Source organism: Streptomyces sp. WY228 (genome assembly GCF_019287315.1).
Taxonomy (GTDB): domain Bacteria; phylum Actinomycetota; class Actinomycetes; order Streptomycetales; family Streptomycetaceae; genus Streptomyces; species Streptomyces caviscabies.
In genome coordinates this window covers 5,463,606-5,520,451 of sequence record NZ_CP079114.1, presented here as the reverse complement: position 1 = coordinate 5,520,451, position 56,846 = coordinate 5,463,606, and the positions used below count along the sequence as shown (strand labels likewise).

Sequence of the window (56,846 nt, the reverse complement as noted above, 5' to 3'; positions counted from 1 at the left end):
GCAGCCTCTGGCGTCCCGGCAGCAGGAGCGCACCCGGCCCCGGCAGCAGGACGCCGCGGCCGCGGCCGCGGCTGCCTCGGTACCGGCTCCGGCCGCCGCGCCGAACCCGGGCCCAGGAGCGGCGGCCGTCGCCGACGCCCAGGCGGCCACCCGCCGCGAGGGTGACCGGCTGCGCTTCGTCGGCGCGGCGACCCGGCGGATCGCCCGGGGCATAGACCTGGACGAGATCGTCCTCGGCCTGTGCCGGGCCAGCGTGCCGACGTTCTCCGACGCGATCCTCGTCTACCTCCGCGATCCGCTGCCGGTGGGCGACGAGCGCCCGGTGAGCCCGTTCGTCCTGCGGCTGCGGCGCAGCGACCGGCTGCGCGTCAGCGACGAGGAGGGCGCCGAGGCGGCCGGTTCCGAGACGGAGCGGCTGCGTCCGGTGGTTCTGGACCCGCAGGCCGATCTGATGCCCGCCGCCGAGCTGTGCGAGGTGCGGGCGGGCGGTGCGCTGGCCGAGGTGCTGCGCGGGGTGCGGCCGGTGTTCGGCGACTCCGCCGCGGCGCGGGCGGCGCTGCCGGAGCTGCTCGGCCCCGGCCGGTCCGTGCCCACCGGGCACCGGGCGATCCTGGCCCCGCTGCGCGGCCGCCGCCGGGTCATCGGCGCGGCGGTCTTCGTACGCGGCACCGAGCGCTCCCCGTTCGAGGCCAGCGACCTGCTGGTCGCGGCGCAGCTGGCGACGCACACCGCGCTCGGCATCGACAAGGCCGTGCTGTACGGGCGCGAGGCCTATATCGCCGACGAGCTGCAGCGCACGATGCTGCCCGACTCGCTGCCCCAGCCCACCGGCGTCCGGCTCGCCTCGCGCTACCTCCCGGCGGCCGAGACGGCCCGGGTCGGCGGCGACTGGTACGACGCGATCCCGCTGCCCGGCAGCCGGGTCGCGCTGGTCGTCGGCGATGTGATGGGCCATTCCATGACCTCGGCGGCGATCATGGGCCAGCTCCGCACGACGGCGCAGACCCTGGCGCAGCTCGATCTGCCGCCGCAGGAGGTGCTGCACCACCTGGACGAGCAGGCGCAGCGGCTGGGCAGCGACCGGATGGCGACCTGCCTGTACGCGGTGTACGACCCGGTCGCGCACCGGATCACCATCGCCAACGCCGGCCACCCGCCGCCCGTGCTGCTGCATCTGGGCGGGCGGGCCGAGGTGCTGCGGGTGCCGCCGGGCGCCCCGATCGGGGTGGGCGGCGTCGACTTCGAGGCGGTCGAGCTGGACGCCCCGGCCGGTGCCACGCTGCTCCTCTACACCGACGGTCTGGTGGAGTCGCGGCTGCGGGACGTGTGGACGGGCATCGAGCAGCTGCGGGAGCGGCTGGCGGCGACCGCACAGCTCACCGGCGACGATCACTCACCGCCGCTGGAAGCGCTCTGCGACGATGTGCTGGACATGCTCGGCCCGGGTGACCGGGACGACGACATCGCTCTGCTGGCCGCCCGCTTCGACGGGATCGCCCCGAGCGATGTGGCGTACTGGTATCTGGAACCGGAGGACGCGGCCCCGCGCCGGGCCCGTCGGCTGGCCCGGCGGGCGCTGAGCCGCTGGGGTCTGGACGATCTGGCCGACGAGGTGGAGCTGCTGGTCAGCGAGGTCGTCACCAACGCCGTGCGCTATGCGGAGCGGCCGGTGACGCTGCGGCTGCTGCGGACCGACATCCTGCGCTGCGAGGTCGGCGACGACTCCCCGCAGCTGCCGAGGCAGCGCCGGGCGCGGGAGACGGACGAGGGCGGCCGCGGGCTGTTCCTGGTCAACCGGCTGGCCCGGCGGTGGGGTGCGACGCGCCTGTCGACGGGCAAGGTCGTCTGGTTCGAGATGGCGGCCCGGGCGCAGTAGGCGGAGCACGAGAGCAGAGGGGCGGACCCGGCTTCGGGTCCGCCCCTCTCGTCGTTCTCTCAGACCCTCACTGCGCGGCCTGCCCGTTGCCGCCGGGCCGTTCGCCCGGCTGTCCGTCGCCGTCCCCGGGCTGCGGCGGGAACTCCGGGCTGGTGGGGGGCGTGGTGACGGGCGGGCTGCTGCTGGTGGGCGGGGCCGGCGTGGTCGGGGTCTCGCTGGGCGTCTCGCTCGGCGTGTCGGAGGGCGTGTCCGACGGGGTCGGCTCCTCGGACGGGGTGGGGTCGTCCGACGGGGTGTCCGACGGGGTCGGCGGGGCGGGCGCCTCGCCGCGCTCCACGTCCTGGAGGTCGAACGTCTTGTCGGAGCCGCCGTCGAGGGCGCCGAGGGTGTAGTCGGCCCAGATGCGGGCCGGGAAGCCGCCGCCGTTGGCGCGGCCGGAGTTGGCCGTACCGGTCAGGGAGACCTGCTTGCGGCCGCCGTCGCCCTCGCCGAAGAGGGCCACGACCGTGGTCAGCTCCGGGGTGTAGCCGGCGAACCAGGCCGACTTGTTGTCCTCGGAGGTGCCGGTCTTGCCCGCCGCGTCGTAGGCGGAGGTGTTGGCCGCTCTGCCGGACCCGGCGTCGACGACCCCGGTGAGCGCCTTGGTCACGGTGTCGGCCGAGGCACGGCTGATGGCCTGCTCCCGCTTGGGCTTCTCGGGGTTCACCGTGCGGTCGCGGTGCTCGGCGGACTGGAGGATGTGCGGGGTGACCTTCTGGCCGTGGTTGTCGAGCGTGGCGTACGCGCCCGCCATGTCCCAGGTCGAGGCGTTCATGGTGCCGAGCGAGACGGCGGGACGCTCGGGGAAGTTCTTGTCCGGCACGCCGAGGGCGAGCGCGGTCTCCTTGGTGGCGGCGGGCGTCACGTCCACGATCATCTGCGCGAACACGGAGTTGACCGAGCTGTTCATGGCCTTCTGAACGGAGATCGGCCCGTAGTCCTGGCCGTCCTCGTTCTGCGGGTTGAACGGGGTGTCGCTGCCGACGACGGGCCGCTTGCTGGTGCCGTCGTAGACGGTGTTGAGCCCGATCAGCCGGCCGTCCTGGGTCTTCGACTCGTTCTCCAGGGCGGAGGCGAGCACCAGCGGCTTGAAGGTGGAGGCGGGCTGGTAGTCCTGGCGGGTGGCGTTGCTGATGTAGTGCTTGACGTAGTCCTCGCCGCCGTACAGGGCGACGACCTTGCCGGTCTTCGGGTCGACGGAGGTGGCGCCGGCCTGGACGGTGGCGTCGACCTTGTTGCCCTCGCGGTCGAGCTTGGACTCCAGCTGGTCGTCCACCGACTTCTCCAGCGCCTTCTGGCGCTTCTTGTCGATGGTGAGCGTGAACGTCCAGCCGCCGGCCTCACGGTCCGCGGCGGAGACGCCCTGCTTCTCCAGCTCCTTGTTGGCCGCCTCGACGAGGTAGCCGGTCTGGCCCTCCATGCCCGGGGCCGCCTTGGGCTTGTCCGGGTAGGGGAACTTCTGCTGGGTGCGCTCGGCGTCCGTGAGCCAGCCCATCTCGACCATGTTCCGCAGGGTGTAGGCCCAGCGCTCCTTGACCAGCTTCTTGCCGGTGTCGCTGGCGGTCGCCCAGTCGTACTGGCTGGGGGCCTGGAGGAGGGAGGCGAGGTAGGCGCCCTGGGAGACGTTCAGGTCCTGGGCGTCGATGCCGTAGTACGCCTGGGCCGCCGCCTGGATGCCGCTCGCGCCGCGTCCGTAGTAGGCGGTGTTGATGTACCCGGCGAGGATCGTCTCCTTGGACTCCTGCTGGTCGACCTTGAGCGAGATCACCAGTTCCTTGAGCTTGCGGCTCACGGTGGGGTCCTGCGTCAGGTAGTAGTTCTTCACGTACTGCTGGGTGATGGTCGAGCCACCCTGCTTGCCCTTGCCGCTGAGGGTGTTGAGGAGACCGCGGGTGGTGCCCTTGAGGTCGACGCCCTGGTCCTTGTAGAAGGTCTTGTTCTCGGCGGCGACGAAGGCGTGCTGAACGTTCTTCGGCACCTCGGCCAGGTCGACGATCTGGCGGTTGACGCCCTTGCCGGTCCGGGCGAGGACCGTGCCGTCGCTGTACTTGTAGACGTTGCTCTGCCGCTCCGCCATGGCGTTGGCGGCGGGGACGTCGACGTACAGGTAGAGCGCGCCGAAGGCGCCCATGCCCAGCAGGACGATCCCGAAGAACGTGCCCAGCAACTTCTTCCACGTGAAGAGTCTGCGTATGCCGCCGCTCTTCGCGGCCCGGCGCGACTCCTGCGCCTGGGCTCGTCGCGCATCCGCTCGACCCATTGGTGTGTTGCTCCCGCTTCTCTGCTCGACCGGCTCGCTCGGTTTCCTCAGTCCGTTCAGACCTGCCAGCTAACACCGACGGCAGGGACAAAAGACAAGCGATCCGGCCTTTTACGGACGTGAGAATCAGCACCCGTTCCCTAGGAACCGACTCCCCAGGGGTGGACAAGGTTGCGAAAACCATTAATGTGTAATCACATTGCTAGCGCGGTGCGATACCGCGCCGAACGGGGGATCCCATGACCGCACAGCACGACGACCACCGCCCGGACACCGCTGCGACGGACCTCGCCGTCGACGCTCCCGACATGCCGGCACCGCAGGTCAGGGAGGTCACCGCACACTCCATCCCGGGCGGCCTCGGACTGCTCCTGACGGTTCTCGGGGTGTTCGCCGGGGTCGGACTCGCCATCGTCGGCGGGGTCACCGGCGCGAACGGCAACAACGCCCTCGGCGTCCCGCTCCTCATCCTCGGCGTGCTCCTCGTGATCACCTCGTTCTTCTGCATGAGCGGTGTGAAGATGGTCGCTCCGGGCGAGGCCCGGGTGATCCAGCTCTTCGGCCGGTACGTCGGCACCATCCGCGCCGACGGGCTCCGCTGGATCAACCCGCTGACCTCCAGCCGCAAGATCTCCACCCGCGTCCGCAACCACGAGACCGCCGTCCTCAAGGTCAACGACGCCTACGGCAACCCGATCGAGCTGGCCTCGATCGTCGTGTGGAAGGTCGAGGACACCGCCCAGGCGCTCTTCGAGGTCGACGACTTCCTGGAGTTCGTCGCCACCCAGACCGAGGCGGCCGTACGGCACATCGCGATCGAGTACCCGTACGACGCCCACGAGGAGGACGGCCTCTCGCTGCGCGGCAACGCGGAGGAGATCACCGAGAAGCTGGCCGCCGAGCTGACCGCCCGGGTGCAGGCCGCGGGCGTCCTGATCATCGAGTCGCGTTTCAGTCACCTCGCGTACGCCCCCGAGATCGCCTCCGCCATGCTCCAGCGCCAGCAGGCCGGCGCGGTCGTCGCGGCCCGCCAGCAGATCGTCGAGGGCGCGGTGGGCATGGTCGAGATGGCCCTGGCCCGGATCGCCGAGCAGGACATCGTGGAGCTGGACTCCGAGCGGAAGGCGGCCATGGTCAGCAATCTGATGGTGGTGCTGTGCGGTGACCGCAGCGCCCAGCCGGTCCTCAATACGGGCACGCTCTACCAGTGACCGACGAGACGCCTCCCCGGCGGAAACCGGCGGGCGGGCCGCCGCAGCGCAAGCAGATGCTGCTGCGGCTGGACCCCGCGGTGCACGACGCACTCGCCCGCTGGGCCTCCGACGAACTGCGCAGCGCCAACGCGCAGATCGAGTTCCTGCTGCGGCGGGCGCTCGCGGAGGCGGGCCGGCTGCCGGGGGCGGCACGGCCGATCGCCCGCCGGGGACGGCCGCCCAAGCAGCCGCCGGAGGAGCCGGGGACCCCGCCCGGAGCCGGCGCCCAGGAGACTCCGTAGCGCCCTCCGCGGCATCGCGCCCCCGCACCGCCGACGCCGCGACCCCGGCCCGTTCCTCCGGGCCGGGGTCGCTTTCCGGACGCGTATACACAGCAGGTATACACACCGTGTAGAGTGCTCCTCATGTCTATCGGTCACACCCTCCTCGGGCTCCTGGAGTCCGGCCCCCGACACGGTTACGACCTGAAGCGGACCTTCGACGAGAAGTTCGGCCAGGACCGCCCGCTGCACTACGGCCAGGTCTATTCGACGATGTCCCGGCTCCTGAAGAACGGACTCGTCGAGGTCGACGGCGTCGAGAGCGAAGGAGGTCCCGAGCGCAAGCGGTACGCCATCACCGACGCCGGGATCACCGATGTCTCGCGGTGGCTGGCCCAGCCCGAGAAGCCGGAGCCCTACCTCCAGTCGACGCTCTACACCAAGGTCGTCCTGGCGCTCCTGACCGACCGCAGCGCCGCCGATCTGCTGGACTCGCAGCGCTCGGAGCATCTGCGGATGATGCGCATCCTGACCGACCGCAAGCGCAAGGGCGACCTCGCCGACCAGCTGATCTGCGACCACGCCCTGTTCCACCTCGAAGCCGATCTGCGCTGGCTGGAACTGACCGCCGCCCGACTCGACCAGCTCGCCAAGGTGGTGGCTCCGTGATTCCCGAAGGCTCCCTGCTCGCCGCGCACGATCTGCGCAAGACCTACGGTTCGACGCCCGCCCTGGACGGCGCGTCGTTCTCCGTGCACCCCGGCGAGGTCGTCGCCGTGATGGGCCCGTCCGGCTCCGGCAAGTCGACCCTGCTGCACTGTCTGGCCGGGATCATCACGCCCGACTCCGGCACCATCACCTACGCGGGCCGCGAGCTGTCCGCGATGTCCGACGCCGAGCGCAGCGCCCTGCGCCGCAGCGACTTCGGCTTCGTCTTCCAGTTCGGCCAGCTCGTCCCGGAGCTGACCTGTGTGGAGAACGTCGCCCTGCCGCTGCGGCTCAACGGCGTGAAGCGCAAGGCCGCCGAGCGCACCGCGCTGGAGTGGATGGAGCGCCTGGAGGTCGACGACCTCGGCGCCAAGCGCCCCGGCGAGGTCTCCGGCGGACAGGGCCAGCGGGTCGCCGTGGCCCGTGCGCTGGCCGCCTCGCCGAAGGTGATCTTCGCGGACGAGCCGACCGGCGCGCTGGACTCGCTCAACGGCGAGCGGGTGATGGAGCTGCTCACCGAGGCCGCCCGGTCCGCCAACGTCGCCGTGGTCCTGGTGACCCACGAGGCCCGCGTCGCCGCCTACTCCGACCGTGACGTCACCGTCCGCGACGGCCGGGCCCGCAGCCTGGAGCACTCCGCATGACCCTGCTCGATTCCCGTACGGCCCCGCCCGCCGCGCCGGAGAGCCCGAAGCCGCCCTCGCGCGGCGCGGCCACCCTCCGGGACCTCGGCCTCGGCATCCGGTTCGCCGCCGCGGGCGGCCGCGAGGGCTGGATCCGTACGCTGCTGACCGCCGTCGGCGTCGGCCTCGGCGTCGCTCTGCTGCTGCTCGCCTCCTCCGTACCGCATCTGCTCGACGAGCGGAACGCACGCGAGCAGGCCCGCAGCGAGGTGAAGGCCTCCACCGCGGACTCGGCGAAGTCGGACACCTCGGTTCTGCGGCTCGACACCGACACGGAGTACCGCGACCGGAGTATCGCCGGCCGGCTGCTGCGCGCCGACGGTTCGGCGCCCGTCCGCCCTCCGGGGGTGGCCCGCTTCCCCGGGCCGGACGAGATGGTGGTCTCCCCCGCTCTGAAGGAGCTGCTCGAAGCGCCCGGCAACGAACTGCTGCGCGAGCGACTGCCGTACGACATCACCGGCACGATCGGCGATGCCGGCCTGCGCTCGCCGGGCGAGCTGTTCTACTACGCGGGCAACGACACCCTGACGCCCGCCGCCGGCGCCGGACGGGTCTCCGGATACGGGGCCCACCGCGAGGCCGACCCGCTCCCGCCGCTGCTGGTCGTGCTGACCGTCATGGTCTGTGTGGTGCTGCTGGTGCCGGTCGCGATCTTCATCGCCACCGCCGTGCGCTTCGGCGGCGACCGGCGCGACCGCAGGCTCGCCGCACTGCGCCTGGTCGGCGCGGACATCCGTACCACCCGGCGCGTCGCCGCCGGGGAGGCCCTGTTCGGGGCGGTGCTCGGGCTGCTGATCGGGCTGGTCTTCTTCCTGGTGGGACGGGAGTTCGTCGGCTCGGTGGAGGTCTGGGACGTCAGCGCGTTCCCGGCCGACGTGGTGCCCGATCCGCTGCTCGCCCTGCTGATCACGGTCGCGGTGCCGCTGACCGCCGTGCTCGTCACGCTGGTCGCGATGCGCTCGGTGGTGATCGAGCCGCTCGGTGTCGTACGCCGGGGGAAGAGCCGGGGCCGCCGGCTCTGGTGGCGGCTGCTCATGCCCGTCGCGGGTCTGGCGCTGCTCGGGTTCACCGGCCGGGTCGACGAGTACGCGTACGAGCCCGTGAAGCCGTTCCCGATCGCGGCCGGGGCCGTGCTGGTGCTGGTCGGTCTCGCCCTGCTGCTGCCGTGGCTGGTCGAGGCCTGCGTGAGGCGGCTGCGCGGCGGTCCGGTGCCCTGGCAACTGGCCGTGCGCAGGCTCCAGCTGAGCAGCGGGGCCGCGTCCCGCGCGGTCAGCGGGGTCACGGTGGCGGTGGCGGGGGCGATCGCCCTCCAGATGCTCTTCGCGGCGATGAACGCCGACTTCAACCGGGCGACCGGCCAGGACCCCACGCGGGCCCAGTTCGCCGGGTACTCGGAGCATGTCACCGGCGAGGCGGCCACCTCGGCCATCGAGCAGTTCCGCGCCACCCAGGGCGTGGAGGTGGTGATCGGCTCCGTGCAGGCGTACGCCTCCAAGCCCGGCGTCTACGCCGACGACGACATCCCGCCCACCACCTCGCTGACCGTCGGCACCTGCGACACCCTGCGCGAGCTGGCCCGGATCACCTCCTGCGAGGACGGCGACACCTTCGTCGTCCACCCGCCGGGCGACAAGGACATGTCCGCCTGGGTCGACCGCACGGCCCGCAAGGGCAAGGTCGTCGAGGTCGGCACCGGTGAGGGCAAGCCGCTGCGGTGGACGCTGCCCGCCGGCTCCCCGACCGTGCAGGGCCGCAAGGACCCGATGGGCGACACGCACTACGGGATCATGGCCACCACCGGCGCGGTCGACGCGAGTACGCTGCCCGGCGCGCAGATCACCGCCCAGATCCGGGTCGACCGGAGCGTGCCGGACGTCGCGGAGTACGTACGGAACACGGCGGCCCGCATCGATCCCGGGATGCGCTTCGTCACCCTGGACTCGGTGGAGCGCGACCGCCAGTACGACAGCATCCAGACCGGGCTCAAGGTCGGGGCGAGTGTGGTGCTGCTGCTGATCGCCGCCTCGATGCTGGTCTCCCAGGTGGAGCAGTTGCGCGAGCGCAAGCGGCTGTTGTCGGTGCTGGTCGCCTTCGGCACCCGGCGTACGACGATGGGCTGGTCGGTGCTGTGGCAGACCGCCGTCCCGGTCTTCCTCGGCCTGGTGGTCGCGGTCGCGGGCGGGCTGGGGCTGGGTGCCGTGCTGGCCTGGATGATCGCCAAGTCGGTCTCCGACTGGTGGCTGTTCCTGCCGCTGACGGGGGTCGGCGCGGGGCTGATCCTGCTGGTGACGGCGGCGTCGATGCCCTCGCTGTGGCGGCTGATGCGGCCGGACGGGCTGCGGACGGAGTAGCGGGAGCGGAAACCACACGGGTGCGGCCGGGCGAACGTCCGGCCGCACCCGCATGCGTTCATACGGGAGGGGCGTCGACCGGCCGCACCGGCAGCGGCTTCATCGCCTCGCGCAGCGCGGCGGCGAACTCCTCGAACTCGCCGCCCCGCGCCGACCCGGTCCGCATCGCCAGCGCGACCCGCCGGGTGGGCGCCGGGTCCGCGAAGTACCCGGTGGCCAGCGCCTCGTTGCGGCCGGTCTCCACGGTCACGGCGGTGCGGGGCAGCAGCGTCACACCGAGTCCGCCGGCGACCAGCTGGACCAGGGTGGAGAGCCCGGCGGCGGTCGTGGTGACCGGGGCGCCCCGGGTGCGGCCCGCCTCGCGGCAGATGTCCAGGGCCTGGTCGCGCAGGCAGTGCCCCTCGTCCAGGAGGAGCAGCGGCAGTTCGCGCAGTGCGTCGCGCGGGATGTCCGCGCGGCCGCCGAGCCAGTGGTCCTGCTCCATGACCAGCACGAAGTCCTCGTCGAAGAGCGGGATCTCGGTGACGCCCGGCACTCCGAGCGGCACGGCGAGCAGCAGCAGGTCCAGCCGTCCGGCGGCGAGCCCTTCGAGCAGCGAGGAGGTCTGTTCCTCGTGGACCTGGAGGTCGAGGTCCGGGTAGCGCTCATGGACGAGGCGGAGCACGGTGGGCAGGAGATACGGGGCGACGGTCGGGATCACGCCGAGCCTCAGGACTCCGGTGAACGGGGCGCGGACCGCCTCCGCCTCCTCCATCAGCGCGGCGACCGCCTCCAGCACCACCCCGGCCCGCACCGCGAGCCGCTCCCCCGCGGGCGAGAGCAGCACCTTGCGCGTCGTACGCTCGATGAGCTGGACACCCAGTGCCTCCTCCAGGGCGGACACCGCTCCGGAGAGTGCCGGCTGACTCATCCCGATTGCTGCCGCGGCGTCCCGGAAGTGCAGATGCTCCGCCACGGCCGCGAAGGCGCGCAGCTGCGACAGACTGGGCTGCTTGCCGGGCGACTTACCGGACTGCTTGGGTCGTATGGCCTGATTTACCTGCGCCACTGATAGGCACCTCCGATCATCTCGACCGAGTGTAGCTATTTCCGTGATCAATGCACTCTGTGCCAAGGTGGAGCCCGTCCAACCCTCAGGAAGACCCCCAAAAAGGGAATTCCAGACGTTGCAAGGAGAGCGCGTGCTCACTGTCGGTGACAAGTTCCCCGAGTTCGACCTGACCGCCTGCGTTTCGCTGGAGAGCGGCAAGGAGTTCGAGCAGATCAACCACAAGACCTACGAGGGCAAGTGGAAGATCGTCTTCGCGTGGCCGAAGGACTTCACCTTCGTGTGCCCCACCGAGATCGCCGCCTTCGGCAAGCTCAACGAGGAGTTCGCCGACCGTGACGCCCAGGTCCTCGGCTTCTCCGGTGACTCCGAGTTCGTGCACCACGCCTGGCGCAAGGACCACCCGGACCTGACCGACCTGCCCTTCCCGATGCTGGCCGACTCCAAGCACGAGCTCATGCGTGACCTCGGCATCGAGGGCGAGGACGGCTTCGCCCAGCGCGCCGTCTTCATCGTCGACCAGAACAACGAGATCCAGTTCACGATGGTGACCGCCGGTTCCGTGGGCCGTAACCCCAAGGAGGTCCTGCGGGTCCTCGACGCCCTGCAGACCGACGAGCTGTGCCCGTGCAACTGGACCAAGGGCGAGAACACCCTCGACCCGGTCGCGCTCCTCTCGGGCGAGTGAGCTGATACCGACATGGCTCTCGACGAACTGAAGTCCGCCATACCGGACTTCGCCAAGGACCTGAAGCTGAACCTCGGCTCGGTCATCGGCAACAGCGACCTCCCGCAGCAGCAGCTGTGGGGCACCGTGCTGGCCTGCGCGATCGCCTCGCGTTCGCCGAAGGTGCTGCGCGAGCTGGAGCCCGAGGCGAAGGCCAACCTCTCCGCCGAGGCGTACACCGCGGCGAAGTCGGCGGCCGCCGTCATGGCGATGAACAACGTCTTCTACCGGACCCGGCACCTGCTGTCGGACCCGGAGTACGGCACGCTCCGCGCGGGCCTGCGGATGAACGTCATCGGCAACCCGGGCGTGGAGAAGGTCGACTTCGAGCTGTGGTCGCTCGCCGTCTCCGCGATCAACGGCTGCGGCCAGTGCCTGGACTCCCACGAGCAGGTGCTGCGCAAGGCCGGCGTGGACCGTGAGACCATTCAGGAAGCCGTCAAGGTCGCTTCGGTGATCCAGGCGGTCGGTGTGACCCTCGACGCCGAGGCCGTACTCGCCGAGCAGTGACACCGCACCACCCCTGATACGAGAAGAGCCCCGAGGACGACCGACCGTCCCCGGGGCTCTTCTTTTCGCGTTCCGTGCCGCTCCGCTACTCCTGCGGCGGCCGGTTCTCCCGCGGGCGTTCGCCCGGCGCGTCCTCGGGACCGGGGGAAGCCGGTGGCGCCGCCGGGGCGGCCGTGGCGTGTGCGGGGGTCATCGACAGGGCGGTGGCCCCGTGGTGCCCGCCGCTCTCGCCCGGGGAGCCCGGTTCGCCGTACGAGCGCAGATAGCCGACCACCGTGTTGATCACGGCGACCAGCGGTACGGCGACCACCGCGCCGCCGATGCCCGCGACCAGCCCGCCGGTCGCGACCGCGAGGACCACCGCGAGCGGATGGACCCGCACCGCGCGGCCGAGGATGAACGGCTGCAGGATGTGGCCCTCGATCTGCTGCACCGCCAGGACCACCACCAGCGCCCACAGCGCGGTCCACACGCCCTCGGTGACCAGGGCGACGACCACCGCGAGCGCTCCGGAGACCACGGCGCCGACGAGCGGGATGAAGGCGAACAGGAAGATGAAGACGGCCAGCGGCACCGCGAGCGGCACATTGAGGACGTAGAGGCCGAAGCCGATGAAGATCGCGTCGATCAGGGCGACGAGCACCGTGCCGCGCACATACGCGGTCAGGGTGCGCCAGGCGCGCGGTCCGGCGCCGGCGACCCCGGGGCGGGCGGCGGCGGGCACCAGCTTGAGCGACCACTCCCAGATGCGCTTGCCGTCGTAGAGCAGGAAGAGCGTGGAGAACATCGCCAGCAGCAGCCCGGTGAGGAACTCCACCATCACGGTGACGCCCTGGAGCCCGGCGGAGGTGATCTCCTCGGTGTTGGTGCCGATGGTGTCGTTGAGGTTCTTGGCGAGGTCGTTGATCTGCGACTCGGTGACGTGGAAGGGGCTGTCGAGCGCCCAGCGCTTCAACTCGTCGATGCCGTCGCGGACCCGGTCGGAGAGCGTGTCGAGGTTCTCCATCACCTGCCACACCACGAACCAGCCGACCAGGCCGATGATGACGAACCCGAGGACGGCGGTCACGGCGGTGGCGAGCCCGTGCGGCAGCCCGAACCTCCGGAGCCGGACGACGGTCGGCTGGAGCATCGCGGTGACGAGCAGCGCGGCGGCGAAGGCCAGCACGACGAGCTGGACCGCGCTGATCACCCGCATCAGCACCCAGAGCGTCCCGGCGAGGACCAGGAGCCGCCAGCCGGCCTCGGCGGCGACCCGCATCCCCCACGGGATCGCCGCGACCGGATCGGGCTTGGCGGCGACCGAGGGGGCGTAACTGGGCGGCGCGGGCACCTGCCCGGGGTCGTCGGCCTCGGCGACGGCGGGGTCGCCTCGGAGCACGAGGGGTCCGTCGTCGTCGACGGCGCGCGCCCGTCGCTCCTCCAGTCGCGCGCCCAGCTCCGTCAGTTCGGAACCGAAGCGGCCCAGCCAGCCCGGCAGTTTCGACATGCTTGCTTTCCTTCCCCCATCTTCGCCGCCCAGCGCTGTCGGCACTCACCGCACACCGGGATGCGACCGTACACGCGCGAGGCCCCCCACCGTCTGGACGGTGAGGGGCCTCGCGAGGTTGAGAGGGCGGTCCGTGGACTTCGCTCGCTCCCTCTAATACCAGTTGTTGGCCTGCCAGAAGGACCAGGCGCCGCACGGGCTGCCGTAACGGCCGTCCATGTAGCTGAGACCCCACTTGATCTGGGTGGCCGGGTTGGTCTGCCAGTCGGCGCCGGCGGACGACATCTTGTGGCCCGGGAGCGCCTGCATCAGACCGTACGCCCCGGAGGACGGGTTGGTCGCGCGGTAGTTCCAGGTCGACTCGTGGTTCACGATGTTGCTGAAGCACTGGAACTGGTCCGCGGGGACCATCTGACGGGCCATCGCCTGGACCTCGGCCACGCTGTACGAGCCTTGCGCGGAGAACGAGGAGGCGTCGCGGACGGAAGAACGGCTGGCGCGCTCGGCGTCGTCCTTCTTCTTCTGTTCCGCCTTGCGCTCGGCCTCGACCCGGTCCTCGGCCGCCTGCTTCTTGGACTTGGCGTCCTTGGCGGCCTGGATGCGGGCCGACTCCTCGGCCGACTTCTTCGCGGCGGCGTCGGCGGCGGATGCCTGGGCATCGGCCTGCTGCGTCAGCGAAGCGGTCTGGACCGCGGCCTGCTGGCCCGCGGGGATGTCTGCGAGCAGCGTGGTGTCGGCTGCGGCCGCCTCGAAGTTGTTGTCGTCGGCGGCAGGAGTGCCGCCCGCAGCAACGCCTACGACGGCGCCTACGGTGGTGACCGCGGTGGCAGATGCCACGGCGAACCCCCGGACCGAGATCCGGCTCACATGGTGTCCTTCCAGCATCGCCCGCTTAGGTGACCTCGCGGGCGCGTTCGTGCCCCTGGCGCTGGCCTCCCTACTGCGTGGGTCACGGGAGGCACGGGCCCGATGGGCAACCCCGGTGAGGAGGCTGCCGCGTGGTGCTCGCGGGCGGCATACGGGCGTCTCGTGTTGAGTTGTGTGGTGCGTGGCGCCTCTGGAGGTGCCCAAGTGCCGTATGCGGGGCCTGACGGAAGCAAGACTCTGCCGGACGGGGACGCCAGGAGGCAATTCTGTGTTGCGTGGGAAAGGTCACACCCCGTTTGGGCCACCGGTTTTCCGGAAATGACGGCGCAGCACAATGCCGCCCGGCTAAGCTCCTTGGCTCGCCGGGCGGCATCAATGGGGCATGCGGGTCAGATGTGGCCTTCCTCCAGCATTTCGGTCACCAGCGCGGCGATCTGCGAACGCTCCGACCGCGTGAGCGTGACGTGGGCGAACAGCGGATGACCCTTCAGTTTCTCGACGACGGCGACGACTCCGTCGTACCGGCCGACCCGGAGGTTGTCCCGCTGGGCCACGTCGTGGGTGAGCACGACACGCGAATTCGCCCCGATTCGGGACAACACGGTCAGCAGGACGTTCCGTTCGAGCGACTGCGCCTCGTCGACGATCACGAACGCGTCGTGCAGCGAGCGGCCGCGGATGTGGGTGAGCGGCAGGACCTCCAGCATCCCGCGCCCGAGCACCTCCTCGATGACCTCGCGCCCGGCGACCGCCGAGAGCGTGTCGAAGACCGCCTGCGCCCAGGGGCTCATCTTCTCGGCCTCGCTGCCGGGGAGATAGCCGAGCTCCTGGCCGCCCACCGCGTACAGCGGACGGAAGACCATCACCTTCTTGTGCTGCCGGCGCTCCAGCACCGCTTCCAGCCCCGCGCAGAGGGCCAGCGCCGACTTGCCGGTGCCCGCGCGTCCGCCCAGCGACACGATGCCGACGTCGCTGTCGAGGAGGAGGTCGAGGGCGATCCGCTGCTCGGCGCTGCGCCCGTGGATGCCGAAGGCCTCCCGGTCGCCCCGCACGAGCCGCACATTGCCTTCGGCCGTCACCCGGCCGAGCGCCTTGCCGCGCTCGGACTGGAGGACCAGGCCGGTGTGCACGGGCAGCTCGGCGGCCTCGGGGACGTACAGCGTCTCCTCGCTGAACAGCAGGTCGATCTGTTCCCCGGCGAGGGACAGTTCGCTCATACCGGTCCAGCCGGAGTCCGTGATGGCGAGCTCCGCGCGGTACTCCTCGGCGAGGAGGCCCACGGAGGAGGCCTTGATGCGGAGCGGCAGGTCCTTGGAGACGACCGTGACGTCGTACCCCTCGGCCTGGAGGTTGCGTGCGACCGCGAGGATCCGTGAGTCGTTGTCCCCCAACCGGTAGCCGGCGGGCAGGACGCCGGGATCGGAGTGGTTGAGCTCGACACGGAGCGTCCCGCCCAGATCCCCGAGCGGGATCGGGGCGTCCAGCCGGCCGTACCGGACCCGGAAGTCGTCCAGCAGGCGCAGGGCCTGCCGGGCGAAGTAGCCGAGCTCGGGATGGTGCCGTTTGGCCTCCAGTTCCGTGACCACGACGATCGGCAGCACGACTTCGTGCTCGTCGAAGCGGGCCATGGCGCCTGGGTCGGCCAGCAGGACGCTGGTGTCGAGAACGTAGGTGCGCCTGTCGGGCATGCGGCGCTTAGTGCTGGTCACCACGGAAGGACGTACCCCCTCGGACGAGGTCGGGGAGTGCGACGAACGGTCGCGGAGCTTCCCGAAGGGAGAGGACGGACCGGGATCGGGCCCCACTGCGCGGGCCGGACCACGGCCTCCGCGTCGGCCGCACGCTGTGTACGGTCCTTCGTGTGCAAAGGGCCTCCCGGGCGAGCGGTCTTGGCGCCGCTCACTTGGACACGACATCCGCCTGGTTGATGACCGGACGTCGACCTGACAGGGGTATTCCCTTTATCGCGCGAAGCCATGCCGCCGCATATGACACGGTGTGGAGAAGTCCCGGTGGACGCGCGATGGCCCCCTCATATACGCGATGACTCCCCTATATAGAGGAGTCATCGGGCGGTACGCGTGCGGCGGGGCCGTTCAGGCGCCGTAGCGGCGGTGGCGGGCGGCGTAGTCGCGCAGCGCCCGGAGGAAGTCGACCTTGCGGAAGGCCGGCCAGAAGACCTCGCAGAAGTAGTACTCCGAATGGGCGCTCTGCCAGAGCATGAAGCCCGAGAGCCGCTGCTCGCCGCTGGTCCGGATCACCAGGTCCGGGTCGGGCTGGCCCCGGGTGTAGAGGTGCTCGGAGATCAGGTCGGTGGAGACGACCTCGGCCAGCTCCTCGAAGCTGGTGCCCTTCTCGGAGTGCTCCAGGAGCAGCGAGCGGACCGCGTCCGCGATCTCCTGGCGGCCGCCGTAGCCGACTGCGACATTGACGATTATTCCGTCGATACCGGACGTCGCCTCCTCGGCCTCCTTGAGGACCGTCTGCGTCTCGGCCGGAAGCAGGTCGAGCGTGCCGACGTGGTGGACGCGCCAGCGCCCGTCCGCGGCGAGGTTGCGCACGGTGTTCTCGATGATGCCGAGCAGCGGTTTCAGCTCGTGCTCGGGCCGGTCGAAGTTGTCCGTGGACAGCATCCAGAGGGTGACGACCTCGACATCGGTCTCGTCGCACCAGCCGAGCAGCTCGGAGATCTTGTCCGCACCGGCCTGGTGGCCCTGCACGGCCGATCCGCCGGAGGCCTTGGCCCACCGCCGGTTGCCGTCGAGGATGACCCCGATGTGCTTCGGCACCTGGTCGTGGTCCAGGCGGCCTTCCACCCGGCGCGCGTAGAGCCTGTACACCAGGTCGCGGAAGTTCACTGCGTTCACCCTCTCGGTTCCGTACGGGCCCGGGCCCGCCCTCCCCGTCGCCGGGGGTCCGGGGGCCGTCCCCCCACAGGGGATCGCTGCACGGTCTGCGGCGCCCGCGCGATCCCTCGGCGGCCGCGCCTCTACCACTGGCACGGGCCGCGCGGGTCTTCGCCGCGCCGCACATCGGCATTCCCCGAAGCGGCCACATTACTGCGATCGGGTCACGGGGGCCCAACCCGGTCTGTCACAACTCCGTGATAAGGAATGAAACGTGACTGATTACCTCTCCCCCGACCTGTACTACCGTGCCGCCGACACGCGCTACGACTCCATGGAGTACCGCCGGACCGGGCGCAGCGGCCTCAAGCTGCCCGCCCTCTCGCTGGGCCTGTGGCACAACTTCGGCGACGACCGGGCGCTGGACTCCCAGCGGGCGATCCTGCGCCGCGCCTTCGACCTCGGCGTCACCCACTTCGACCTGGCCAACAACTACGGCCCGCCGCCCGGTTCGGCCGAGCTGAACTTCGGCAAGCTCTTCGCCCAGGACTTCGCCCCGTACCGTGACGAACTGGTTATTTCGACCAAGGCCGGTTATCTGATGCACCCCGGCCCGTACGGCGAGTGGGGCTCGCGGAAGTATCTGCTGTCCTCCCTCGACGCCTCCCTCAAGCGGATGGGCGTGGACTACGTCGACGTCTTCTACTCGCACCGTTTCGACCCGCACACCCCGCTGGAGGAGACGATGGGCGCCCTGGCGTCCGCCGTCCAGCAGGGCAAGGCGCTGTACGTGGGCGTCTCCTCGTACAACGCGGAGCAGACCGCCGAGGCGGCCGGGCTGCTCAAGGAGATGGGCGTACCGGCGCTGATCCACCAGCCGTCCTACTCCATGATCAACCGCTGGATCGAGGACGACGGGCTGCTCGACACCCTGGAGGCGGCCGGGATGGGCTGCATCTCCTTCGTGCCGCTCGCCCAGGGCCTGCTCACGAACAAGTATCTGCAGGGCATCCCGGAGGGCTCGCGCGCCACCCAGGGCAAGTCCCTCGACCCGGGCCTGCTCTCCGACGAGGTGGTCCGCCGCCTCAACGGGCTCAACGACATCGCGCGGGGCCGCGGCCAGTCGCTCGCCCAGCTCGCCATCGCGTGGGTGCTGCGCGACAGCCGGATGACCTCGGCACTGATCGGCGCGTCCAGCGTCAAGCAGCTGGAGGAGAACGTGGCGGCCCTTGCCGGTCCGGCGCTGACCGCCGAGGAGCTGAAGGAGATCGACGCCTTCGCCGTGGACACGGCGGGCACGAACATCTGGGCCGGCCGCAGCTGACGTCGGCTCAACGGGCCCGGCCCGCAGGGGCTCCGGGCGGGTTCTCCGGCCCGGGCCTCGGGTCCGGGCTCCGGCCCACAAAAAAACGGGCCGGTCCGTGGGGGGGGGATACGGACCGGCCCGAGGGGGGGTTTCCACCATAACCCTTCGTAAGTGCCGGCGCGTGCCACGCCACTCCATCATTACTCTCCGAATTCGCCGGACCGCGCTCCGAGCAGGACGCATACGCGCCGAACCCCCGATATCGGCCCTCGTATCGAGGGGTCGCCGGACGCCGCCGCCTTGACGCCGCCGGGCGGCGTGGAGGACGGAACCTGACCTCTACGGGCCCTAGGTTCGAGGCATGACGACACGATCCCGTGGGGCCGCGGCCCCGCCCACGGCCGTGACCTGGGCCGGAGCGAACGCCCGGCGGCTGGCCCGCCAGCACCTCCACCCGGATGCCGCGGGCACCGAGCCGCCCTTCGCCTCCCCCGGCGATGCGGTGGCCGCGATGCTCGGCGCGCACGCCCAGGTGCTGTCGGCGGCCGAGCTGTCCGTGGGGCTGCGCGGGGACGGAACGACCCGTACGGACGTCCGTACGGCTCTGTGGACCGACCGGAGCCTGGTCAAGACGTTCGGGCCGCGCGGCACGGTCCATCTGCTGCCCGCCGCGGATCTGCCCCTGTGGACCGGGGCGCTGTCCGCCGTACCGACGGGCACGAGCCCCTTCGCCAAGGACGCCCGGATGACCCCGGACCAGGTGGAGCAGGTCGTCGCGGCCGTCGCGGCGGCGCTGACCGGGACGGAGCTCACGATCGACGAGCTCTCCGAGGAGGTCGTGGCGCGGACCGGGCCGTGGGCCGGGGACCTGGTGATGCCCGGGTTCCAGGCGATGTGGCCGCGCTGGCGCCAGGTCCTGCACCTGGCGGGCCACCGGGGCGCCCTCGCCTACGCCCCGAACCGGGGCCGGAAGGCGACGTACACCAACCCCGGGTGCGTCCCGCTGCCCGGCCCCGGGGCGCTGACGGCCCTGATCGAGCACTACCTGTACGCGTACGGGCCCGCCACCCCCGCTCACTTCGCCCGCTGGCTGGCCGCGCCGAGGCCCTGGGCGGCCGAGCGGTTCGCCGCGCTGGCGGCGTCGGGGGCGATCGAGGAGGTGACGTTCGCGGGCGAGGGCCCGGCCTGGGTGGTGGCGGGCGACACGGACTTCCCGGCGGAGGAGGTACGGGGCGTGCGCCTGCTCCCGTACTTCGACGCGTTCGGCATCGCCTCGTGGCCCCGCGAGAAGCTGTTCCCGGGGGCGGCGTACGAACGGGCCCTCGGGGGCGGGCAGGCGGGGAACCACCCGGTGCTGCTGGTGGACGGCACGGTGGCGGGCGTCTGGCACCAGCGCCGCTCGGGCCGCCGGATCGCGGTGACGGTGGAGCCGCTGAAGCCCCTGTCCGCGCCCCGGCTGCGGGCGCTGGAGGAGCAGGTGGAGCGGGTCGCCGCGATCATGGAGGGCACGGCGGAACTGACGGTCGGCGCGGTGACGGTGGGGCCGCACGCGTAGGGGCGGGCGTGCGGGCGGGTGACGTGCGCGTACGGGAGGGCGTGCGGGGCAGGTGACGTGCGCGTGCGGGGGGGGCGGCGTAGAACGAGACGCGGCGGGCGGGTCAGGGGCGGGGGTCGAAGCGGATCGCCATCGTGTCCCCGGCGATCACCACGAAGTCCCCCTCCTCGCACCGGATCACGGCCTGGAGCACCTCCCCCGCGGCGTCCCTGAGCTCCTGGGTGCCCACCACCGTCCACGCTCCCCCGTACGGCACCGGCGGCAGGAGGGCGGGCGGGGCGTGCTGCCAGCGGCTCGCCGGTACGCACCAGTCGGGCAGCCGCGGCCAGGTGCCCGGGGTGACGCGTAACGTCCGGTCGGAGGTACAGGTCAGCAGCACGGACTGGTCCTCCGCGAGGACGAACTCCACCGCCTCCGGCTCACCCGCCCGGCCTTCGGGCCGGTAGTAGACGCCGAGGACGGCGGTGATCCTGGCCCCCGTGAGCCAGTCGGCCTTGCCGTGCCGCGCGCGCCCGGCCGGCCCCGCACAGCCTTCCCTCTCCACGGTCATGAGCGCTTCCACTCCTTCGCTGTGCGTGCGTCCCGTCGAGTAGGACGGTGGCCCGCCCGATCCCGTTGCCTCCGGGGCAAGGCTGAACTGGCGTACGGGGTACGCCGGTTGACCGGCCGGCCGGGATCCGGCGGCCGCTACCGGGGCTTGCGGGCCTCGATCAGGAAGCGCGCGGTGCGGGCCCGGAACGGTCCTTCCGCCTCGATCCGCCGGTGCAGTGCGGCCAGTTGGGGCCGATACTGCTCGACGGTGAAGCCGGGCACCATCCAGATCACCTTGCGGAGGAAGTAGACCACCGCGCCGATGTCGCGGAACTCGGTGCGCAGGGTCTCGGAGCGCAGGTCCACCACGTCGAGACCGGCCGCCGTCGCGGCGGCCACCGCGTCGTCCGGGTGCCGGCCGCGGCGGACCTCGGGCGGCTGCGGCCCGAGGAAGTACTCCACGAGCTCGAAGACGCTGGCCGGGCCGACCTGCTGCGAGAAGTACGTGCCGCCGGGGGTCAGGACGCGCGCGATCTCCTCCCACCACGTGGTGACCGGATGACGGCTGACCACCAGGTCGAAGGCGGCGTCGCCGAAGGGCAGCGGCGGTTCGTCCGCGTCGGCGACGACGACCGCGCCGAGCGGGTGCAGCAGGGCGGTGGCCAGGGCGACGTTCGGCGGCCAGGCCTCCGTGGCGACGGTGACCGGCGGCAGCTTCGGCGCGGCGGCCAGCACCTCGCCGCCCCCGGTCTGGAGGTCGAGCGCGGCGTGGGCCCGGCCGAGCCGCTCGGCCATCGCGCGGGCGTACCCCCAGGAGGGGCGCTCCTCGGTGGCCCGGCCGTCGAGCCAGGAGAAGTCCCATCCGTCCACGGAGACCGCGTCGGCCTCGGCGACGAGAGCCTCGAACCGGTCGCGGGAGGCCGTGGAGACGAAAGAGCCGGAGGAGCCGGCGGAGTTGGCGGAGTCGGCGGAGCTGGAGGAGCTGGAGGAGTTCGAGGGTCCGGAGGTGCGGCCGGAAGGGGCGGGAGCGGATGGTTCGGGCATGCGGGAATCGTGGCAGGCGGTCGCGGGGCGCGCGAACGGATTCCGGGCGATCCTCCCTCTCACACCGCGAGCGCCCCCAGCAGCAGCCCGGTCAGCGCCCCGGCGATCATGAACGGGCCGAACGGGATGCCCGTCCTGCGCCCGGCCCGGCGCAGCAGCACCAGGCAGAGTCCGTACGCCGCCCCGAAGAGGAACCCGGCGAACCCGCCCAGGAACAGCACGGTCCAGCCGTACCAGCCGAGGGCCACGCCCAGGGCGAGGGCGAGCTTCACATCGCCGAAGCCCATGCCGTTCGGGTTGATCAGGAAGAGCAGGAAGTAGAAGCCGCCGAGGGCCAGGCCGCCCAGCAGGCCGGAGGTCCAGGATCCGGCGTGTCCGGGAAGCAGGGCGGCGCCGCCGAGGAGCAGGACGGCCGCGGCCGCCAGCGGCAGGGTCAGCGGGTCGGGCAGCCGGTGGACCCGGCGGTCGACGACGGCGAGGAGCACGGCGACCGGGGCCAGCGCCAGCCACCCGATGAGTTCGGGCCTGGCCCCGGTGGCGGCGGCGAGCGCGACACAGGCGACCACGGTGACCAGGGGGGCGAGGACGCCGGGGGCGTAGCCGGGCGACGCTCCCGGGGCGGCGGTTCCGGCGGCGGTGTCGCCCTCGGGTGCGATGGTGTCGCCCTCGGGTGCGGCGGGCGTTCCCGGGGCGGCGCAGGGCGCGCACCGGGCCGGGCCGAGCCAGCCGCGGACCGGGCCGGTGAGCGGATGGCCGGCGGGGCACGCCGTACGCCAGGGCTCCTCCGGCTCGACGGCGAACCGGTAGGCGGCACGCGGGATCAGCAGTCCGGTGACGGCACCCCAGACCGCGGCGACGGCGAGCAGCGCGGCGTCCACGGGACGACCCTAACGGGCGGCGGGAACAGGGGTCTTGGGCCCGGGGGCCCAGGAATGACCTTTCCGGGGCCCAGGCGCGGGCGTTCGGGAACCACCGGCGTGCGGCCGGGGCTACGGTCGGTGCCCATGAGGACATGGCGCGATGGCGACGGGACGCTCACGGTCGGCACGGCCTCCGAGGCCGGGGCCGGGGCCGGGCCGGGGGCGGCGGCAGGGGCCCGGGAGGTGCCGCTGCGGATAGCGGCCTCGTACCGGGCCCGTACCCGGGGGCTGCTCGGGCGGGACGGGATCGAGGGGGCGATGATGCTCACGCCGTGCGGGAGTGTGCACACCTTCCGGATGCGGTTCCCGATCGATGTGGCGTACCTGGACCGGAAGTTCAGGGTCCTGGCCGTCCGCACGATGAAGCCCGGCCGCCTCGGTCTGCCCCGGCTGCGGGCCCGGCACGTGGTGGAGGCGGAGGCCGGGGCCATGGAGCGGTGGGGGGTGCGTCCCGGCGTACGGGTGGAGTTGCGGGCGGCACCGGCCACCGCGCCGGACACACCCTAGGGCACTTCCCAGGAGCACGCGGCCTTACGGCGGGCCCGCGCCCAGCAGGGTCCAGGCCCCGTAACCGGCGGAGGCGCAGGCGAGTACGGCGAGAACGGCGGCCGTGCGTCCCGTGGTGCGCAGTCGCAGCAGGGCGACGGCGGGCGGGAGCAGCAGCGGGAACGCGGGCATCATCAGGCGCGGCCGGGAGCCGAAGTATCCGGCGCCGATCAGCGAGATGACGACGATCGTGAGGGCGTAGACGAGGACCGGGAGCGGCTGCCGCTGCCGTACGCAGAGCACCACCAGCCACCCGAGCAGCCCGAGCGCCGCGCAGAGGCCGAGGGCGGCGGGCCACGGGAGCCCGGCGATGAAGGCGGCGAGCGCGCGGCCGCCGTCGATGTTGTTGCCCCACTGCGCCTGGACGTCGAAGTAGGCGAACGGGCTGCCTTCGCGTACGGCGACGAACACCACGTACGCCAGCCAGCCGAGCGGTGCGAGCGCCACGCCCGCGATCATCCGGGCGTGGCGGCGCAGGACCGGACCGATGCCACCGCCACCGCGGCTGTCGCCCGCGCGGTACTCGCGTACGAGGGTGACAACGGCCGTGATCGCCAGGGCGGCGATGAGCGCCGCCGCCGTGGGCCGGGTGAGCCCCGCCAGGACGGTCAGCGCGCCCGCGACGATCCAGCGGCCCTTGAGTACGGCGTACAGCGCCCAGGCGGCCAGGGCCGTGAACAGGGTCTCCGTGTACGCCATCGACTGCACGAACGCCGTCGGGTACACGCCCCAGAGCGCGGCCAGCACCACGCCCGTACGCCGTCCGTACAGATGGGCGCCGACGGCGAAGACGCCCCAGGCGGCGACCAGCCCGGCCGTCCAGGCGACCAGGAGACCGGCGCCGCCGAGGGTGAGCGGGGTCACCTCGGAGAGGCCGCGTTCCAGGGCCGGGAGGAGCGGGAAGAACGCCAGGTCGGCGTGGACGGAGCCGTCCGGGAGGGCGACGGTGTAGCCGTAGCCGTTCTCCGCGATGCGCTGGTACCAGACGGAGTCCCAGCGTCCGCTGAGCGGCCCCAGGGGGTCCTTCCCGGCGGCGGACGCGGCCGCCCAGAAGACCAGGAGCCCCAGGGCCCGGGCGGCGGCGTAGACCGCGAGCGCGGGCGCGGCGGCCCGCAGCGCGACGGCGGCCCGGGACCCGGGGGTGCGGGGGCCCTGGGCCGGGCCGGCGGGCGTCCGGGTGCGGAGCTGGTGATCGGACATACGGCCGATTATGACGTCGTCGGGGGACGTTTCCCGCCACGGGCTCGCCTTCTCCGCCATGGGCGGGGGCGGGCACCGCCCGTGGCGGGACCGTCGGCCGGGCGGCAGGGTCGGCGGCCCGCCCGGCACGTCTCAGACGCCGAGCACCTCGTTCCCGAAGACCTTCCACGGCGACATCTCCACCGCGTCCATGACCGCCAGCTGCGGGTGCCGGGCCGCCGTCTCGTCCCGTACGGCGACCGTGTCCGGCCAGCTGTCGAGGTGCGCGGCGCCCTCGATGACGACGCCGTCCCAGTCGGTGGCGGATGTCGCGCCGCCGCGGTCGACGACGAAGCCGATGCAGAGCATGGAGGCCCTTCCCACCGTCCGCCGGATCGCGTTCACCGCACGCTCCCGTTCCGGCTCGGGCAGCTCCCCGACGGAGAACTCGACGGCGACGACACCGGCCCGGGCCCGCCGGATGCGCACCAGGAGGTCGAGGCCCGTGCCGGTCCACAACCGGAAGCCGACCTCGTGCAGCCGCTGGAGTCCGGCGAGGGACAGCAACTGCTCGCGGGTGACGGGCGAACGGGCGCCCAGGGAAGCGGAGTCGAGGCTGACGAGCACCGTACGGCCGGTCACCGGGTGCGCCGGACGGAGCCCCTCGGCCTCCAGGTCGCCCAGCAGCGTCCGGGCGTCCAGCCTGGTCCAGCCCAGGTGGTACGAGTAGAAGAATCCGGCACTCATGGACGCCCACCCCCATCGCTCTGCATCGCGGCGGCGTCGTGGTCGGCGACCCCCGGCATTCATGAGCGTACTGAGCTGTGGCCGGGGCGGCGTGGGCCCACGGGCCCACGGGCGGCCCCAAGCGGAACGGCCGCCACCCCCCGCCGCAACACCGCCCGCCCCGACCGCACTTGGGCCCGGCTTTGGGACCGGGGGCCCGGGCGGGGGCAGCTTTTCGGCCGTACGCTCTCAGCCGTCGGGCAACACGCGCGGGGTCGATGGAGAGGTGCACCGTGAGCGGTGGCGGGGGCTGGGGAGACCGGAGCGCGGGCCACATACCGCCGGGACGCCACGGCCTCGCGGGGCCGGGGTCCGCACACCACGGCCAACAGGGCAGCCGCTTCTTCGCGTTGACCCGAAGCTGGGTGATCGGCGGCCTCGTCTATCTCGCCCTCGGGTTCGTCATGAGCCGGGTCCTGGTCGAACTGCTGGGCACCGAGGAGCGGTTGGAGGCCTTCGGCTGGCGGCTGGCCCTGCTCCACCTGCCCGCCCTCGTCGTGACCCTGCTGACGGTCCTGGCCGCCGCCCGGATCCTGCCCGAGGAGCACCGCGAGTCCTCCCGCACCCTGTATCTGCTCGCCGCCCTGGCCGTACCGCTGGCCGGCCTGGTGTACGGCTTCGCCGTCGCCGGGGAGGTCGTCGGCATCGAGGGCGTCCTCATGCCGGCCGTCTCGCTGGCGGCCGGCGCGGCGTCGGGGGTGGCGGTCGACCGGCTGCTGGAGGAGCGCGCCACCCGGACCCCGGAGCCGCCCCGGTACTCGTACAACTGGCGGGACAGCGGCGCGACGGCGATGGAGTACCTGGGTCTCGTCGTCCTCGTCACCATGCTGATCGGCGCGATGGCGATGGCCGGGGTCGGCGGGAAGATCGGGGACCGGCTGCGGTGCGCGATCAGCTCGCTGGCCGGTGGCGGCGGCTCCTGTTCCTCCGGCGGCCAGGACCCGGAGGCGAAGCCGAAGACCGACGCGGACTACGAGCCCAAGATGTGCCAGATCTCCACCATCTCGGACACGGCGGGCGGCAAGGTCAAGATCGGCTGGTTCGAGTGGGGCGAGGAGTACGGATTCCAGCAGAAAGTCTCGCAGGCGAGCACTGATGTGAACGGTGACGGGAAGGTCGACGGCGACGACAAGGTCGTCTCCATGACGTTCACCGACGCCGCCTCCGCCGGGGCCACCGCCAGCACCCCGGGGGTGAAGCTCGGCAGCCTCGGCAAGGCGGATGTCGACATCGGCGGTGGCATCAAGATCACCAACGGTGACACCTGGATCTTCTCCAGCGAGGAGGAGGCGCAGAAGATGCGGGACGACATCGAGGAAATGAAGATGTGGGAGACCTCCACCAAGCACAGCGGCGCCTACGGCGGCGGCTGGTACTCCGCGATGAAGTGGGCGGAGAAGAAGGAGGACATCGAGAAGAAGATCGGCGACAAGAAGATCTCCTACTCGACCGTCGGTCTCAACGCCTACGCGGACGGCGGTCTCTCCGTCAAGGGCGGCGACGAGGACGAACTCGGCGCCAAACTGGGCGGCAAGGCGAAGTTCTCGCCCGAGGTGACGATCACCAAGGACGACGTGAACGGCAACGAGTCGTACACGTACACCGCCAAGCTCGAACTGGAGGGCAAGGCGAGCGGGAACGTGGGCCCGATCAAGGGGACCGTGGGAGCCAAGCAGAACCGCACCGGCGCGATCACCGTCACCCGCGACCAGAAGACCGGCAAGATCGTCCGTATCGACATGACGCAGACCGTGGAGAGCGGTTCGACCTCCGGCAAGGTGGAGGTCGGCGGCGACAACGGCGAGAGCGGCCAGGACAAGCGCGGCGGCAAGGGCAGCGCGTCGGACTCCTCGGGCGAGACCGGCATCGACGTGGTGACCAACTCGATCGTCTTCGGCAAGGACACCGACGCGGCGACCGAGGCGAACCGGGCCGTGGCCGAGCAGTGGCTGGGCGGCTCGGGCAACAACACCGCCCCGTTCGAGTACCTCTTCGGCGACCACGGCATGGAGAACCGCCCGGAGGGCAACGACCCCTTCCAGCAGCTGATGTTCGAGGACGGGCTGTCCAGCTCGATGCGGTACACCGGTGAGAGCGACGCCCAGGAGTTCGGCTTCGAGATCTCCCTCGGCATGAGCCTCGGGTTCTCGGTCTCCACGGAGCAGAAGAAGGAGTCGCTGGAGGACGCGCAGTTCCTCGGGGCCCCGCAGGGCGACCGGCGCACGTATCTTCCGTACAGCTACTGCGCGAACTGAACGGGCGGTGACAGAGACGATGAGTACCGGAACGCGGACGACGCGGACGGCACGGACGACGTGGACGACGTGGACGACCTGGACGGCACGGAGCACGCGGGTCAGGGGAGGCGCTCAGGTGATGCGGGGCTCGCTGGGCGTACGGGGCCCGCGCACGGCCCGGCGGCGGGTGACGGCCGCCGCGGTGGCCGTCGCGGCGGCGGCCGCGCTGCTGGCCGGATGCGGCGGGGACGAGGACACCGCCTCCGTGCCCGAGGGCTGGGGCACGCTGGACACCGGCAGCCTGCGCGTCGGCTACCCGAAGAACGACGGGTACGCGGAACAGCCCGCGGGCGAGCGGGCCAAGGCCAACGCGGCGGTCGCGCTCAAGGAGGAGGACGGCATCCGGACCGGCATGGTCTCGGTCCAGCTGGACTTCGCCACGGGCGTGCACGACGCGGCCGGGGCAGCGGCGGCGGCGGGCGCGGGCATCGGACTGAGCACCACCCGCAAGGCCACGGAGGACGTACGGCTCGCGGGCCCGGACAGCGCCGGCGAGGCGCGCGACGCCCGCCGGATCGACTACGACTTCACGGCGGACGGCCAGGAGGACACCCCGAACGCGGGCACTCCGATGACCGGGGTCCTGGTAGCGGGCGTGGACGCGAAGGGCGTGCCGTTCGTGGTGCGCCTGAACGCGGTGAAGGACGCGGTCGACGCGAAGGATCTGGACGCGTTCGTGGGGTCGATCACGGTGAAGTGAAGTAGGGCGGGGGCGCGGTGGAGCCGGGCACGGTAACGGTGAAGCCGGGCAGAGGCGCGATGGAGCCGGGCACGGTCACGGTGAAGCCGGGCAGAGGCGCGATGGAGCCGGGCACGGTCACGGTGAAGCCGGGCATGGGAGGCCGCTGTCGCGGTGTTGTCCCTTCTGCCGCCCACCCTCCGGAGGAGACCGCGCCATGGCAGAGCTGAAGATCGACGCCCTCGTGTTCGACGTGCTCGGTACGCTCGTCGACGAACCCGCCGGGCTCCGCGCCGGCATCCGCGCCCTGGGCCCGTCTGCCGGCCTGTCCCCCGGCCCGTCCGCCGTCCCCTCCGTCGGCCCGTCCGCCGTCCCGTCCCTGGACGCCCCCGGGACCGAACGGCTTCTGCTGCTGTGGCAGCGGCACATCGAGCGCGAGCAGCGCCGGATCCTCGACGGCGACCGCCCTTACCTTCCCAGCGACGCCCTCGACCGCGAGGCCGCCCGGATCGTCGCGGAGGCGGCCGGGGTCGAGGACTCGGCCGCCGTGCAGGAGTTGGCCGGTGCGGCCCGCCGCCTCCCGCCGTGGCCCGACACGGTGGCGGGGCTGGCCCGGCTCGCCGGACGCTTCCCGCTGATCGGCCTCTCCAACGCGAGCCGGACGGCGCTGCTGGAACTGAACGCCCACGCGGGACTGCGCTGGCACCAGGCCCTCTCCGCCGAGGACGCCCGCGCCTACAAGCCGGACCCGGCGGTCTACCGGCTGGCCGTCACCGTCGCCGGGCGGCCGCCGGAGCGCCTGCTGATGGTCGCCGCCCACGCCTGGGACCTGCGGGGCGCACAGGCGCTGGGCCTGCGCACGGCCTATGTGGCGCGCCCGGTCGGCGACCCGCCCGCACCCTCGGACCGGTTCGACCTGTACGCGGAGGACCTGGCGGACCTGGCCCGGCAACTGGAACTCCCCCGGGGCGTATGAGGCAGCTCCCGGGCGGCCGGTTCCTCTATCGCTTCATGCCCGCCCCGCCGCCTCGCCGCCCCGGTGGAGGGCTTCCAGGGCGGCGAGTTCGTCGTCGGACAGCCGCAGGGCTCCGGCGGCGACGTTGGCGGCGAGGTGGTCCGGGTTTCCGGTGCCGGGGATGGCGAGCACATGGGGCCCGCGGTGCAGCGTCCAGGCCAGCCGGACCTGCGCCGTGCTCACGCCGTGCGCGCGGGCGATCGTGAGCAGCGCGTCGGCGCCGGCGTCCGCGTCCGGGGCGGCGCCCGCCTCGCGCCCGGCGCCCGCGATGGCGTAGAAGGGCACGAAGGCGATGCCCTGCTCACCGCAGTCCCGCAGGAACGCGTCCTGGTCGGGCGGGGATCCGAGCCCGTACTTGTTCTGCACACAGACGACCGGGGCGATGGCACGGGCTTCGGCGAGCTGCGCGGGACCGACGTTGGAGACGCCGAGGTGGCGGATCAGCCCGGCCTCGCGCAGTTCGGCCAGCGCGCCGAAGCGCTCGGCGATCGAGTCGGTGCCCACGATGCGCAGGTTCACCACGTCGAGGTGGTCGCGGCCGAGCTGGCGGAGGTTCTCCTCGACCTGCCCGCGCAACTGCCCGGGTGTGGCGTGGTTCTGCCACCGGCCCGATGGGTCGCGTCCTGGTCCGACCTTGGTGGTGATGACGAGGTCGTCGGGGTAGGGCGCCAGCGCGCTGTTGATCAGCTCGTTGGCGGAGCGGAGCCGCGAGAAGTAGAACGCGGCGGTGTCGATGTGGTTCACGCCGAGTTCGCGGGCGCGGCGCAGCACCCGTATCGCCCGGTCGCGGTCGCCCGGCACCGCGTCGACGTCGAACGCTTCGCCCTGCTGCGGCAACCGCATCGTCCCGAACCCGATGCGGTTGACCACGAGGTCTCCGAGGGGCCAGGTGCCGGACGCCGCCGCGGTGATCGTCTCTGATGTCATGCCGAGATGATCTCCGAGCGGCGGCGGTCCCGACAACGACGTGATCCGCCGCTTCCGCCGCGAAGGGCGGGCCCTGGGTGGGCCGGAGCGGCAGCGCCCTATGTCCGCTCCGGCGCCTGGAAGCCACCGATCCGCTGCTCCAGCAGTTCGGCCAGCCGCAGCGGGGTGCGGTCCTCGAACATCGGGCCGATGATCTGCACGCCCACCGGCAGCCCCTCGGGCGACCGGCCCGCCGGTACGGCGGTGGCGGGCAGTCCGGGCAGGGTGGCCAGACCGGCCCAGACGAGCTGGTCGAAGTAGGCGAACCCGACGCCGTCGATGTCGATCCGGCGGGCCATCGGGTCCGGGTGGTGGTCGTGCGGGAACGCGGGGGTGGGCGTGATGGGGCACACCACGGCGTCGAACTCGGCGAAGAACTGCCGCCAGGCGTGGCGGTGCAGCTCACGGCGGGTGTTCGCGGCCATCCAGTCGCGGTGGCTGAACACCATGGCGCGCAGCCGCGCCGCGTCGAGGCTCCGGTCGTCGGCGCTCAGCCCGGCGGCGCGGACCCGCAGTTCCTCGTACGACTCGACGGGGAAGCTCGCGACGGAGCCGGAGAACAGCAACTGGGTGTAGAGCGTGGCGGATTCGGCCAGATCGGGCAGCAGCGGGCTGTGCCGCTCGACGCGGGCCCCGCCGTCGGCGAGGGCGTCCGCCACCCGGCCCACGCCCGCCCGCACGGCGGCGCCGGTCGGCAGGAACGGGTGGTCGTCGAGGACCAGGACCCGGAAGTCGCCGATCCGCTCGTGGCGCGCGGGCGGCAGCCTCAGGTCGTGCGCCACACCGAACGTGAGCGGGTCCGGTCCTGCCATGACATCGAGGAGCAGCCCGAGGTCACGTGCGCTGCGCGCCATCGGACCGACGACGGCGAGGTCGTGGTCGAACGGCAGGGCGGGCGTGTCGGGCGGGACCATGCCCCGGCCGGGCACCAGCCCGAGACTCGGCTTGTGCGCGTGGACACCGCAGAAGTGTGCGGGCGTGCGCAGTGAACCGGCGAGGTCGGAGCCGATGGACAGCGCGCCGAACCCGGACGCCAGGGCCGCAGCCGATCCGCCGGACGACCCACCCGACGTACGGCTGTGGTCCCAGGGGTTGTTGGTGGTGCCGTGGATCTCGTTGAAGCTCTGGATGTCCTGCAGCCCCAGCGGCACATTGGTCTTGCCGAGCACCACCGCACCCGCGTCCTTGAGCCGCGACACCTGGACCGCGTCCTCGGCGGGCAGATGGTTCCGGTACTGCGGCATGCCCCAGGTCGTGGGCAGGCCCGCGATGTCGTAGGACTCCTTCACCGTCACCGGTATGCCGAGCAACGGCCGGTCCTCACCACGGGCACGCGCCCGGTCGGCGGCGCGGGCGGCGGCCCGGGCCCGGTCGAAGTCGGGCACGCAGACGGAGTTGACCGCCTTGTCGTCCCGCTCGATACGGGTGATCGCGTCGTCGGTCAGTTCCGCCGAGGTCACTTCGCCGGCACGGAGGGCAGCCGCGAGTTCTTCGGCCGTCAGAAAATTCCACGTCATGGGGCGAACGTATGCGCCCCCGCGCGAGGGCAGGAAATACCGATGCCCGCAACGGCGACAACCGGGCAGCGGGGAGGGGGAGGGGCCCGGGATTGCTTCCCGACTTCCCGACTTCCCGACTCATCGGCTTCCCGGCTCATCGGGTAGCGGGCAGCACCCCGCGTACCGGCTCACCGGCTCACCGGGGCAGCGGGCAGGTGAGCGGAAGGACCCGTTCGGTGAGCCGGCCGGTGAGCAGGGTGTCGGTGACGACCGCCTCCGCCAGCCAGTCCGCCGTGGTCAGCCGGTCCACCAGCTCCGGCAGCTCGCCGGGGTCGACGGCGCACCAGGAGGCCAGGGCCTCCAGCTCGATGCCCCGGCCCTGGGCCCCCAGCCTGCCGTCGGCGTCGATCCCGGTGGCCAGCGCGAGGGCGAGCAGCCGCACCTCGGCCTCGGTCTTGGCCTTGCGGAGCTTCTTGTCGCCGACGACTCTCTGGGCCCATCCGCTGAGCCGGGGCCGCAGCTTCTTGCCGAACGTGAACGGGCCCGGGTCGCCGTCGTCGGGCGTCAGCGACGGCACGGTGATCCGAGTGGGGCACTCGGGGCGGGAGGCGATCAGTTCGTCGACGGTCCCGGCGATGCTCAGCCAGCCGCTCTCCACCAGCTGCGCCACCAACTGCTCGGGCTCGCGCAGGGGCAGCCCCTTGAGGTCCTGCCCGACGAGGTTGCCGACCCCGGACTGCGCGGTGCGCAGCGTCAGCATCACCACCAGGAGGCGTGCGTCCGGGCCCGGCAGGGGGGCGTGGTCGGCCACCTGCGCGAGGACGGCCCGTGCGTGGTCCCACTGCGCGGACGCGGTCAGCAGCCGTGCCACGACCGGCCCTTCCCCGTCCGGAGCCTGGCCGATGCGGTGCAGATGCTGGCGGCGGACGGTGGCGGCGGCCTGCTCGGCCCGTTGGGCGTCGAGACGCAGTGCGGTCTCACCGGTGGCCTCGGCCCAGGCGAAGAAGGCCTTCGCCTTACGGGCGTGGAGGTCGGCGAGCACCGCGAGGTCGGGTTCGGCGCGCTGCTGGTAGGCGCGGAAGAGTTCACCGAGTTCGGTGAGCTCGTCGCGCAGGGCAATGGGCCGCAGCTCGTACGGGACGAAGCGCTGCGCGATCCGCCCCCGCCGGCCGCGCTGCCGCGCGGGCCTTGCCTGCCTGGCCGTCCGGGATGCCGGTGCCGTCCGGGATGCACGTGCCGCCCCGAATGCAGGTGCCGACCCGGATGCAGGTGCCGACCCGGATGCCGGTGCCTGCTGCGGGACGGCGGCCTCGGGGGCGCGGTGCGAGAAGTGCGGGCCGATGGAGGAGAAGGTCGTCGCGGGTGCGGCGGCCGACGGCGCGCGTGAGGCGGCCGGGGCCGGGGCGGTGCCGCCGCCCCGGTGGGCGCCGCCCGTGGCCGGCCGGTCGGGGGCCGGGACGGTGGCGACGACCTTCGCGGTCGGGTGGGCGGCCGCGCAGCGCGCGCAGCACTCCATCACCCGCCACCAGCGCCCTTCCCGGTCCGTGACGACCGCCAGGACGATCGCGCCCCCGCACCGCCAGGGGGCGGGACGCTCACGCGGTCCGGCGGGCCGGATGTGCGTGTGGCAATCCTCGGCCCGGCAGACGCAGTACGCCGTGGGGCGGGGGGCCGGGCCGGCGCGCAGATGGGCCTTGAGATGCTCGACCGCCGCCGTACGTCCTACGGCGGCGGAGGACAGCACCTGCGCGGCGCAGGCCGGCCGACTGCACGAGACGCGTACGTCCGCCCGCCCGCGACCGACGGGATCCAGCCGCACCGTCCATGTGCGCCCCGCCACCCGTTCGTTCGTCGCCTGGGCCTCCACACCCATCACACCTTCCTCGCCGCACCCGCATGAACCCACAACGCAAACGACGGTCGGCCGTTCGAGTGACGGCCACGGAGGGGATGTGGCTGGTTTGCTGCCCTGCCGGGCAGGAGGACGGAGGGCCGCCCGTCAGTGCTCGCAGAGGGAGAACTCCCGCTCGTAGAGCTGCTCGTTGTGTTCGTCGACGAAGAACTTGCGTTCGTGCATGAGCTGTTCGCGATATTCCTTGGCCTGTTCGAGCGTCATGGTCGACGTGTCGGACCAGGGCTGCTGCGGCGGCACATCGGATGTCGAGACGATCTTTTCCGACGGATCGACCAGGAAGAACGCGAGAATCTTGCGGTATCCGGGGCGGGTGGGATCCGCGAGCCGGAACGAGCCGACGCGATGCTGCAGGATGTTCGGGAACGCCAGGCAGCGGCCCGCCGGGGTGGCTGCCGATCCCAGCGTCTGGTTCAGGGCGTCTTCGTCCTCCAGTCCGTAGACCTCGCGCAGACCGTTGTCGTCGTTCTGTTCGTAGCGCGGGTAGTCGAGCGCCGCCCGGAAGCTCAGCCGGCTCTCGGTGATGTTCTCGCTCTCCCAGTAGTAGATGCCGGTCGAGACGATCCGCTCGTTCAGCATTCCCTCGACATGCCAGGAGCCGCCGTCGTACGCCGGCTTCTCCGGGGTGAGGTGGATGGTGGCGAGCTTGACGATGACCTGGAGGCGGCGGCCGCGCAGATCGACCCGGGCGGAAGCGTCGGGCGACGCGGGCGGGGTGTAGTCCGGGGCGTCCGGAATGATCGGACTGCGGTTGACCCACCAGTCGTCCTGGGCCGTCTCCCACGCGCTGAGGGCCTCCGCGTAGGCCTCCTCATCGCTGAAGGAGGACTTGTCCGGATACACCGGCTCCGAGTCGCCGTACCACCCGAAGGGGTCGGCCTCGATCCGCAGGGGCCGCGGGTGGCGCAGATCGGTGAGGACGTTCTCCCACAGAGGGCGCATCCGCGCGAACAGGTCCGGGAGCACGGCGGCCAGGTCACGATGCTTCTCGGGGTGGACGTTGTTGACATACGAGCGGAAGGCGACATCGCCCTCGGTGCTGACGTCGACGTCCGTGGGCAGCCACTGGAACTTCTCGGAGAACTCGTACGCGGTGTAGCGGTCCGTCGGGTTCCGCCAAGCCCGCTCGGGTGCGCCGCTCGCCTCTCGTACCAGGCAGAAGAGGGAGGGGTGGACCAGATCCAGCACCTGGTCGCCGGAGCCCGGATGCCAGTCCTGCTCCGCTTCGGGAACCTCCTCCAGAACCCGGACCGCCGCGCGCAGCCGGGCTCCGAGCTCATCGTCGATCAGCGTGTCCGACTGCCACACGCCGTCGACGGCGGACACCTCCGCGCCGGTCCGGTCGTCCCGTAGCGCGGCGTAGTGCACGAGCTCGGCGAGCACGTAACGAACCTGCGCCTCGGTGAGCCCTTGGGCTATCGCCTCCTGCGTCCACCTGGCGACGATGCCGGCATCACGCATCTTGTCGGACCATCCCGGCTTCGCCCGGATGTGCGCGCTGCACTGCATCATCTGGAGTTCGCGCAGCGTTCGGGGGGTCGCGTACGAAACGGAACGGGAAACGTGAAAGGGCAGCGGAAAAGCGGACTGGCTGGTCAATGCTCTGGGTCTTCCCGGTCGGCGTGTGGTGGCGGGAAGGATATGGCAGCGGACTGACACAACGGGCTGACAGCGCACCCGCCGTCGCTGGGAGAGCGACGACGGGTGCGGGTGCCGGTGCGCGTATGGGTGCGGGTGCACCGACCGGTGCGTGGAGAAGGGGTCAGGCCCCCTCTCCGCGCGGGAAGGACACCTCCACGCGACGGTTCTTCTTCCGGCCCTCTTCGTTGCTGTTGCTGGCGATCGGGTACTGCTCGCCGTAGCCCCGGATCTCGTACGTGATCGTGGAGCCGAGCTGCTTCGAAAGGACCCCGTGCACGGCGTCGGCACGCTGCTTGGACAGGACGTCGCCGTGGGCCGAGGAGCCGAGGTTGTCGGTGAAGCCGAAGACGCGGACCTTGGTCGCGTTCTGCTTCTTGATCTCCTCGGCGATGGCGGCGATACGGGCGTTGGCCGCCGAGCTGAGCTTCGCGCTGTCCTTGCCGAAGAGGACTTCGGCCTGGAGCGCGAACTTGATGTCGGCGTTGCTGTCCTCACGCCGTTCCTCGCCGCCGAGGTCTTCGACGACCTGGACGATGTCGAGGACCCGGCCGGGGGCGAGGGTGCCGCCCTCCGGCATCTTCAGATCGGGGTCGTTCGGGTCGACGGGAACGGGCGGCTCCGACGTCGCCTCCGTGCCGGGCGGGACACTCGGCCCGTCGTCGGCGTACGAAGGTGCGGCTCCGAGCAGCGTGGTGCCGGCGATCAGCACGACGACCGCCACGGCTTGTCCCAGGTTGCGGGCAACCCGGGGGCGGTTGGTGGTCTTCATGGCCGCACTCACCCAGAAATCTTCAGCGAGGTGGTGGCGAAGGTCGGGAGGGTGAAGTCGACCTCGGTCGTGCTCTGCGGCGGGGCGGGGAACTGCATGAAGATCGGCGCCTTCTTGCCCGGGGCAAGTGACGTGATCGCCGTGGTGCACAGGCAGCGGGAGTCCGTGTCCCGGAGCACGTAGTAGCGCTTCTTTCCCGCCTTGTCCACCAGCGTGGCACCGGCGACCGAGTTGGGGTTCTTGTTGACGATGTTCACCTCCGAGCCGGCCCAGCCCGAGGTGGTCCGTGCCTGGTCCCCCTCATTGGTGATCGTGCCCTGAACCGTGAGGAAACCGCCGGAGTCCCGCTTGACCTCGTTGACGACCAAGACCAGGCCACCCTGCCCGCGCGTCTCCGCGAGCTTCACGTCCGGGTCCACATTCTCGCCCGCAGCTGTGTCCTCCTGCTGCGTCTCGCCCTTGTCCTCCGCGGACGGGCTGGCCGGGGCGGACGGGGTGCCGGAGCCCTCGGTGCCGGGCTCCTCGCCACCGCCGTCGCCACAACCGGCGAGGGCGAGGGCCAGGGCAGCCGTCATGGAGACAGCCGCCATCGCCCTTCTGGTCGTCGTGGTCCGCCGCATGCTCATGGTCCGATTCCTCTACTCGTCGTTCGCTTCGCTGTCACTGGTCGACCAACCGCACGTCGAAGAGCGTCGTGCTCACGCTCTTCCACGGCGGAGGGCTGCCGGGCGCGATCTCAAGGATCTTGCCGTTCCGGCACGTGAAGATGAAGAGGTCCTGGACGCCGTCGCTGTTGAAGTCGATGGCCTTCGGGTTCGGACAGCGGAACTCGATGAGCGCGGTGGCCTCGGCCTCGGCCTTCTTCTTGTCCGAACCGGGAAGCACCGGCGAGTCCACCGCATCACGGCCCTTGACCTTGACCTTGATCGTGTCCCGGAGGTAGCCGTAACGCGGTACACAGAGGGTCAGGTCGGCCTCATTGGCGCCTGCCAATCGTTCCGCCTCGTAACAGGGCGGAACGAAGGGCGCGCCCAGGAAGATATCCAGAGTGTTGCCGGGGAGCGAGGCGTAGAAGCCGGTTCCGAAGTCGTCACGCGCCTGCTGGGCGGCGGCCAGCGCGGCGGCGTCGGCGGCACCTTGGGAATCGTTGCGCAAGGCCGCGGCCTTGCCGACGGCGAAGAAGGCCAACGCAAGGAAGAGCAGGCCCGCCACCATCACGATGTAGATGGGGAAGGCCTGCCCTGCGTCGCCGTGTTGGCGCTCGCGCATCAGCCCGAGACGATGGAGGTCACCAGTCCGTCGATGCGGCTGGAGATGTTCCCGCCGATCCCGGAGGCCGCGATCGCACCGATGATCGCCACGACCACCAGAATGATGCCCAGGTACTCGAACGCCGTCTGCCCCCGGTCCTTCGCCGCGTAGCGCTTCTGGATGCTGCTGACGGCGGTGTTGGCCCAGCCGTTGACGCGGACGGCGGTCTTCAGGGTGATGTCCGACATGGTGTTCCCCTCCTGGTTCGGCCGACCGGTTGCCGGCCGACTCACACGTTTCTGCGGTGTCGCCCTCGATACCGGCTTCCTCCCGGCCGGTGCCGTTGGCGACGTGAGAAACATAGGGGGGAATCATCGCTCGCCCAGAGGGCCCGTGGGCCCATTCCCGGGCCCAAAAGGCTTTCTGGGCCCTCGCGTTGCGAGATCGCTCGGTCATGGCTGCCGCCCGGGGTTCCGGGGCGCGGTGCCGAGCCAGTGGGCGATGGCCTCGCTGCGCGTGGCGCTGTGGAGTTTCGTGAAGATGCGGTTGATGTGGTTCTTGACCGTCTTCTCGCTGATGAAGCAGGTGGCGGCGATCTGCTGATTGCTCATCCCGGACGCAATCAGGTCCATGACCTCCACCTCCCGCGAACTCAGCTTGTACTGCTGCCTGTTGGGGACGGGTGCCGACCCCCCGGACACAGAAGACTGTCCCACAGAAGGTTGCAGTTGCGAAAGACTTTCCGAGTTTTCGAGAGGGTGTGGCGGTACGTGTGCGGGCACGGGCGGCGTTGTCAGTGCCGAGCCCAGCCCCTCGGGCAGGGGGCCCCGCTGCGGGACCGCCCCCTGGCGCATGTGGGCCAGCAGGGCGTCCGCCGCCGTGGCGGTGAAGTGGGCGCGGCCGTCCTTCGTGTCGCGTACCGCCTGGACCAGTTGGTCCGCCGTGAACTCGCCGTGCACCAGATAGCCGCCCGCGCCCAGGCGCAGCGCCTCGTGGACGATCTCGCTCTCCCGGCTGTACGTCAGCATCAGCACGGGCGCGAGGCCGACCAGGTGCGGCAGGGCCGAGATGCCGTCCACGCCGGGCATCCGGACGTCGAGCAGGACCACGTCGGGGCGGTGCTGGTGCGTCTTCTCGTAGGCCTCGCGGCCGTCCGCCGCCTCCGCCACGACCTCGATGTCGGCCCGGCCCGAGAGCAGAACGCCCAGGCCCGCCCGGACCACCGGGTTGTCGTCAGCGACCACCACCCGGAGCCGTGCCGGCGCGGGGGCCGCGGGTGCGGGTGGGAACGGGGACGCGGCGGTCTCTCCGAACGGCGGGTACGGCGTCGGCGCGGCCGGGGGCTGGATCGCAGTGTGCTGGGGTCCCGGGTGTCCGGCAGGGCCGGGGGTCCGGGTGAGCGGGATGTGCGGCGACGGGTGCTGGGGGGCGGGGTGGTGGGCCGCCGCCCCGTAGCGGTTCGGCGCGGGGGAAACATCGTCCGGCATGCTGCGACCTCCTCTCAGGGTCGGGGTTACGGGTGGGGGGTCGTGACGTTCTCAGGTGCTGGTGCAGGTGCAGGCACCGACGACAGCGGCGGTGCAGGTGCAGGTGCAGACGACAGCGGCGGTGACGGCATCGAGTACGAAGGCGCGCTCCCGGCTGACGGCGCGGGCAGGGCCGTCGGCGGGGCGTTCTCCTCGGAAGCCGTGGCCTTCAGCGCCGCCAGCGGCAGCTCCACCCGCACCTCCGTGCCCTTCTCCGCCTTCCCTCGGCCGATGCGGATGCGGGCGCCGATGGAGGCGGCCCGCTCCACCATGCCGACCAGGCCGAAGTGGCCGGCCCGGCGGAGGGTGTCGAGTGTCGTGCCGGGGGGCAGGCCGCGCCCGTCGTCGTACACGCTGACGCGGAGCATGTCGCCCTTCACGCCCGCGAGGACGATCAGATACGTCGGGCCCGCGTGGCGGTGGGCGTTCTCCAGGGCCTCCGAGGCGACGGTGACGAGTTGGCGGGCGACCGCCTGCGGGACCGGTGGGACCGGGGTCTCCTCGGACAGGCGACGGAAGGTGGCCGTGACCGGGTGGCGGGCAGAGAAGTCCTGGGCCTGCGCAGCCAGTTCGGCGAGCAGGTCGACGCCTCCTTCCAAACCCTGTTCCCGACGGAGGTCGCTGAGCAGTTCCCGGGACTCTGCGGCGGCCCGGCGGGCGGCGCGGGCGACCAGATCCGCCTGGAGCTTCACGGTGGGCGGGTCCATCCGGTCCGCCGAGCACGCCAGGCCGTCGGCGGCCAGCGCCAGACCGTGCAGGGTCTTGGCGACCGAGTCGTGCATCTCGCGGGCCAGGCGGGTCCGTTCGCCCTCCACCGCCTCGGTCACCGCCAGCCGCGCCCGGGTCTCGGTGAGCGCCTGGGTCGCCGTACCGAAACGCAGGAGCAGATTGCGCAGGGTGACTCCGACCGCCCCGGCGATCACGCAGAAGCCGGGCAGGAGGAGTCCCGTCGCCCCGCCCGCCTCCAGCTTCGGGACGCTGGCGTACACGCCGAAGACGATGACCACCTGGAGGGCCGCGAAGACCGCCGCGCCGCGCCAGCCCTGGATCAGGCCGGCCAGCAGCGGGGTGCAGACGGTGACGTACGCGAGGGTCGACTCGGGGGTCGCCGTGATCAGCAGGAGCGAGCCGAAGAACACGTCGACGGCCAGCAGCCAGGGGTGGCGCAGCAGGACCGGACCGAACCGCTCCCAGTCGCGGAACAGCAGGTACGAGCCCATGAACGTGACCAGGATCGCCGAGCCGATGAACCAGGTGGGCAGTCCGGGCGCGGTGTGGCTGATGGCGTACGGGGTCGCTATCGCGATCATCGCCAGGCGGAAGCCGAAGACCTGGCGGCACATCGCCTGGAGGGCGTTGACCTGGATGGCGAAGGCCGGGCGGGCCGGGGTGCCGGTGTGGGCGCGGGACAGTTCCGCCGTCAGCCCGGGCTGGGCTCCGCTGAGCTGGAATGCCATGTGCCTGTCACCTCCGTCTCAATCGCCGTAGCGCTCGTGTTCCACAGAACCGGCCGCCTGCTTCAGCAGGCGTTCCGGAACGTAGGAGTTCCGTCCCCATCCGGCCCGTCGTTCATGTCACCCCAGCTCTCGTTCATGTCATCCGCCCGTGAGGGACGTGAGGTCGACGTCGGCTCCGTACACGAATCCGACGGTGAGGAGGAGCAGCGTGGCCGGGAGAAGGAACGTGGTCACCGCGAACGTGGCCTTCGGCACCGCCCTGGCCGCCTTGCGGCGTGCGTTCTGGGCGTCGGTGCGGCGCATGTCGTTGGCGATCTGGATGAGCGTCTCGACGATCGGCGCACCCAGCTCCTCACCCTGCTGAAGCGTCGTGACGAACATGGCGACCTGTTCGGAGTCGTTGCGCCTGCGCAGTTCCTCGAAGGCCTGACGGCGGCTGACCCCCATGTCCATCTGCCGGAGCGTGATCCGCAGTTCGTCCGCCCAGGGGCCCTCGTACTTCTCCGCGACCCGGTCCAGCGCCTGCCGGAAGCCGAGTCCGGCCGAGACGACGACCGCCAGGACGTCGAGGAAGTCCGGCAGGGTCCGCTCGATGTGCTCGCGGCGCACCCGGATCGCCGACCAGATCCCGGCCTCCACCCAGAACAGGCCGAACGCGACCATCAGGAGCGCGAGGAACAGCTGGCCGCGCAGCAGCATCGAGAACGCGCCGAGGACGCCCAGCGCGCCGTAGACCGCGCGGCGGGCGGCGTAGCGGTCGATGGTGAGGCCGCCGGGGTTGCCCGCCAGGTCGATCTGGCGGCGCTTCTTGTTGACGGCCTTGGGGCCCATCATCCGCAGGACCGCGGGGGCCCAGCGGATGCCGAGGCGGTCGATGCCGGAGCCGACCGCGCTGGTGCGGGAGGCCCCTGACTCCAGGGCCACGGCCAGGTCGCCGGGGAGTTTGGCGTCGGCCCGGTACATCCGGATGCCGTGGATGGCCCCGTAGACGGCGAGGCCGACGACCAGGGCTAGCAGCAGGTCCATGTCCGTCCCCTTTCTTCCTGGTTCCTGGTCTCAGACATCGATACGGGAGAAGCGGCGGATGACGACGAATCCGATGGCGTAGAGGACGATGGACACGACCACCGCCACCTGGCCGAAGAACGCACCCGTCATGCGGTCCAGCGCGCCGGGCATGACCGCGTTCATCAGCAGCATCGCGCCGATGCCGAAGAGCGGGACCGCGTACGCGGTCACGGTGACCTGGGAGAGCTGCGTCTTGACCTCGCGGCGGGTCTCCTTGCGCTCCTCCAGCGTCTCGGTGAGGTTGCGGAGCGAGCTGACGACCGTACCGCCGGCTCGGTTGGAGAGGACCAACGTCGTGACCAGGACGACCAGTTCGCGGGATGGGAGCCGGTCCGTCAGTTCGCTGAGCGCGTCCTCCAGGGGTTCACCGACGGCCAAGCGCCGTGCCACCCGGGCCAGTTCCTCCCCCGCCGGGTCCTCCAGCTCCTCCGCCGCCATCGACAGCGAGGTGCGCAGGGCCAGGCCCGCCTGGGTGGCGTTGGCGAGGATGCGGGAGAGCTCGGGGAGCTGGTTGATGAAGCGCTCGGTGCGCTTGACCCGCTGCCAGTTGAGGAACGCGTTGGTGCCCCAGAGACCGATCAGCGCGGCGACCGGGCCGAAGAACGCCGCGAGCATGGACGAGGCGATCATCCAGAGTCCCGCCATCGCGAAGAGCGCGTAGACGACGAACTCGCCGGGCGTGATGTCCATGCCGGTCGCGGCGAGCTTCAGCTCCAGCTTCCGGCCCGGCGAGGTGGCCCGCAGCCGGCGGTCCAGGCCCTTGAAGCGGCGACGGCGGCCCGTCTCGGGTATCTGGCCGACGTGGGAGAGCCGCTCGACGAGGGCGTCGCGGTCGGCCTTGCCGCCGGAGTAGGCGTACAGGCCCATCACGCCGAGCACGCAGCACAGCAGCGTGACGCCGACGGTGACCAGGGGGAGGTTGACGTTGTCCATGGCTCGGTACCTAGTTGGCCTCTCGGGTGGCGAGCTGTTCGGCGGACTGGGCGACGCCGAACGCCTGCGGGATGGGCTGACTGGCCAGGTAGAGGCGCTCGGCGAGCTTCCGGGGCAGCGGGAGGTACTGGAAGTCGCCGTAGATGCGGCCGTCGGGGGCCATCGGCTGGGCGTTGAACCGCGCGACCGTGACGATGCGGTACGGGTCGCGGCCGTGCGAGTCGAGGACCGCGATTTCGGTGATCTTCCTCGTGCCGTCGGCGTGCCGGGTGAGCTGGACGATCACGTCGACGGCGCTGTTGATCTGGTCGTGCAGCGCCTCGAACGGGATCTCGACCTCCGACATCGAGGCGAGGGTCTGGAGCCTCATCAGCGCGTCCTCGGCGCTGTTGGCGTGCACGGTGGCCAGCGAGCCGTCGTGACCGGTGGACATCGCCTGGAGCATGTCGAGCGACTCGCCGCCTCGGACCTCACCGACGACGATCCGGTCGGGGCGCATACGCAGCGAGTTGCGGACCAGGTCGCGGATGGTGATCTGGCCCTTGCCCTCGACGTTCGCGGGGCGGGTCTCCAGCCGGATCACATGGCTCTGCTGGAGCTGGAGTTCGGCGGAGTCCTCGATGGTGACGATGCGCTCGATGTTCGGGATCAGTCCGGAGAGCGCGTTGAGGAGGGTCGTCTTGCCGGTGCCGGTGGCGCCCGAGACGATGATGTTGAGCTTGGCCTGGACGAGGCCGGCGAGCAGCACCAGCATCTGTTCGTCCAGCGAACCGAAGCCGATCATCTCCTGGAGCGTGAAGGAGCGCGGGAAGCGGCGGATGGTGAGCGTCGCGCCGGTCAGCGACAGCGGCGGGATGATCACGTTGACACGTTCGCCGCTGGGCAGGCGGGCGTCGACCATCGGGTTGGACTCGTCGACGCGGCGGTTGACGGTCGACACGATGCGCTCGATGGTCTGCATCAGCTGTTCGTGGGAACCGAAGCGCATCGGGAGCTGTTCGACCCGGCCGTTGCGCTCGACGAAGATCTGGTCGGGGCCGTTGACCATGATCTCGGTGATGGACGCGTCCTCCAGGAGCGGTTCCAGGATGCCGAGGCCGAGCGCCTCGTCCACGACGCGGCGGATCAGCTGCGAGCGCTCCACGGTGGACAGCACCGGGCCCTCGCGGCTGATGATGTGGCCGAGGACGCGTTCCAGCCGGGCCCGCCGGTCGGCGGCGGCCAGCGAGGACATCTCCGCGAGGTCGATCTCCTCCAGCAGCTTGGCCCGGTAGGTGGCCACCAGGTGACCGTCCTCCCGTGCTCCGCCCTGCTCCTCCGGAGCGGTCATGCGTGCCCGCAGGCTCATCTGCGTAACTCTCCTCGTCGGTCGTCGGGGTCGGGACCGTAGTCCTGGCGGGGCGGGTCAGAAGCCGAAGCGGGATTTCTCGTTGGGCATGGTCGTGCTCCGCTCGGCCCACCACCCCTTCAGCCCCGGCACCACGGAGGGCACCTTGACCCGGACCGTGACCGTGACGTCCTGGCCGCCGCTCTTGCGGTAGCGGAACCCGCCGTCCTCCACCCAGTCGCTCACGGCGTCGCGGGCGTTGCTCTCGCCGCTGCCCCGGGCGTCCACGCTGGCTTCCGTACGGGCTCCGGCGCGGGCGGCCGTGCCCGCCTGGTTGGCGGCGTACGCGGCCAGGCCCAGCTGGATGGCCGCCATCGCGACGAGGAGCAGCAGAGGGAGGAAGCCGAGGTACTCCATGGCGACCTGGCCCCGGTCGTCGCCGGCCCGTGCGGAACGGGTGTGGTCGCTGTTCGGATGTGTCGTCACCTGTGTCGTCACCATGACTGCGTCTCCATCGGCGAACCGGCCGTGCCCTTGATCTCCGTGTCGAGGTCGAACAGGCCCGGCACCAGCACCGGGACCTTCAGCGTCACCGTGGCCTCGTACAGGCTGCCGCCGCCGCGGCAGGTGACGACGGCGCTCTCCGCCCAGGCGTCGGGCAGGTCTTTCATCGCGCCCTCCCGGCACGCGATCCTGGCCCCGTACTCCGCCCCGCTGCCCTTGCGCGCGCCCACGTCCGCCGCGTTGCCCGCGAGGCTGAAGGTGTAGCCGATCAGGGCGCACTCCCAGAGCACGAGCATGATCAGGATGATGAAGGGGGTCATGCCCAGGAACTCGACGGCCGTCTGGCCGCGGTCCCGGTTCCGGCCCAGTCCCCCGCGCTCACGTAGGGCGGTGATCCGCCCCCGTATGCCGCTGTGTGCCGTCCTTGTGGTGGTCATCGCTCAACGTGTCCCCTCGGAGTCTCCGGGGCCCCGGCCGGAGCCGTCGCGCCGGCGGCGCGGGCGTCCGATCGAGCCCCGGTCGTTCTTCAGAGCGCCGCTGTTCCGTTTGACCAGGGCGCTGCCGCTCTTCTTCGCGGCCGTGCTCTCCTTGACGATGCCCAGCTCTCCGGCCAGGCCCCAGAGCGCCTGCTTGACCGTGCTCTTGGCGTCCAGTTCGTGCAGGCGTCCGGAGTCGATGGACGCCTGGAGCTCCTTGAAGTTGGCGGGGATCGCCGCCGAGGCGACCCGGGTGCCGGTGATCTTCTGGATCAGCGGCGGCTGGATCTCGGTGTTGCGGGTGAAGCGGTTGACGAGGGTGACGGTCTCCTCGGCCTTGCGGATCTGGAGCCGTTCCCACATCCGTACGATGCGTTTCGCGCCGCGCACCGCGACCACGTCGGGGGTCGTGACCAGCAGGGCCACGTCCGCCATCTCGATGGCCGCCGCGTTGGCCCCGTTCATCTGGCCGCCGCAGTCGATGACGACGATCTCGTAGCGGGTGCGGAGCGCGCTGACGATCTGGCGCGCGGAGCGGTCGCTGACCTCCTCGCCGCGTTCGCCCTCGCCGGGGGCGAGCAGCAGGGCGAGGCCGGTGGAGTGGGAGAACACCGCGTCGGACAGCACCCGGGGCGATATGTCGGTGATCAGGGCGAGGTCGACGAGGGAGCGGCGGAACTGGACGTCGAGGAACGAGGCGATGTCCCCGGTCTGGAGGTCCATGTCCACCAGCGCCACCGTGTTGCCGGACGCCTGGGCGGCCAGGGCGAGTTGGATGGCGGTGACGGTCGCGCCGACGCCGCCCTTGGCGCCGGTGACCGTGACCACCGTGCCGCCGGGGCCGGTGAAGACCTCGTTGCCGGAGGTGAGGTGGCGGCGTACCCCGGCGGACCACTGGGCGGCCGCCTGGACGCGGTTGGCCAGTTCCTCGTAGCTCAGCGGCAGGGTGACCAGGCCGCGGGCGCCGGAGTCCATCGCGTCGGCGAAGAGGTTCGGGCTGGCGTCCGCGGTGATCATGACGACGCCGACCGAGGGGAACCGCAGCGACACCTCCCGGATCAGCTCCAGGGCCGGCACCGGGCCGATCCGCTCGTGGACCAGCACCACCTCGGGCAGTTCGTCGAGCGCCTCGCCCGCGAGGCGGGCCAGGGTGTCGATGAGCTGGGTGGAATCACCCACGGGGGTGGCCGGTTCGGCGTCGGGCAGCTGGCTGAGCAGGGTGGTGACGGAGCGGGCCGCGTCGAGATCGCCGACGGCCGGGAGGATTCTGGTGGTCATCCGATCCTCACTTGTCCTTGTCGAGCGTGTAGGTGCGGTCGCCGGGACGGATGGTGCCGTCGCTGCCCGGGGCGACGAGTGCCAGGCGTACGTGCTCCGCGAACGACTCGGCGTAGGCGACGCGCTGGGTGTCCAGCGTGTTCAGGGCGAAGGTGATCGGCACGGCCTCGGTCGCCCGGCTGCCCCGGTCGTCCGCGCTCGGGTCAAGGGCGGTGAGTTCGCCGACGTCCAGCACCTTGGCGTTGGCGACGATGACCTTGGACTGGGCGGAGTCGCCCTGCTGCTCGCCGGCGAACGTGGCGTAGATGTTGACCGTCGCGCCCGGTGTGATCTTGCCCGCGACACCGGTGGAGGCGTCAATCATGATGGCGATCTCCTGCTCACCGGCGCGGAGTTCGGGCTTGCGGACCATCATGTCCGACTGGAGGAGCGAGCCTTCGCGGAGCTCGGTGACCGCGATCTTCGACTCGACCTCGCGCAGGTCGGTCACGGCGTTCTCCGAGAGCCAGCGTTTGGGCATCTTGATCTTCTCGAACTGGCCGCTGTTCAGGGCGGTGTACGGAGCCACGTTGGTCTTCAGCTGGTACGCCGTCACCTCGGGTCCGACCTTCGAGTTGACGTCGCTGATCACCGAGAGCACGCCGGCGAAGGCCGCGAAGGCGCACAGGACCGACAGGAGCAGGAGTATCACGCCGCGGCGCTGGCGGGAGTTCATGGTCCGGACAACCTCGTTCGAATCGGATGCGTGGGACGGACAGCGGACAGAAGGTGCGGTGGAGCAGTGGGTGGAGCGTGGGTGGAGCGGTGGGTGGAGCAGTGCGACACCGGAGCGGTGCGGCCCTGCGGTGGGGCGGTTACGCGCTTACATGTGTGGCGGCGCGGCGCCGTGGAGGAGACGGCCCGCGGGCGGGAGCGGTGGCGCTGGGCGGTGTACGTGCGCGGGTGCGGGTGTGGGGCGAGTACGGGGACGGGTGGAACGGGGACGTCCCGCGGCGGGGGAGGACCGGCGCGCGGAGCGGTGGAGCGGGTGGCCTAGGGGCCCGGCGAAACGTCGGCCCCGTGGTGGAGGACACCGGTGGGAGGCGTGCGGTTCTCCGGAGCCGCGAGTGGTGCGGAACAGAATGCACAGCGGTCGCCGATGAGTTCCATGGCGCACCAGTGACACTTTTCCCGGCGTACGGAGGAAACCAGCTGGTAGAGCACGGAGAGGTCCGGGAGGTGGGCCGCGAACTCCACCAGCTTTCCCGTGCCCCACCAGCGCGGTGAGTCGGCCGGGACCGTGGTGTCGTGAATGGCCTGGACCTTCCAGGCGGGCGCGAGGGTCTCCTGTACCCAGTCCGAGTGCAGATTCCCTTTCGCCACCAGAAGATGCGTACCGAAATCCGGTCCGGCCGGCGGTTCGACGGTCGGGCCCACCTTGATCAGCTGCGGCTCGGGGCCGGCGAGCACGGCGAACTGGGACCCGGGGACCCAGGACTTGGCGTGGCTCTTCAGGCTGACCGGGACCCGGTCGAGCCGGGCGACGGAGTTGAGGAGCGCGCCCGCGTGGATGTAGTGCGAGAGCAGCCGGGCGGCGGAGGCGACCACCCCGGGGCTGAAGTCGCAGATGGACAACTGCCGTAGCTGGCGCACCAGTACGGCCACGCCAAGGGGCGGGAGGTCCACCTTGACGAGGGCGATCCGGTCGCTCTCCAGCACCGAGCGGATGGAGTGCAGGCGTCGCTCGTGCTCGGGCCGGATGCCCGAGGGATAGAGGGCGATCACATACCCGTGCTGTTCGAGCAGCAGGTGCATGTCGCCGATGGCCAGCTCCAGCACCTGGGCCTCGGGGGCCTGGAGCAGAGCGGCGGTCGGCGTCTGCTGATCGGTGGGCGGCAGCACCAGGTCTGCGCTCGTCACTGCTATTGCGGTCGGCACGCTCTTCCCCGTTTCGGCTCCGGTCGACGTGGGGACGTCGACCGCAATCGCTACCTGCTCCGTGCTCCTGCCCCAGCACTTTAGCCACGTCTCACCAGGCAGAGAACAGTTATCGGAGACCAGTACGCCACCATGCGAACACCGTTCCGACGAGGCCCGGGTACTAAACGGGATGAAATCGATTCCGCCCAACTCGCCTTTCGCTGCGGAGCGTTACCGAAGCCCGTGTCCGGCTTTCGATCATGTATCCATTCGCGCACGTCAGGCCGCCTTCCGGGGCACCCGACTGCCTTTTCGTAAGGGCGTTTCCGTGACGGCCCGAAGTTCTCCTGCAAGATCACTCGTGCGGGGGGGCGGCGTGCGGTCTCGGGGCCGTTTCCGTGCCGGGAATCCTCGGCCCGGCACCCCCGTACGGGGGTGCCGGAGCCCTCTCGCGACCACCCCGCCGTCGGCCTTTCACCGCCAGAGGTCTTGACAACTCGATTGGTCTGGACCAGCTTATGCGCCACAGCGGTGGCCACCGCTGTGGCGTCACGGATCCCCGCTCCGCCCACCCCCGTGCAGCCCGCCCGGCACACCCGCACGATTTGCCAGCACCGCCAACTCCCCCCGGAGGCACCAGTGGAACGCTCCGCAGGCAGCAGTCGCAGAAGAAGACGTCGCTCCCGGCCCGTGCTCGGCGGCGCCATGGCCGTCGTCGCGGCCGCCGCCCTGACCGTCACCGGACTCGTCAGCACCGCCCAGGCCGCCGACGTCAACAACGCCAAGAACGCGGGCTTCGAGTCGGGCCTCGCCAACTGGACCTGCACCGGGGGCAGCGGCACCGTCGTCTCCACGCCCGTGCACGGCGGTACGTCCGCGCTGAAGGCCACCCCGGCCGGCCAGGACAACGCCAAGTGTTCGCAGACCGTCAAGGTGAAGCCCAACTCGACCTACGCGCTCAGCTCCTGGGTGCAGGGCGGCTACGCGTACCTCGGCGCGAGCGGCACCGGAACCACCGACGTCTCCACCTGGACACCGGGGTCCACCTCCTGGACCAAGCTCTCCACCAGCTTCACGACCGGCGCGAACACCACATCGGTGACCGTCTACACCCACGGCTGGTACGGGCAGGCCGCCTACTTCGCCGACGACTTCGAGGTGACCGGACCCGACGGCGGGGGCGGCGAGGAGCCCGGACCGGTCATCCCGGCGGCCCCCGGCGGCCTCGCGGCGGGCGCCACGACCACGTCCTCCGTCGCCCTGTCCTGGAACGCCGTCTCCGGCGCCACCGGATACACCGTGTACCGCGACGGCACGAAGGCCACCACCTCCACCGGCACCTCGGCGACCGTCACCGGCCTGTCCGCCGACACCGCGTACCAGTTCTCCGTGAGCGCCACCAACGCGGCCGGCGAGTCGGTCAAGTCGGCCGCCATCAGCGCCCGTACGGCCAAGGAGGGTACGGGCCCCGGCCCCGGGCCCGCCGTGCCGAAGCACGCGGTGACCGGCTACTGGCAGAACTTCAACAACGGCGCGGCCGTCCAGAAGCTCAGCGACGTCCCGGCCGACTACGACATCATCGCGGTCTCCTTCGCGGACGCCACGCCGACCCAGGGCGCGGTCACCTTCAACCTGGACACCGCCGGGCTGAACGGCTACACCGAGGCGCAGTTCCGCTCCGACATCAAGGCCAAGCAGGCGGCCGGCAAGAACGTCATCATCTCGATCGGCGGCGAGCTGGGCACGGTCCGGGTCGACAACGACGCCTCCGCCACCGCGTTCGCCAACTCGGTGTACGCGCTGATGCAGGACTACGGTTTCAACGGGGTCGACATCGACCTGGAGAACGGTCTCAACGCCACCTACATGACGAAGGCGCTGCGCCAGCTGTCGGCGAAGGCGGGCAGCGGTCTGGTCATCACGATGGCCCCGCAGACGATCGACATGCAGTCGACGTCGGGTGAGTACTTCAAGACGGCGCTCAACGTCAAGGACATCCTGACCGTCGTCAACATGCAGTACTACAACAGCGGTTCGATGCTCGGCTGCGACGGCAAGGTCTACTCGCAGGGCTCGGTGGACTTCCTCACCGCGCTCGCCTGCATCCAGCTGGAGGGCGGTCTCGACCCGTCCCAGGTCGGCATCGGCGTCCCCGCCTCCACCCGGGGCGCGGGCAGCGGCTACGTCGCCCCGTCGATCGTGAACGCGGCGCTGGACTGCCTGACCAAGGGCACCAACTGCGGTTCGTTCAAGCCGTCGAAGACCTATCCGTCGCTGCGCGGCGCGATGACCTGGTCGACGAACTGGGACGCGACGGCCGGGTTCGCCTGGTCGAAGGCGGTCGGCCCGCACGTCCGCAGCCTGCCGTAACCCGTAGCCCGTAACGCGCGACCCGTAACCGGTAGCTCGTGACCCGCAGCGCCGCCGCTCCCCCGGCGGCGCTGCGGCGTTTCCGCGCTCCGTGCTCCGTGCCGCGCGCTCCGTACTCTCCGTACTCTCAGTTCACCAGGGCAGTTCGCGCACCTGCTGCACGCACAGCACGACGAACAGCAGGCCGGCCAGGGCGAGCATCCCGTTGCTCACCCATCCATTGCGCCACTCACGGGGCGTACGAGGGGAGTTGAGCAGCCAGATCAGGGTCAGGGCGAGGAACGGCATGAAGAACGCGCCAAGCACCCCGTACGCGATGACCAGGCCGAAGGGCTCGTCCAGCCAGAGCAGGGTCATCGGCGGGAAGGTGAGCCAGAGGAGGTACGCGCGGAAGGGCAGCGAGCGCTGCTGGCGCTCGGTGACGGCGGGACCGGCCTGCGCCTCCGAAACCGCCGGGTCCGCCGGGTCCGCCGGAGCCGCCGGGGCCCGGAACCGCTCCACGAAGTCGGCGAACATCAGGCTCACACCGTGCCAGACGCCGATCAGCGACGAGAACGACGTGGCGAAGAAGCCGACCAGGAAGAGCTTGGCGGTGCCCGCGCCGAAGCGGTCCTCCAGCACCGCGCCCAGGTCGACCAGCCCGCGGTCGCCGGAGGTGAGGGCGACCTGCGAGGCGTGCAGCAGTTCGGCGCCGACGATGAGCATCGCCACGACGAAGACGCCGGTGGTGATGTAGGCGACCCGGTTGTCGAGCCGCATCACCTTCATCCAGGAGGAGTTGCTCCAGCCCTTGGCGTTGACCCAGTACCCGTAGGCGGCCATGGTGATCGTGCCGCCGACGCCGCCGATCAGCCCGAGGGTGTAGAGGAGCGAGCCGTCCGGGAGCACCGGCAGCAGCCCGGCGAACGAGGCCCCGACGTCCGGCACGACGCGGGCGGCCACGTACACGACCACCACGAACATGATGCCGATCAGGACCGTCATGACCTTCTCGAAGACGGCGTACCGGTTGAACCAGACGAAGGCCAGCCCGATCAGCCCGGTGACGATCGCCCAGAACTTCAGCCCCGGCCCGTCGGGGAACAGCGCCACGATGGGCAGCGCGCTGGAGGACATGGCCGTCGCCCCGTAGATGAAGCCCCAGATCACGACGTAGATCGCGAAGTAGACCGTGGTCCAGGGGCCGAGGCTGCGCCAGCCGTCGAAGAGCGTGCGGCCGGTCGCCAGATGCCAGCGGCCCGCCGCCTCGGCGAGCGAGATCTTGACGACGCAGCCGATCACCGCCGCCCACATCAGGGTGTAGCCGAACTTGCTGCCCGCGATGAGCGTCGCGACCAGATCGCCGGCCCCGACTCCGGTCGCCGCGACGACGATGCCGGGGCCGATGTACTTCCAGCTGGACTTACGTGGTCGGGAGGCCGGCTCCCCTGTCCCTGTGGTTGCGCTTGTCTCCGCCATGCCGATCAAGGAAGCGCAATCGGCGGGGCCGCACAAGGGGGCGTGCACGGCGGTAAAATCCGGAGTGGAACCGTCGACCGGCAGCTTGCGGCGGATACGGGGAGGAAGCGGGCGCGGTTCCGGCCGCTCGCTGTGGCCTTCCGAAGGAGGCGCCATGTCTCACACGATCCGGGGGACAGCGGATCCGGCCCGGCAGGAGGAGTTCGCCGGCCGGATGGTGGAGGTCCTCAACGATGCCTGCCTGGGGTATCTGTGCAGCCTCGGACACCGGACGCGGCTGTTCGACGTGATGGCGGGGTTGCCGCCGTCGACCAGCGAGGAGATCGCCGATGCCGCCGGGCTGAACGAGCGCTATGTGCGCGAGTGGCTCGGCGGGGTGACCGTGGGCGGGATCGTCGGGTACGACCCGGCGGACGGTACGTACCGGCTGCCGCCCGAGCACGCCGCATCCCTGTGCCGTGCCGCCGGGCCCGACAACCTGGCCTCCTTCCTCCAGGACCTGGCCCTGATCGGGCTGGTCGAGGACGAGGTGGTCACGGCGTTCCGGGACGGGGGCGGGGTGCCGTACTCCTCGTATCCGAAGTTCCAGGAGCTCCAGGCCGAGGAGACGGCGCGGGTGTACGACGCGGCGCTGGTCGACGTGATCATTCCGCTGGCGCCCGGTCTGCCGGAGCTGCTGGGCTCGGGCGGCGGGCTGGACGTGCTCGACGTCGGTACGGGCCAGGGCCACGCGGTCAACCTGCTGGCGCAGGCGTTCCCGGCCAGCCGGTTCACCGGGGTGGACATGTCGGAGGGCGGTATCGCGGCGGCCCGGGCCGAGGCGGCGCGGCTGGGCCTGCGGAACGCGCACTTCGACCTGGCGGACGCGGCCGCGGTGACCGGCCCGTACGACCTGATCACCGCCTTCGACGTGATCCACGACCTGGCCCGCCCGGCGGCGACCCTGGTGGCCGTGGCCGGTGCGCTGCGGGACGACGGGGTGTTCCTGATGGGCGACATCGCGGCCTCCAGCAGGCTGGAGGAGAACCTGGACCTCCCGCTGGGCCCCACGCTCTACGCCTTCTCGGTCTTCTACTGCATGACGACCTCGCTGAGCGAGGGCGGGGCGGGCCTGGGGACGGTGTGGGGCAGGCAGACCGCACTGCGGATGCTGAAGGAGGCGGGCTTCGGGGAGGTGGCCGTGCGCGAGGTGGAGGGCGACATCCTGAACGTGTACTACGTGGCCCGTAAGGGGAGTTGAGGGGAGCCTCCCGGGGGCGGGGCCCGGCGGGCCCCGCCCCCGTACCGCTAGATCACCAGGCTGAGCAGCGCCGCGACGACGAAGCCCGCGACCGAGAGCACCGTCTCCAGGACCGTCCAGGACTTCAGGGTGTCGCGCTCGCTGATGCCGAAGTACTTCGACACCATCCAGAAGCCGCCGTCGTTCACGTGCGAGGCGAAGATCGAGCCCGCCGAGATCGCCATGATGATCAGCGCCAGGTGGGCCTGGGAGAGGTCCTGGCCCTCGACCAGCGGGACCACGATGCCCGCGGTCGTGACGATCGCCACCGTCGCCGAGCCCTGGGCGACGCGCAGCACGACCGAGATCAGCCAGGCAAGCAGGATGACCGGCAGGCCGACGTCGTTGAAGGTGTCGGCGAGCGCGTCCGCGATGCCGCTGCCCTTGAGCACGGCACCGAAGATGCCGCCCGCGCCGACCACCAGCAGGATGTTGCCGACGGGCTTCAGCGACGACGTGGAGACGGACTCCAGCGACTTGCGGGACCAGCCGCGGCGGATGCCCAGCAGGTAGTACGCGAGGAACAGGGCGATCGTCAGGGCGACGAACGGGTTGCCGAAGAACTCGACGACCGAGCGGAGGGTGGAGGGGTCCAGGGCGATGGAGGAGAACGTCGCGGCGAGGATCAGGATCAGCGGGGTGCCGATGATCGCGAGGACCGTGCCGAGCGGGACCGGCTTCTCGTGCGGGGTGACCCCGGCGGCGCGCTGTTCGGCGGCCACGGCGGCCTTGGCCTCCTCGGCGGCCTCCACCATGTCCTGCGGTACGTCGACGAAGATCCGCTTGCCGATCCAGGCGGCGTACCCCCAGGCGGCGATGACGGACGGGATGCCGACGACGATGCCCATCAGGATGACCCAGCCGAGCGACACGTTGAAGAGTCCGGCGGCGGCCACCGGCCCCGGGTGCGGCGGCAGGAACGCGTGGGTCATCGACAGGCCCGCCAGCAGCGGCATCGCATAGAGCAGGATCGATTTGCCTGAGCGCTTGGCGGCGGCGTACACGATCGGCGCGAGGACGAAGATGCCGACGTCGAAGAAGACCGGGATACCGAAGACGAGGCCGGTCATCCCCATGGCGAGCGGGGCGCGCTTCTCACCGAAGGCGTTCAGCAGCCGGGCGCTCAACACCTCGGCCCCGCCGGACACTTCGAGGATCGCGCCGAGCATCGTGCCGAGCCCGATGATGATCGCGACATGGCCGAGGATGCCGCCCATGCCGGACTCGATGACCGAGACGGCGGCGGATTTCTGCACGGTGCCGAAGAGTTCGGTGACCGAGAGCCCGGCGCCGAGGCCGACGGCTATGGAGACCGCGAGCAGGGCGACGAACGGCTGGAGCCTGACCTTGATGATCAGGAAGAGGAGGAGGGCGATGCCGAGGGCGGCGACGGTCAGCAGACCGGCGGTGCCGTCGATCAGGAGGAGCAGACCACCGGTGTGCGGTGGTGTCTCGGCCGGCGAGGGGGTTGCGGCGAGCAGCATGGGGACTCCGGTGGTGCTGGAGGGCAGGGGGGAGCACGGCACGGCGCCCCCGGGGAGCGGGGCGCCGTGCCGTACGGCGTACTGCGGGAGTGGGAGTGGTTCTGCGTGCGGAGCAAGGATTCAGAGGAGAGCGGGCCGGGCGGCCGGGGGAACGGGGACCGTCAGCCGAGCACCGCGAGGGCGTCGATCTCGATGAGCAGGCCCTTGGGCAGACCGACGTAGACCGTCGTCCGCGCCGAGGGGGCCTCCTTGAGGTTCTGCTCGGCGAAGTAGGTGTTGTAGATCTCGTTCATCTCCGCGAAGTGGTCCACGTCCGTGAGGTAGACGCGCATCATCATCACGTCGTCCCAGCTCGCGCCGCCCTCCTCCAGGATCGCCTTGACGTTGGCGAAGGTCTGGAGGGTCTGCTCGCGCAGGGTGGGGCCGGCCGGGGTCGGGGCCTGGCCCTCCACGGCGGGGAGGAAGCCGACCTGGCCGGCGACCTGGAGGATGTTCCCCTTCTTCACGCCGTGCGAGAACTTCGCGGGCGGCGTGGTGTGGGTGGAGGGGGTGAGGGCGGTCTTCTCGGTCATGGCTGATCAGGCTTTCTTGGGTCGGGTGGTGCCGGAGTACTCCCGGCTGATGGTCTCGGCGGTGCGCCGGACCAGCGGGAGCAGGGTGAGGAGTTCCTCGGCCGTGACGACCACATTGGGTGCGGACACCGACATGGCCGCGACGACCCGCCCGTCCGCGCCGCGGATGGGGGCGCCGATGCAGTTGATGGACTCCTCGTGGCCACCGAGGTCGGTGGCCCAGCCCTGTTCGCGCACGACGGCCAGCTCCTTGAGGAAGGCGGCGGCGTTGGGCGTCGAACGGGACGTGTACATGGGGTAGTCGAGCTTCTCGGCGATGACGCGCCGCTCGGGCTCGGTGAGGTCGGCGAGCAGCAGTTTGGCCACGGCCGCGACGGTGATCGCGACGGGCTTGCCGATCCGGGAGTACATCCGGACCGGGTAGCGGCTCTCGACCTTGTCGATGTAGAGGACTTCCTGCTCCTCGTACACGGCGAGGTGCACGGTGTGCCCGCACCGGTCGTTGAGCGCGACCAGGTGGGAGTGGGCGATCTCGCGTACGTCGAGGTTCTCGACGGCCTCCTGCGCCAGCGCGAAGAGCCGGGCGCCGAGGCGGTAGCGCTGGTCCTCCTGGCGGTAGACGAGGCCGTGCTCGTGCAGCGTACGCAGCAGGCGCAGCGCCGTGGACTTGTGCACGCCGAGCCGCTCGGCGACCTGGCCGAGGTCGGCGGGTCCCTGGGCGAGCAACGGCAGGATGCTCAGTGCCCGGTCGACGGTCTGACTCATGGTGTGCGTACCTCCTCGGGGGCCCGGTCGGCTGCGGTCCAGCCGGGGCCGAGACGAAGTCTCCCCCAGGCGTCGTCGTCGAGGGCGGCGAGGCGGTCGGCGTGGTCGCGGGCGGGCGGTTCGGTGAGGTCGCCGGGGACGGTGAGAACGGCGGCGGCCATCAGGTGCCCGTGCCGGGCGCGGTCGCGGACGGGCAGCCCGCGCAGGGTGGCGGAGAGAAACCCGGCGGCGAAGGCGTCCCCGGCCCCGACGGCGGCGACGACGTCGACACGGAGGGCGGGAACATGGGTGACGGTGTCGGGGCCGCTCTCAGCGCCTCCGACGGCACATTCAGCCCCTCCGCCCTCCGTGGGGCCTGCGCCCGGGGCATTCTCAGCCCCTCCGCCCCCCGTGGGGCCTGCGCCCGGGGCATTCTCAGCCCCTCCGCCCCCCGTGGGGCCTGCGCCCGGGGCATTCTCAGCCCCTCCGCCCTCCGTGGAGCGTGCGCCCGGGGCATTCTCAGCCCCTCCGGCGATCGAGGAGCGGGGTCCGGGGCGGAGCCCCGAGGCGAACACCGTCGCGCCCGCACTCCCCCGCTTCACGACCACCACGGACGGCTCCGGCAGCGCCGCCCGGATCGCCTCCGCGCCGACGATCCCCCATGCCTCCTCCGCCTCGTCCTCCCCCACGAACACCAGGTCGGACCGGCGCGCCAGCTCCAGCAGCACGGACGCGTCCGCGTCGCCGCCCCGCCACAGATGCGGCCGGTGGTTCACGTCGAAGGACACCAGCGGCCGCCCCGGCCGCGCGGCCGTCAGCTCCCGCAGCAGCGCCAGGCAGTCGGCCGACAGCGCGGCCGTGATCCCGGACAGATGCAGGATCCGCCCCGCGAACAGCTCCTCGTACGGCACGTTCGCCGGCGACATCGCGGACGCCGCCGACCCGGCCCGGTAGTACGCGACCTCGTGCGTGTCGGTCCCGCGGTCCGTGGCCGTACGGAAGTAGATGCCGGTGGGCCGGTCCGGATCCCGGCGGACCGCCGACGTGTCGACCCCGTACCCCGCGATCGTCTCGACCAGATGCTCGCCGAAGCCGTCCGCGCCCACCCGGCCGACCCAGGCCGCCCGGTGGCCGGCGGCGGCGAGCGCGCAGGCCACGTTGGACTCGGCTCCGCCGATCCCGCGGCCGAACGAGGGCACGTCGGCGAGGCGGCCGGGCTGCGAGGGCAGGAACGTCACCATGGACTCACCGAGACAGACGACATCGGTGGTCGTGGCGGCGCTGGCCGTCCCTGCTGCGGGTCCGGACACGGAGGGCTCCTCGCTGATCGGCGTGCGGGCCGGTGGTCACCATTGACCGGGCATCGGCTCGGATGTTAGACAGCGTTGAGCGATATACGCAATGGGTGTTGCATATGTTGCAACGAACTTCGAGGAGCTCCCCTTGGCAGCCGAACGCCCCACCGACCGCACCGCGCCTTCCGCGTCCTCCGCGCCTTCCACACCCTCCGCATCCTCCGCGTCCTCACCTGCGTCCCTCACGGCCTCCCTCGCCGACGAACGCGTCGACCACCGTTTCAAGGCCCTGCCCCCGGACGCGGAGGGTCTGACCGTCAAGGACCTCGCCACCGAGCGCCGCAACCTCTTCACCGGCGGGTTCACCACCCCCGTCCTCGCGCTCTCCGCCGAGTCGGTGGC

The 56,846-nt window shown here is 71.3% G+C and carries 52 protein-coding genes (2 of these 52 cut by a window edge); 17 read left to right on the top strand and 35 right to left on the bottom strand.

Translation table 11 applies throughout. From position 1 onward, the window contains the following. A protein-coding gene (locus tag KV381_RS24340) for a SpoIIE family protein phosphatase (protein WP_218786255.1) crosses the window boundary here: on the top strand, positions 1-1,876 show its 3' portion. It extends 32 nt beyond the left edge of the window; the window shows 1,876 of its 1,908 coding nt (coding positions 33-1,908); the start codon falls outside the window, past its left edge; the stop codon is at positions 1,874-1,876. A gap of 67 nt (positions 1,877-1,943) precedes the next feature. Here KV381_RS24340 and KV381_RS24335 read toward each other — a convergent pair whose 3' ends face one another. Further along, entirely contained in the window at positions 1,944-4,175 is a 2,232-nt protein-coding gene (locus KV381_RS24335; RefSeq protein ID WP_218786252.1) for a transglycosylase domain-containing protein, read from the bottom strand. A gap of 239 nt (positions 4,176-4,414) precedes the next feature. On the opposite strand from KV381_RS24335, the gene KV381_RS24330 reads away from it, so the two are divergent. The 5 genes from KV381_RS24330 to KV381_RS24310 all read left to right on the top strand — a co-directional run bounded on the left by KV381_RS24330 (position 4,415) and on the right by KV381_RS24310 (position 9,391). Beyond that, complete coding sequence (locus KV381_RS24330; RefSeq protein WP_098027282.1) at positions 4,415-5,386, top strand: SPFH domain-containing protein; 972 nt, start codon at positions 4,415-4,417, stop codon at positions 5,384-5,386. Then, the gene (locus tag KV381_RS24325) at positions 5,383-5,670 is read left to right on the top strand and encodes a hypothetical protein (protein ID WP_218786249.1); all 288 of its coding nucleotides are present in this window, start codon (positions 5,383-5,385) and stop codon (positions 5,668-5,670) included. Before KV381_RS24330 ends, KV381_RS24325 begins: the two co-directional genes overlap by 4 nt. A 123-nt stretch (positions 5,671-5,793) precedes the next feature. Further along, the gene (locus tag KV381_RS24320) at positions 5,794-6,318 is read left to right on the top strand and encodes a PadR family transcriptional regulator (RefSeq protein ID WP_030630714.1); all 525 of its coding nucleotides are present in this window, start codon (positions 5,794-5,796) and stop codon (positions 6,316-6,318) included. Then, positions 6,315-7,001, top strand: a complete 687-nt coding sequence (locus KV381_RS24315; RefSeq protein WP_030082631.1) for an ABC transporter ATP-binding protein — start codon at positions 6,315-6,317, stop codon at positions 6,999-7,001. Before KV381_RS24320 ends, KV381_RS24315 begins: the two co-directional genes overlap by 4 nt. Then, positions 6,998-9,391 (top strand): FtsX-like permease family protein, encoded by a 2,394-nt coding sequence (locus KV381_RS24310; RefSeq protein WP_218786246.1) that lies wholly within the window; start codon positions 6,998-7,000, stop codon positions 9,389-9,391. Before KV381_RS24315 ends, KV381_RS24310 begins: the two co-directional genes overlap by 4 nt. A gap of 58 nt (positions 9,392-9,449) precedes the next feature. Here the strand turns inward: KV381_RS24310 and KV381_RS24305 are convergent, their stop codons facing one another. Next, positions 9,450-10,439 (bottom strand): hydrogen peroxide-inducible genes activator, encoded by a 990-nt coding sequence (locus tag KV381_RS24305; protein ID WP_103537117.1) that lies wholly within the window; start codon positions 10,437-10,439, stop codon positions 9,450-9,452. A 133-nt stretch (positions 10,440-10,572) separates the two neighbouring features. Here KV381_RS24305 and KV381_RS24300 point away from each other — a divergent pair, with 133 nt between their 5' ends. After that, a complete protein-coding gene (locus tag KV381_RS24300; protein WP_007452441.1) occupies positions 10,573-11,127 on the top strand; it encodes a peroxiredoxin in 555 nt (184 codons plus the stop codon). Between the two features lie 12 nt (positions 11,128-11,139). Then, complete coding sequence (locus KV381_RS24295; protein WP_030082625.1) at positions 11,140-11,676, top strand: alkyl hydroperoxide reductase; 537 nt, start codon at positions 11,140-11,142, stop codon at positions 11,674-11,676. An 85-nt stretch (positions 11,677-11,761) separates the two neighbouring features. On the opposite strand, the gene KV381_RS24290 is transcribed toward KV381_RS24295, so the two are convergent. From KV381_RS24290 to KV381_RS24275, 4 genes are all read right to left on the bottom strand, one after another. Continuing rightward, complete coding sequence (locus KV381_RS24290) at positions 11,762-13,165, bottom strand: AI-2E family transporter (protein ID WP_218786243.1); 1,404 nt, start codon at positions 13,163-13,165, stop codon at positions 11,762-11,764. Positions 13,166-13,318: 153 nt separating this feature from the next. Continuing rightward, on the bottom strand, positions 13,319-14,032 hold the full coding sequence (locus KV381_RS24285) for a transglycosylase SLT domain-containing protein (protein ID WP_030082623.1): 714 nt from the start codon (positions 14,030-14,032) through the stop codon (positions 13,319-13,321). 389 nt (positions 14,033-14,421) lie between these two features. Continuing rightward, a complete protein-coding gene (locus tag KV381_RS24280) occupies positions 14,422-15,744 on the bottom strand; it encodes a PhoH family protein (RefSeq protein ID WP_030082622.1) in 1,323 nt (440 codons plus the stop codon). Between the two features lie 384 nt (positions 15,745-16,128). Next, positions 16,129-16,890, bottom strand: a complete 762-nt coding sequence (locus KV381_RS24275; RefSeq protein ID WP_030082621.1) for an isoprenyl transferase — start codon at positions 16,888-16,890, stop codon at positions 16,129-16,131. A gap of 262 nt (positions 16,891-17,152) precedes the next feature. Here KV381_RS24275 and mgrA point away from each other — a divergent pair, with 262 nt between their 5' ends. Next, on the top strand, positions 17,153-18,202 hold the full coding sequence (gene mgrA / locus KV381_RS24270; protein WP_030082619.1) for an L-glyceraldehyde 3-phosphate reductase: 1,050 nt from the start codon (positions 17,153-17,155) through the stop codon (positions 18,200-18,202). Positions 18,203-18,545: 343 nt separating this feature from the next. After that, entirely contained in the window at positions 18,546-19,739 is a 1,194-nt protein-coding gene (locus KV381_RS24265; RefSeq protein ID WP_218786240.1) for a winged helix DNA-binding domain-containing protein, read from the top strand. A 103-nt stretch (positions 19,740-19,842) separates the two neighbouring features. Here the strand turns inward: KV381_RS24265 and KV381_RS24260 are convergent, their stop codons facing one another. The 3 genes from KV381_RS24260 to KV381_RS24250 all read right to left on the bottom strand — a co-directional run bounded on the left by KV381_RS24260 (position 19,843) and on the right by KV381_RS24250 (position 22,192). Beyond that, the gene (locus KV381_RS24260; protein ID WP_218786237.1) at positions 19,843-20,289 is read right to left on the bottom strand and encodes a hypothetical protein; all 447 of its coding nucleotides are present in this window, start codon (positions 20,287-20,289) and stop codon (positions 19,843-19,845) included. A gap of 137 nt (positions 20,290-20,426) precedes the next feature. Continuing rightward, positions 20,427-21,314 (bottom strand): class I SAM-dependent methyltransferase, encoded by an 888-nt coding sequence (locus KV381_RS24255; RefSeq protein ID WP_256995144.1) that lies wholly within the window; start codon positions 21,312-21,314, stop codon positions 20,427-20,429. Positions 21,315-21,373: 59 nt separating this feature from the next. Continuing rightward, entirely contained in the window at positions 21,374-22,192 is an 819-nt protein-coding gene (locus KV381_RS24250) for an A24 family peptidase (RefSeq protein WP_218786235.1), read from the bottom strand. A 126-nt stretch (positions 22,193-22,318) separates the two neighbouring features. Here KV381_RS24250 and KV381_RS24245 point away from each other — a divergent pair, with 126 nt between their 5' ends. Beyond that, positions 22,319-22,741, top strand: coding sequence for a DUF192 domain-containing protein (locus tag KV381_RS24245; protein WP_218786232.1), 423 nt, complete (start codon positions 22,319-22,321; stop codon positions 22,739-22,741). Between the two features lie 24 nt (positions 22,742-22,765). Here KV381_RS24245 and KV381_RS24240 read toward each other — a convergent pair whose 3' ends face one another. Both KV381_RS24240 and KV381_RS24235 read right to left on the bottom strand, forming a co-directional pair. After that, complete coding sequence (locus KV381_RS24240) at positions 22,766-23,980, bottom strand: hypothetical protein (protein ID WP_218786230.1); 1,215 nt, start codon at positions 23,978-23,980, stop codon at positions 22,766-22,768. 132 nt (positions 23,981-24,112) lie between these two features. Further along, a complete protein-coding gene (locus KV381_RS24235; RefSeq protein WP_030082601.1) occupies positions 24,113-24,706 on the bottom strand; it encodes a hypothetical protein in 594 nt (197 codons plus the stop codon). A gap of 272 nt (positions 24,707-24,978) precedes the next feature. On the opposite strand from KV381_RS24235, the gene KV381_RS24230 reads away from it, so the two are divergent. Beyond that, entirely contained in the window at positions 24,979-27,000 is a 2,022-nt protein-coding gene (locus tag KV381_RS24230) for a hypothetical protein (RefSeq protein WP_030082599.1), read from the top strand. 121 nt (positions 27,001-27,121) lie between these two features. Beyond that, entirely contained in the window at positions 27,122-27,742 is a 621-nt protein-coding gene (locus KV381_RS24225) for a hypothetical protein (RefSeq protein ID WP_050495673.1), read from the top strand. Here KV381_RS24225 and KV381_RS24220 read toward each other — a convergent pair. Further along, entirely contained in the window at positions 27,729-27,878 is a 150-nt protein-coding gene (locus KV381_RS24220; protein ID WP_193464340.1) for a hypothetical protein, read from the bottom strand. The two genes, KV381_RS24225 and KV381_RS24220, sit on opposite strands and share 14 nt — an antisense overlap. A 60-nt stretch (positions 27,879-27,938) precedes the next feature. Here KV381_RS24220 and KV381_RS24215 point away from each other — a divergent pair, with 60 nt between their 5' ends. Beyond that, positions 27,939-28,697, top strand: coding sequence for a haloacid dehalogenase type II (locus KV381_RS24215; protein WP_030082595.1), 759 nt, complete (start codon positions 27,939-27,941; stop codon positions 28,695-28,697). Between the two features lie 33 nt (positions 28,698-28,730). On the opposite strand, the gene KV381_RS24210 is transcribed toward KV381_RS24215, so the two are convergent. The 18 genes from KV381_RS24210 to KV381_RS24125 all read right to left on the bottom strand — a co-directional run bounded on the left by KV381_RS24210 (position 28,731) and on the right by KV381_RS24125 (position 47,242). Continuing rightward, the gene (locus tag KV381_RS24210; RefSeq protein ID WP_030630689.1) at positions 28,731-29,663 is read right to left on the bottom strand and encodes an aldo/keto reductase; all 933 of its coding nucleotides are present in this window, start codon (positions 29,661-29,663) and stop codon (positions 28,731-28,733) included. Positions 29,664-29,761: 98 nt separating this feature from the next. Further along, positions 29,762-31,219 (bottom strand): amidase, encoded by a 1,458-nt coding sequence (locus KV381_RS24205; RefSeq protein WP_098024680.1) that lies wholly within the window; start codon positions 31,217-31,219, stop codon positions 29,762-29,764. A gap of 178 nt (positions 31,220-31,397) precedes the next feature. Next, complete coding sequence (locus KV381_RS24200) at positions 31,398-33,074, bottom strand: hypothetical protein (protein ID WP_218786227.1); 1,677 nt, start codon at positions 33,072-33,074, stop codon at positions 31,398-31,400. A gap of 126 nt (positions 33,075-33,200) precedes the next feature. Next, positions 33,201-34,712: a DUF4246 domain-containing protein gene (locus KV381_RS24195; protein ID WP_086779271.1), complete on the bottom strand. Its 1,512-nt coding sequence runs from the start codon at positions 34,710-34,712 to the stop codon at positions 33,201-33,203. Positions 34,713-34,875: 163 nt separating this feature from the next. Next, positions 34,876-35,523, bottom strand: coding sequence for an OmpA family protein (locus KV381_RS24190; protein WP_193464356.1), 648 nt, complete (start codon positions 35,521-35,523; stop codon positions 34,876-34,878). Positions 35,524-35,531: 8 nt separating this feature from the next. Then, complete coding sequence (locus KV381_RS24185) at positions 35,532-36,149, bottom strand: hypothetical protein (RefSeq protein WP_103538331.1); 618 nt, start codon at positions 36,147-36,149, stop codon at positions 35,532-35,534. 34 nt (positions 36,150-36,183) lie between these two features. Further along, a complete protein-coding gene (locus KV381_RS24180; RefSeq protein WP_030630680.1) occupies positions 36,184-36,792 on the bottom strand; it encodes a pilus assembly protein TadG-related protein in 609 nt (202 codons plus the stop codon). Beyond that, complete coding sequence (locus KV381_RS24175; RefSeq protein WP_003966643.1) at positions 36,792-37,022, bottom strand: hypothetical protein; 231 nt, start codon at positions 37,020-37,022, stop codon at positions 36,792-36,794. The genes KV381_RS24180 and KV381_RS24175 overlap by 1 nt, the downstream gene beginning before the upstream one ends. A gap of 204 nt (positions 37,023-37,226) precedes the next feature. Further along, positions 37,227-38,261 carry a response regulator transcription factor gene (locus KV381_RS24170; RefSeq protein ID WP_030082577.1) on the bottom strand — a complete coding sequence of 345 codons (1,035 nt, stop codon included), beginning with the start codon at positions 38,259-38,261 and terminating at the stop codon, positions 37,227-37,229. Positions 38,262-38,287: 26 nt separating this feature from the next. Continuing rightward, on the bottom strand, positions 38,288-39,757 hold the full coding sequence (locus KV381_RS24165) for a histidine kinase (protein ID WP_103538332.1): 1,470 nt from the start codon (positions 39,755-39,757) through the stop codon (positions 38,288-38,290). Positions 39,758-39,895: 138 nt separating this feature from the next. After that, the gene (locus KV381_RS24160) at positions 39,896-40,783 is read right to left on the bottom strand and encodes a DUF5936 domain-containing protein (protein ID WP_030630678.1); all 888 of its coding nucleotides are present in this window, start codon (positions 40,781-40,783) and stop codon (positions 39,896-39,898) included. 30 nt (positions 40,784-40,813) lie between these two features. Next, positions 40,814-41,758 (bottom strand): type II secretion system F family protein, encoded by a 945-nt coding sequence (locus KV381_RS24155; RefSeq protein ID WP_218786222.1) that lies wholly within the window; start codon positions 41,756-41,758, stop codon positions 40,814-40,816. A gap of 10 nt (positions 41,759-41,768) precedes the next feature. Then, a complete protein-coding gene (locus KV381_RS24150) occupies positions 41,769-43,106 on the bottom strand; it encodes a CpaF family protein (protein WP_218786219.1) in 1,338 nt (445 codons plus the stop codon). A gap of 57 nt (positions 43,107-43,163) precedes the next feature. After that, entirely contained in the window at positions 43,164-43,586 is a 423-nt protein-coding gene (locus KV381_RS24145; RefSeq protein WP_256995143.1) for a TadE/TadG family type IV pilus assembly protein, read from the bottom strand. Next, positions 43,580-44,026: a TadE family protein gene (locus KV381_RS24140; RefSeq protein ID WP_098024684.1), complete on the bottom strand. Its 447-nt coding sequence runs from the start codon at positions 44,024-44,026 to the stop codon at positions 43,580-43,582. Before KV381_RS24140 ends, KV381_RS24145 begins: the two co-directional genes overlap by 7 nt. 3 nt (positions 44,027-44,029) lie before the next feature. Then, a complete protein-coding gene (locus tag KV381_RS24135) occupies positions 44,030-45,343 on the bottom strand; it encodes an AAA family ATPase (RefSeq protein ID WP_030082563.1) in 1,314 nt (437 codons plus the stop codon). A gap of 7 nt (positions 45,344-45,350) precedes the next feature. Continuing rightward, on the bottom strand, positions 45,351-46,058 hold the full coding sequence (gene cpaB, locus KV381_RS24130; RefSeq protein WP_030082561.1) for a Flp pilus assembly protein CpaB: 708 nt from the start codon (positions 46,056-46,058) through the stop codon (positions 45,351-45,353). Between the two features lie 317 nt (positions 46,059-46,375). Continuing rightward, entirely contained in the window at positions 46,376-47,242 is an 867-nt protein-coding gene (locus tag KV381_RS24125) for a hypothetical protein (protein WP_030630418.1), read from the bottom strand. 639 nt (positions 47,243-47,881) lie between these two features. Between KV381_RS24125 and KV381_RS24120 the strand changes: the two genes are divergently transcribed. Continuing rightward, positions 47,882-49,612 (top strand): chitinase, encoded by a 1,731-nt coding sequence (locus KV381_RS24120; RefSeq protein WP_078846023.1) that lies wholly within the window; start codon positions 47,882-47,884, stop codon positions 49,610-49,612. A 132-nt stretch (positions 49,613-49,744) separates the two neighbouring features. Here KV381_RS24120 and KV381_RS24115 read toward each other — a convergent pair whose 3' ends face one another. After that, positions 49,745-51,070: an Nramp family divalent metal transporter gene (locus tag KV381_RS24115; RefSeq protein ID WP_030082556.1), complete on the bottom strand. Its 1,326-nt coding sequence runs from the start codon at positions 51,068-51,070 to the stop codon at positions 49,745-49,747. Positions 51,071-51,224: 154 nt separating this feature from the next. On the opposite strand from KV381_RS24115, the gene KV381_RS24110 reads away from it, so the two are divergent. Then, entirely contained in the window at positions 51,225-52,310 is a 1,086-nt protein-coding gene (locus KV381_RS24110) for a methyltransferase domain-containing protein (protein WP_218786216.1), read from the top strand. A 47-nt stretch (positions 52,311-52,357) separates the two neighbouring features. Here KV381_RS24110 and KV381_RS24105 read toward each other — a convergent pair whose 3' ends face one another. The 4 genes from KV381_RS24105 to KV381_RS24090 all read right to left on the bottom strand — a co-directional run bounded on the left by KV381_RS24105 (position 52,358) and on the right by KV381_RS24090 (position 56,459). Continuing rightward, positions 52,358-53,833 (bottom strand): GntP family permease, encoded by a 1,476-nt coding sequence (locus tag KV381_RS24105; RefSeq protein ID WP_030086954.1) that lies wholly within the window; start codon positions 53,831-53,833, stop codon positions 52,358-52,360. Between the two features lie 161 nt (positions 53,834-53,994). Continuing rightward, the gene (locus KV381_RS24100) at positions 53,995-54,405 is read right to left on the bottom strand and encodes a RidA family protein (RefSeq protein ID WP_007460291.1); all 411 of its coding nucleotides are present in this window, start codon (positions 54,403-54,405) and stop codon (positions 53,995-53,997) included. A gap of 6 nt (positions 54,406-54,411) precedes the next feature. Beyond that, positions 54,412-55,170, bottom strand: coding sequence for an IclR family transcriptional regulator (locus KV381_RS24095; protein WP_007460289.1), 759 nt, complete (start codon positions 55,168-55,170; stop codon positions 54,412-54,414). Next, entirely contained in the window at positions 55,167-56,459 is a 1,293-nt protein-coding gene (locus tag KV381_RS24090) for a sugar kinase (RefSeq protein WP_218786214.1), read from the bottom strand. Before KV381_RS24090 ends, KV381_RS24095 begins: the two co-directional genes overlap by 4 nt. 133 nt (positions 56,460-56,592) lie before the next feature. On the opposite strand from KV381_RS24090, the gene KV381_RS24085 reads away from it, so the two are divergent. Then, a protein-coding gene (locus tag KV381_RS24085) for an alanine racemase (protein ID WP_218786211.1) crosses the window boundary here: on the top strand, positions 56,593-56,846 show its beginning. Its footprint extends 1,105 nt past the window's final position; 254 of the gene's 1,359 nt are visible here — the first part of the coding sequence; its start codon is at positions 56,593-56,595; its stop codon lies beyond the right edge, outside the window.

Excerpts from the sequence above, each read along its gene's own strand:
- KV381_RS24335 (WP_218786252.1), bottom strand. The coding sequence starts at position 4,175 with ATGGGTCGAGCGGATGCGCGACGAGCCCAGGCGCAGGAGTCGCGCCGG.
- KV381_RS24330 (WP_098027282.1), top strand. The coding sequence starts at position 4,415 with ATGACCGCACAGCACGACGACCACCGCCCGGACACCGCTGCGACGGAC.
- KV381_RS24320 (WP_030630714.1), top strand. The coding sequence starts at position 5,794 with ATGTCTATCGGTCACACCCTCCTCGGGCTCCTGGAGTCCGGCCCCCGA.
- KV381_RS24310 (WP_218786246.1), top strand. The coding sequence starts at position 6,998 with ATGACCCTGCTCGATTCCCGTACGGCCCCGCCCGCCGCGCCGGAGAGC.
- KV381_RS24295 (WP_030082625.1), top strand. The coding sequence starts at position 11,140 with ATGGCTCTCGACGAACTGAAGTCCGCCATACCGGACTTCGCCAAGGAC.
- KV381_RS24290 (WP_218786243.1), bottom strand. The coding sequence starts at position 13,165 with ATGTCGAAACTGCCGGGCTGGCTGGGCCGCTTCGGTTCCGAACTGACG.
- KV381_RS24265 (WP_218786240.1), top strand. The coding sequence starts at position 18,546 with ATGACGACACGATCCCGTGGGGCCGCGGCCCCGCCCACGGCCGTGACC.
- KV381_RS24260 (WP_218786237.1), bottom strand. The coding sequence starts at position 20,289 with ATGACCGTGGAGAGGGAAGGCTGTGCGGGGCCGGCCGGGCGCGCGCGG.
- KV381_RS24255 (WP_256995144.1), bottom strand. The coding sequence starts at position 21,314 with ATGCCCGAACCATCCGCTCCCGCCCCTTCCGGCCGCACCTCCGGACCC.
- KV381_RS24245 (WP_218786232.1), top strand. The coding sequence starts at position 22,319 with ATGAGGACATGGCGCGATGGCGACGGGACGCTCACGGTCGGCACGGCC.
- KV381_RS24240 (WP_218786230.1), bottom strand. The coding sequence starts at position 23,980 with ATGTCCGATCACCAGCTCCGCACCCGGACGCCCGCCGGCCCGGCCCAG.
- KV381_RS24235 (WP_030082601.1), bottom strand. The coding sequence starts at position 24,706 with ATGAGTGCCGGATTCTTCTACTCGTACCACCTGGGCTGGACCAGGCTG.
- KV381_RS24225 (WP_050495673.1), top strand. The coding sequence starts at position 27,122 with ATGCGGGGCTCGCTGGGCGTACGGGGCCCGCGCACGGCCCGGCGGCGG.
- KV381_RS24220 (WP_193464340.1), bottom strand. The coding sequence starts at position 27,878 with ATGCCCGGCTTCACCGTGACCGTGCCCGGCTCCATCGCGCCTCTGCCC.
- KV381_RS24215 (WP_030082595.1), top strand. The coding sequence starts at position 27,939 with ATGGCAGAGCTGAAGATCGACGCCCTCGTGTTCGACGTGCTCGGTACG.
- KV381_RS24210 (WP_030630689.1), bottom strand. The coding sequence starts at position 29,663 with ATGACATCAGAGACGATCACCGCGGCGGCGTCCGGCACCTGGCCCCTC.
- KV381_RS24205 (WP_098024680.1), bottom strand. The coding sequence starts at position 31,219 with ATGACGTGGAATTTTCTGACGGCCGAAGAACTCGCGGCTGCCCTCCGT.
- KV381_RS24200 (WP_218786227.1), bottom strand. The coding sequence starts at position 33,074 with ATGGGTGTGGAGGCCCAGGCGACGAACGAACGGGTGGCGGGGCGCACA.
- KV381_RS24190 (WP_193464356.1), bottom strand. The coding sequence starts at position 35,523 with ATGAAGACCACCAACCGCCCCCGGGTTGCCCGCAACCTGGGACAAGCC.
- KV381_RS24185 (WP_103538331.1), bottom strand. The coding sequence starts at position 36,149 with ATGAGCATGCGGCGGACCACGACGACCAGAAGGGCGATGGCGGCTGTC.
- KV381_RS24180 (WP_030630680.1), bottom strand. The coding sequence starts at position 36,792 with ATGCGCGAGCGCCAACACGGCGACGCAGGGCAGGCCTTCCCCATCTAC.
- KV381_RS24175 (WP_003966643.1), bottom strand. The coding sequence starts at position 37,022 with ATGTCGGACATCACCCTGAAGACCGCCGTCCGCGTCAACGGCTGGGCC.
- KV381_RS24170 (WP_030082577.1), bottom strand. The coding sequence starts at position 38,261 with ATGCCGGACGATGTTTCCCCCGCGCCGAACCGCTACGGGGCGGCGGCC.
- KV381_RS24165 (WP_103538332.1), bottom strand. The coding sequence starts at position 39,757 with ATGGCATTCCAGCTCAGCGGAGCCCAGCCCGGGCTGACGGCGGAACTG.
- KV381_RS24160 (WP_030630678.1), bottom strand. The coding sequence starts at position 40,783 with ATGGACCTGCTGCTAGCCCTGGTCGTCGGCCTCGCCGTCTACGGGGCC.
- KV381_RS24155 (WP_218786222.1), bottom strand. The coding sequence starts at position 41,758 with ATGGACAACGTCAACCTCCCCCTGGTCACCGTCGGCGTCACGCTGCTG.
- KV381_RS24150 (WP_218786219.1), bottom strand. The coding sequence starts at position 43,106 with ATGAGCCTGCGGGCACGCATGACCGCTCCGGAGGAGCAGGGCGGAGCA.
- KV381_RS24145 (WP_256995143.1), bottom strand. The coding sequence starts at position 43,586 with ATGGTGACGACACAGGTGACGACACATCCGAACAGCGACCACACCCGT.
- KV381_RS24140 (WP_098024684.1), bottom strand. The coding sequence starts at position 44,026 with ATGACCACCACAAGGACGGCACACAGCGGCATACGGGGGCGGATCACC.
- KV381_RS24135 (WP_030082563.1), bottom strand. The coding sequence starts at position 45,343 with ATGACCACCAGAATCCTCCCGGCCGTCGGCGATCTCGACGCGGCCCGC.
- cpaB (WP_030082561.1), bottom strand. The coding sequence starts at position 46,058 with ATGAACTCCCGCCAGCGCCGCGGCGTGATACTCCTGCTCCTGTCGGTC.
- KV381_RS24115 (WP_030082556.1), bottom strand. The coding sequence starts at position 51,070 with ATGGCGGAGACAAGCGCAACCACAGGGACAGGGGAGCCGGCCTCCCGA.
- KV381_RS24110 (WP_218786216.1), top strand. The coding sequence starts at position 51,225 with ATGTCTCACACGATCCGGGGGACAGCGGATCCGGCCCGGCAGGAGGAG.
- KV381_RS24105 (WP_030086954.1), bottom strand. The coding sequence starts at position 53,833 with ATGCTGCTCGCCGCAACCCCCTCGCCGGCCGAGACACCACCGCACACC.
- KV381_RS24100 (WP_007460291.1), bottom strand. The coding sequence starts at position 54,405 with ATGACCGAGAAGACCGCCCTCACCCCCTCCACCCACACCACGCCGCCC.
- KV381_RS24095 (WP_007460289.1), bottom strand. The coding sequence starts at position 55,170 with ATGAGTCAGACCGTCGACCGGGCACTGAGCATCCTGCCGTTGCTCGCC.